The 57,671-nt window shown below is 42.5% G+C and carries 46 protein-coding genes, 1 tRNA gene and 7 pseudogenes (2 of these 54 only partly in view); 20 read left to right on the forward strand and 34 right to left on the reverse strand.

Annotated features, from left to right (window positions below; genetic code table 11):
* From ACOBWA_RS05030 to dinB, 8 genes are all read right to left on the reverse strand, one after another.
* On the reverse strand, nt 1-890 hold the 5' portion of the coding sequence (locus ACOBWA_RS05030; RefSeq protein WP_420230372.1) for an asparaginase. The gene continues 211 nt to the left of window position 1, outside the view; the window shows 890 of its 1,101 coding nt (coding positions 1-890); the start codon lies at nt 888-890; its stop codon lies off the left edge, out of view.
* A gap of 162 nt (nt 891-1,052) precedes the next feature.
* The gene (locus ACOBWA_RS05035; RefSeq protein WP_420230373.1) at nt 1,053-2,699 is read right to left on the reverse strand and encodes a FimV/HubP family polar landmark protein; all 1,647 of its coding nucleotides are present in this window, start codon (nt 2,697-2,699) and stop codon (nt 1,053-1,055) included.
* A gap of 20 nt (nt 2,700-2,719) precedes the next feature.
* On the reverse strand, nt 2,720-3,112 hold the full coding sequence (locus ACOBWA_RS05040; RefSeq protein ID WP_420230374.1) for a hypothetical protein: 393 nt from the start codon (nt 3,110-3,112) through the stop codon (nt 2,720-2,722).
* Nucleotides 3,113-3,165: 53 nt separating this feature from the next.
* A complete protein-coding gene (locus ACOBWA_RS05045; protein ID WP_420230375.1) occupies nt 3,166-3,468 on the reverse strand; it encodes a FimV family protein in 303 nt (100 codons plus the stop codon).
* Between the two features lie 77 nt (nt 3,469-3,545).
* Nucleotides 3,546-4,505: a FimV family protein gene (locus ACOBWA_RS05050; RefSeq protein ID WP_420230376.1), complete on the reverse strand. Its 960-nt coding sequence runs from the start codon at nt 4,503-4,505 to the stop codon at nt 3,546-3,548.
* A gap of 110 nt (nt 4,506-4,615) precedes the next feature.
* Nucleotides 4,616-5,818, reverse strand: coding sequence for a tRNA preQ1(34) S-adenosylmethionine ribosyltransferase-isomerase QueA (gene queA / locus ACOBWA_RS05055; RefSeq protein WP_420230377.1), 1,203 nt, complete (start codon nt 5,816-5,818; stop codon nt 4,616-4,618).
* A gap of 171 nt (nt 5,819-5,989) precedes the next feature.
* The gene (locus tag ACOBWA_RS05060) at nt 5,990-6,214 is read right to left on the reverse strand and encodes a hypothetical protein (RefSeq protein ID WP_420230719.1); all 225 of its coding nucleotides are present in this window, start codon (nt 6,212-6,214) and stop codon (nt 5,990-5,992) included.
* A complete protein-coding gene (gene dinB / locus ACOBWA_RS05065) occupies nt 6,199-7,074 on the reverse strand; it encodes a DNA polymerase IV (RefSeq protein WP_420230378.1) in 876 nt (291 codons plus the stop codon). The genes ACOBWA_RS05060 and dinB overlap by 16 nt, the downstream gene beginning before the upstream one ends.
* 506 nt (nt 7,075-7,580) lie before the next feature.
* Here dinB and ACOBWA_RS05070 point away from each other — a divergent pair.
* Nucleotides 7,581-7,826, forward strand: a complete 246-nt coding sequence (locus ACOBWA_RS05070; protein WP_201572470.1) for a hypothetical protein — start codon at nt 7,581-7,583, stop codon at nt 7,824-7,826.
* A gap of 79 nt (nt 7,827-7,905) precedes the next feature.
* Here ACOBWA_RS05070 and ACOBWA_RS05075 read toward each other — a convergent pair.
* Nucleotides 7,906-7,992, reverse strand: a tRNA-Leu gene (locus tag ACOBWA_RS05075).
* Between the two features lie 152 nt (nt 7,993-8,144).
* Entirely contained in the window at nt 8,145-8,918 is a 774-nt protein-coding gene (locus tag ACOBWA_RS05080) for a ferredoxin--NADP reductase (RefSeq protein ID WP_420230379.1), read from the reverse strand.
* Nucleotides 8,919-9,344: 426 nt separating this feature from the next.
* Between ACOBWA_RS05080 and tsaA the strand changes: the two genes are divergently transcribed.
* From tsaA to gspK, 8 genes are all read left to right on the forward strand, one after another.
* A complete protein-coding gene (tsaA, locus tag ACOBWA_RS05085; RefSeq protein ID WP_420230380.1) occupies nt 9,345-10,214 on the forward strand; it encodes a tRNA (N6-threonylcarbamoyladenosine(37)-N6)-methyltransferase TrmO in 870 nt (289 codons plus the stop codon).
* 59 nt (nt 10,215-10,273) lie between these two features.
* Nucleotides 10,274-12,061: a GspE/PulE family protein gene (locus tag ACOBWA_RS05090; RefSeq protein ID WP_420230381.1), complete on the forward strand. Its 1,788-nt coding sequence runs from the start codon at nt 10,274-10,276 to the stop codon at nt 12,059-12,061.
* A 169-nt stretch (nt 12,062-12,230) separates the two neighbouring features.
* Nucleotides 12,231-13,019, forward strand: coding sequence for a TatD family hydrolase (locus tag ACOBWA_RS05095; protein ID WP_290177744.1), 789 nt, complete (start codon nt 12,231-12,233; stop codon nt 13,017-13,019).
* A gap of 233 nt (nt 13,020-13,252) precedes the next feature.
* Nucleotides 13,253-13,936, forward strand: coding sequence for a TetR/AcrR family transcriptional regulator (locus ACOBWA_RS05100; protein WP_057759351.1), 684 nt, complete (start codon nt 13,253-13,255; stop codon nt 13,934-13,936).
* Between the two features lie 198 nt (nt 13,937-14,134).
* Entirely contained in the window at nt 14,135-14,959 is an 825-nt protein-coding gene (locus ACOBWA_RS05105; RefSeq protein ID WP_420230382.1) for a prepilin-type N-terminal cleavage/methylation domain-containing protein, read from the forward strand.
* A gap of 23 nt (nt 14,960-14,982) precedes the next feature.
* Nucleotides 14,983-15,468 carry a type II secretion system minor pseudopilin GspI gene (gene gspI / locus ACOBWA_RS05110; protein WP_420230383.1) on the forward strand — a complete coding sequence of 162 codons (486 nt, stop codon included), beginning with the start codon at nt 14,983-14,985 and terminating at the stop codon, nt 15,466-15,468.
* Entirely contained in the window at nt 15,465-16,319 is an 855-nt protein-coding gene (gene gspJ, locus ACOBWA_RS05115; RefSeq protein WP_420230384.1) for a type II secretion system minor pseudopilin GspJ, read from the forward strand. Before gspI ends, gspJ begins: the two co-directional genes overlap by 4 nt.
* A gap of 48 nt (nt 16,320-16,367) precedes the next feature.
* Complete coding sequence (gene gspK, locus ACOBWA_RS05120; protein ID WP_420230385.1) at nt 16,368-17,435, forward strand: type II secretion system minor pseudopilin GspK; 1,068 nt, start codon at nt 16,368-16,370, stop codon at nt 17,433-17,435.
* 22 nt (nt 17,436-17,457) lie between these two features.
* Here the strand turns inward: gspK and ACOBWA_RS05125 are convergent.
* From ACOBWA_RS05125 to ychF, 4 genes and pseudogenes are all read right to left on the reverse strand, one after another.
* Nucleotides 17,458-18,136, reverse strand: a pseudogene (locus ACOBWA_RS05125) (TetR family transcriptional regulator).
* Between the two features lie 104 nt (nt 18,137-18,240).
* Nucleotides 18,241-19,655, reverse strand: a pseudogene (locus tag ACOBWA_RS05130) (deoxyguanosinetriphosphate triphosphohydrolase).
* 274 nt (nt 19,656-19,929) lie between these two features.
* Nucleotides 19,930-20,538 (reverse strand): hypothetical protein, encoded by a 609-nt coding sequence (locus ACOBWA_RS05135; RefSeq protein WP_420230386.1) that lies wholly within the window; start codon nt 20,536-20,538, stop codon nt 19,930-19,932.
* Between the two features lie 128 nt (nt 20,539-20,666).
* Nucleotides 20,667-21,756: pseudogene (gene ychF / locus ACOBWA_RS05140) on the reverse strand (redox-regulated ATPase YchF).
* A gap of 409 nt (nt 21,757-22,165) precedes the next feature.
* On the opposite strand from ychF, the gene ACOBWA_RS05145 reads away from it, so the two are divergent.
* From ACOBWA_RS05145 to ACOBWA_RS05160, 4 genes and pseudogenes are all read left to right on the forward strand, one after another.
* Nucleotides 22,166-22,861 (forward strand): UvrD-helicase domain-containing protein, encoded by a 696-nt coding sequence (locus ACOBWA_RS05145; protein ID WP_420230387.1) that lies wholly within the window; start codon nt 22,166-22,168, stop codon nt 22,859-22,861.
* A gap of 16 nt (nt 22,862-22,877) precedes the next feature.
* Nucleotides 22,878-24,368 (forward strand): ATP-dependent helicase, encoded by a 1,491-nt coding sequence (locus ACOBWA_RS05150; protein ID WP_420230720.1) that lies wholly within the window; start codon nt 22,878-22,880, stop codon nt 24,366-24,368.
* 376 nt (nt 24,369-24,744) lie between these two features.
* Nucleotides 24,745-25,958 (forward strand): annotated as a pseudogene (locus ACOBWA_RS05155) (NAD(P)/FAD-dependent oxidoreductase).
* A 163-nt stretch (nt 25,959-26,121) separates the two neighbouring features.
* Nucleotides 26,122-26,460: a RidA family protein gene (locus ACOBWA_RS05160; protein ID WP_420230721.1), complete on the forward strand. Its 339-nt coding sequence runs from the start codon at nt 26,122-26,124 to the stop codon at nt 26,458-26,460.
* 190 nt (nt 26,461-26,650) lie between these two features.
* Here the strand turns inward: ACOBWA_RS05160 and ACOBWA_RS05165 are convergent, their stop codons facing one another.
* Both ACOBWA_RS05165 and ACOBWA_RS05170 read right to left on the reverse strand, forming a co-directional pair.
* The gene (locus tag ACOBWA_RS05165; protein ID WP_420230388.1) at nt 26,651-27,463 is read right to left on the reverse strand and encodes an enoyl-CoA hydratase; all 813 of its coding nucleotides are present in this window, start codon (nt 27,461-27,463) and stop codon (nt 26,651-26,653) included.
* 229 nt (nt 27,464-27,692) lie between these two features.
* A complete protein-coding gene (locus ACOBWA_RS05170) occupies nt 27,693-28,193 on the reverse strand; it encodes a lactoylglutathione lyase family protein (RefSeq protein ID WP_101205448.1) in 501 nt (166 codons plus the stop codon).
* 107 nt (nt 28,194-28,300) lie between these two features.
* Between ACOBWA_RS05170 and ACOBWA_RS05175 the strand changes: the two genes are divergently transcribed.
* Entirely contained in the window at nt 28,301-29,170 is an 870-nt protein-coding gene (locus ACOBWA_RS05175) for a LysR family transcriptional regulator (RefSeq protein ID WP_420230389.1), read from the forward strand.
* Nucleotides 29,171-29,296: 126 nt separating this feature from the next.
* On the opposite strand, the pseudogene ACOBWA_RS05180 reads toward ACOBWA_RS05175, so the two are convergent.
* The 8 genes and pseudogenes from ACOBWA_RS05180 to ppsA all read right to left on the reverse strand — a co-directional run bounded on the left by ACOBWA_RS05180 (nt 29,297) and on the right by ppsA (nt 37,912).
* Nucleotides 29,297-30,431: pseudogene (locus ACOBWA_RS05180) on the reverse strand (glycerate kinase).
* Nucleotides 30,432-30,543: 112 nt separating this feature from the next.
* Entirely contained in the window at nt 30,544-31,902 is a 1,359-nt protein-coding gene (locus ACOBWA_RS05185) for a GntP family permease (protein ID WP_420230390.1), read from the reverse strand.
* 432 nt (nt 31,903-32,334) lie between these two features.
* The gene (locus ACOBWA_RS05190; RefSeq protein WP_420230391.1) at nt 32,335-32,610 is read right to left on the reverse strand and encodes a hypothetical protein; all 276 of its coding nucleotides are present in this window, start codon (nt 32,608-32,610) and stop codon (nt 32,335-32,337) included.
* Between the two features lie 354 nt (nt 32,611-32,964).
* On the reverse strand, nt 32,965-33,471 hold the full coding sequence (gene rplI / locus ACOBWA_RS05195; protein WP_057759378.1) for a 50S ribosomal protein L9: 507 nt from the start codon (nt 33,469-33,471) through the stop codon (nt 32,965-32,967).
* A gap of 20 nt (nt 33,472-33,491) precedes the next feature.
* Nucleotides 33,492-33,722: a 30S ribosomal protein S18 gene (gene rpsR / locus ACOBWA_RS05200; RefSeq protein WP_010198808.1), complete on the reverse strand. Its 231-nt coding sequence runs from the start codon at nt 33,720-33,722 to the stop codon at nt 33,492-33,494.
* Nucleotides 33,723-33,738: 16 nt separating this feature from the next.
* Nucleotides 33,739-34,143, reverse strand: a complete 405-nt coding sequence (gene rpsF, locus ACOBWA_RS05205) for a 30S ribosomal protein S6 (RefSeq protein WP_101205443.1) — start codon at nt 34,141-34,143, stop codon at nt 33,739-33,741.
* Between the two features lie 289 nt (nt 34,144-34,432).
* The gene (locus ACOBWA_RS05210; RefSeq protein WP_420230392.1) at nt 34,433-35,401 is read right to left on the reverse strand and encodes an RDD family protein; all 969 of its coding nucleotides are present in this window, start codon (nt 35,399-35,401) and stop codon (nt 34,433-34,435) included.
* Nucleotides 35,402-35,527: 126 nt separating this feature from the next.
* Nucleotides 35,528-37,912: a phosphoenolpyruvate synthase gene (gene ppsA, locus ACOBWA_RS05215; protein ID WP_420230393.1), complete on the reverse strand. Its 2,385-nt coding sequence runs from the start codon at nt 37,910-37,912 to the stop codon at nt 35,528-35,530.
* Between the two features lie 700 nt (nt 37,913-38,612).
* On the opposite strand from ppsA, the gene ppsR reads away from it, so the two are divergent.
* On the forward strand, nt 38,613-39,509 hold the full coding sequence (gene ppsR / locus ACOBWA_RS05220; RefSeq protein WP_101205440.1) for a pyruvate, water dikinase regulatory protein: 897 nt from the start codon (nt 38,613-38,615) through the stop codon (nt 39,507-39,509).
* A gap of 143 nt (nt 39,510-39,652) precedes the next feature.
* A complete protein-coding gene (gene sthA, locus ACOBWA_RS05225; RefSeq protein ID WP_057759390.1) occupies nt 39,653-41,302 on the forward strand; it encodes a Si-specific NAD(P)(+) transhydrogenase in 1,650 nt (549 codons plus the stop codon).
* 93 nt (nt 41,303-41,395) lie between these two features.
* On the opposite strand, the gene ACOBWA_RS05230 is transcribed toward sthA, so the two are convergent.
* The 6 genes and pseudogenes from ACOBWA_RS05230 to ACOBWA_RS05255 form a co-directional block, all read right to left on the reverse strand.
* A complete protein-coding gene (locus ACOBWA_RS05230) occupies nt 41,396-42,571 on the reverse strand; it encodes an ABC transporter permease (protein ID WP_420230394.1) in 1,176 nt (391 codons plus the stop codon).
* Entirely contained in the window at nt 42,571-43,818 is a 1,248-nt protein-coding gene (locus tag ACOBWA_RS05235; protein WP_420230395.1) for an ABC transporter permease, read from the reverse strand. The genes ACOBWA_RS05230 and ACOBWA_RS05235 overlap by 1 nt, the downstream gene beginning before the upstream one ends.
* 62 nt (nt 43,819-43,880) lie before the next feature.
* Nucleotides 43,881-44,780, reverse strand: coding sequence for an HlyD family secretion protein (locus ACOBWA_RS05240; RefSeq protein WP_420230396.1), 900 nt, complete (start codon nt 44,778-44,780; stop codon nt 43,881-43,883).
* Nucleotides 44,781-44,866: 86 nt separating this feature from the next.
* Nucleotides 44,867-45,079, reverse strand: coding sequence for a hypothetical protein (locus ACOBWA_RS05245; RefSeq protein WP_420230397.1), 213 nt, complete (start codon nt 45,077-45,079; stop codon nt 44,867-44,869).
* 48 nt (nt 45,080-45,127) lie between these two features.
* Nucleotides 45,128-45,994 carry a YihY/virulence factor BrkB family protein gene (locus ACOBWA_RS05250; RefSeq protein WP_420230398.1) on the reverse strand — a complete coding sequence of 289 codons (867 nt, stop codon included), beginning with the start codon at nt 45,992-45,994 and terminating at the stop codon, nt 45,128-45,130.
* Between the two features lie 102 nt (nt 45,995-46,096).
* A pseudogene (locus ACOBWA_RS05255) lies at nt 46,097-47,754 on the reverse strand (TolC family protein).
* A 507-nt stretch (nt 47,755-48,261) separates the two neighbouring features.
* On the opposite strand from ACOBWA_RS05255, the pseudogene glpK reads away from it, so the two are divergent.
* The 4 genes and pseudogenes from glpK (at nt 48,262) to ACOBWA_RS05275 (ending at nt 52,848) form a co-directional block, all read left to right on the forward strand.
* Nucleotides 48,262-49,871 (forward strand): annotated as a pseudogene (gene glpK, locus ACOBWA_RS05260) (glycerol kinase GlpK).
* Between the two features lie 247 nt (nt 49,872-50,118).
* The gene (locus ACOBWA_RS05265; RefSeq protein ID WP_057759401.1) at nt 50,119-50,631 is read left to right on the forward strand and encodes a hypothetical protein; all 513 of its coding nucleotides are present in this window, start codon (nt 50,119-50,121) and stop codon (nt 50,629-50,631) included.
* Between the two features lie 265 nt (nt 50,632-50,896).
* Nucleotides 50,897-51,919 carry an endonuclease/exonuclease/phosphatase family protein gene (locus ACOBWA_RS05270; protein WP_420230399.1) on the forward strand — a complete coding sequence of 341 codons (1,023 nt, stop codon included), beginning with the start codon at nt 50,897-50,899 and terminating at the stop codon, nt 51,917-51,919.
* Between the two features lie 236 nt (nt 51,920-52,155).
* Nucleotides 52,156-52,848: a TetR/AcrR family transcriptional regulator gene (locus ACOBWA_RS05275; protein WP_057759404.1), complete on the forward strand. Its 693-nt coding sequence runs from the start codon at nt 52,156-52,158 to the stop codon at nt 52,846-52,848.
* A gap of 116 nt (nt 52,849-52,964) precedes the next feature.
* Here the strand turns inward: ACOBWA_RS05275 and ACOBWA_RS05280 are convergent, their stop codons facing one another.
* From ACOBWA_RS05280 to ACOBWA_RS05295, 4 genes are all read right to left on the reverse strand, one after another.
* On the reverse strand, nt 52,965-53,741 hold the full coding sequence (locus tag ACOBWA_RS05280; protein ID WP_420230400.1) for a hypothetical protein: 777 nt from the start codon (nt 53,739-53,741) through the stop codon (nt 52,965-52,967).
* 146 nt (nt 53,742-53,887) lie between these two features.
* The gene (locus tag ACOBWA_RS05285; RefSeq protein ID WP_420230401.1) at nt 53,888-56,392 is read right to left on the reverse strand and encodes an outer membrane protein; all 2,505 of its coding nucleotides are present in this window, start codon (nt 56,390-56,392) and stop codon (nt 53,888-53,890) included.
* The gene (locus ACOBWA_RS05290; RefSeq protein WP_420230402.1) at nt 56,310-57,653 is read right to left on the reverse strand and encodes a hypothetical protein; all 1,344 of its coding nucleotides are present in this window, start codon (nt 57,651-57,653) and stop codon (nt 56,310-56,312) included. Before ACOBWA_RS05290 ends, ACOBWA_RS05285 begins: the two co-directional genes overlap by 83 nt.
* Nucleotides 57,629-57,671, reverse strand: the end of a protein-coding gene (locus ACOBWA_RS05295; RefSeq protein WP_420230403.1) for a hypothetical protein. The gene runs 218 nt beyond the window's last position; 43 of the gene's 261 nt are visible here — the last part of the coding sequence; its start codon lies beyond the right edge, outside the window; its stop codon occupies nt 57,629-57,631. Before ACOBWA_RS05295 ends, ACOBWA_RS05290 begins: the two co-directional genes overlap by 25 nt.

Raw genomic sequence — 57,671 nt, forward strand, 5'->3', positions numbered from 1 at the left:
GCTGATATCACCATATGTCCATGCTCATGAGCAAGGGACAGTGTCTCTGCTAATGCAGCTGAATAAGGGATGTTACCGGCGCCAAATCCTAATAGAATAATGCCACATGGTGGCTGCGACAATAAAGCTTGTAGCTGGTTGTTTATCATCGAAACATCGTTAGGTAGGCAATATAGCGCATGAACACTTGCGTTTTCAGCACGTGTTTTAATACTGGACAGCAAGTCTTGTTGGTCATCAAGCCAATGTTGTCTACGAGTATCAGGTAGATTTTTTATATAGCTATTGGCTGGGTAAGCGGCGCGAGAATGACCAGTGAATGCCATCAGATCATGACTGTGAATTTTTTGTACCGTTTGAGCAGGCCATGCTTCCCCGCCAAAACTGACCTTCACGCCTGATTCACCAGCAGCTGCTAGTTTTAATGAGTCGTTGAGATTGCCCCAAGCATCGCTATGTTCATCGATGTTATAGGAATGCAATATCTCACTGTCTAATAATGGACGCATACTTGCGGTCAAAATAATACAGATATCACTACCTGCAAACGCTTCTGCTAAAAATGCACCTAAGTAACTCAACGTATCCGTGCCAGTGATGAGTACAAAGCGTCTATCACCTTTGGCATAAGCATTTAGGAGTAGTTGATAGAAATGCGCAAAGTCGCTAGGGGTAAGTTGGCTGCTGTCTTTGATCAGGGTGTTTTCTAACCATGAGACTGTTGGTAAATTGTTTGTACTGTCTTGTGCAGACAAAAGCTTTTGTAAAGTAGGCAAAAACACTTCTGCTGATAATGGCGCTAAAGGTCTGCCGTAGCTACCAAAGGTACCGCCAGCATAAATCAGTTGAATAGGATCGGATAGATTTTTGAGCATAACAGAAGATGGCATAGTATCAACACAGTAAACAAGTATGGAAGAAAAGAGGTGCTGGAGAATTGAGCAACGATGGCTAAAGGGTTCAATAATAGATAGTATTAGAGTTAAATGCAAAAAAATCAGCAAGCATCCCGTGATTAGGAAATACTTGCTGATAAGAGACTAGACTATTGACTACGCAGTACGCTCAAGTAATAGCTGTGCTTGCTGTTTCTGCTCACTAGTACCTTGAGCTATCACCTCATTGAGTAGACGCTTTGCACTGTCATATTCACCCAGCTGTAAATATTGATCTGCCAAGTCTAACGTCACTTGATTACTGTCTAATGACTTTACGAAATCAAAATCTGCTGCGAAACGTGATGAAAAATCTTCTGCTGATTCAGCCTCTTGAGGCGTGATAGAAGTGTCACTCTCAACTGGCGCAGCTATAGAGACTGGGGTAGTGGCCGATGGAGCGTCAAATAGAGAATCAGCATCGTCAATATTAAAATCATCGTCTATCAGCGTATTATCATCAAACCTCAATGATGCAGTAGGTGCGGTATTCGATTCTTCAACATCGCTAAAATCATTAACCTCGATATCATCATTGAGTAATGGTTCCTCGAGATTAATATTTGCAAAGTTGTCTTCTTCAAAGGTCGTGCTCTCAGAAGTACTGTTTCCAAAATCAGTATTTTCCAGAATGAAATTGTCGAAACTACTGTCGTTTTCAGTCGTAGATAGGTCGTCATTGGAGACAGTATTGATATCATCTAATGTATCTAGACTGCCCAAAGATAAAGCAAAGTCATCTTCACCGTTTTGGATAGTATCAATAGAGTGTGGTTCTGAATTCGTAGATATGTCATTAGTGACGACGTCGTCTTTGTCTGCATCGGCTGCTAAATCATCGAAGTCTAATATAAAGTCTTCTTCTAGTACCGTTGCCTCGTTACTATGCGAAGAATTAGCTTCTGTCGAAGTATTGTCGTCAAATGAATCAAAGTCAAACTCAAAGTCACTAAGATCGTTATCTTCGTTATTACTAACATTATCGTTAGCAGAGCTCTCTAAAACGTCGTTATCTACATTGTCTAACGGTATGACAGGCGTTTCACTTGTCATATTAGGCGCAGCGAAATCGTTCTCTAAATCGCTGAGAGTCAGATCAAAGCTATCATTCGGATTTTCGGTAATAGAACTAACATTATCGACTTTGTCTGATAACTCTAAGCTGTCGATAGGTTCATTTATTGCAGTATCGTTATTACTTTCTTCAATTGACTGGTGATCTACTGTATTAGTACTATCATTCTGACTAATAGGCAAATCGAAGTCGATAGCGTCAAAATCATCTTTGGCATTGTCCGTTGCCAGTGTTTGCGCAGCGGCAGGTTCTAATTCATCAAACGATAGATTTCTTATCTCGTCTGCTTGAGCGATAGTCTGACTGTCGTTATGATTTCTTATAGACTCATAAATATTATTAAAATCTTCTGGCTGATTTATCGTCGCGTATATGCTGAGTAGTTTAAGAGACAATGCACTGTTATGAGGTTTTTCACTTAGACCACGTTTAATGGTTTCGATCGCCTTGTCATAGCGCTGCTGATCCATAAAACGCTGAGCAATAGTGATATGGTCAAATTTATGGCTATTGCTGACATTAGTGTGGGTAGGAGTACCATAATCTACTTTTGGTGATGTAGTAGACGTATCTTTTCTTGCATTAATAGGCGATGATGACGATTCTTGCGCCTTATTTTTGCGCAAGAATAAAGCAGCCACTAACAGAATAAGCGCCAATCCGGCGATGATATATAGCATATTGTCCATAGTTATTCCTACGCCTGTGATCACAATCTAATGTATGAATCAGTTAGGCAATTATTGATTGCGTAATTTTTCGAGACGAGCCTGCAGCTCAGCCAATTTTTGGTTTTGTAATTGAATTTTTTAGTATAACTACTAAGAGTGCTACTGGTACTTGATAGACGCTGAGCCTGTGATGCTGCCTGCTGCCGCGATGCTTTGAGTGTCGCTAATATATCTGTGCTCAAACCATTCCCTGTACTTGATGCTGCTTTTGCTTGAGTGCCATCTGCATTGCCATCTCGCCCAGGCGCAAGCACAGAAAACTGTGCTTTTGATAAAGTCTGTGTTTTAGTTGTCGTGGCTTTCTCAGGGCGTTTGACCGCTTGTGTACTTATAGAAGGTTTTTTAAAAGGTCTTTGAGCTGTTTTTTGCATCGCTGCTGTATTTGCTCTGCGAATATATTGTCTTTGTGCATCGATAGCTGCTTCTAAGTTTTTTGCGATGGTATGACATCGTAACTAGGCAAAATAAGCTTAGCATCTGCTTTTAATTGATCTGCGTCTTTATTGATAAAGGCATCAGGGTTTTGTGACTGAATTTGCTTCATCACAATGGAAGTATCTAGATTATTTTCTTGCGCGATCTGCTGAGCAATAATCCATAGGCTATCGTTACGTTGTACTTGGTATTGATTAGTTGTCGTACTATCTATTGCTCTATCATTTGAAGACGCATTATTGATAGCGCTATTAGCGGTTTTCGACGTTGCATTGCCAATAGAAGCTGCCACGACGCTAGTAGCATTTTTCTCAGTATTGCTTGCTAAGATGCTAGTAGTTGGAGTAGGTACCGGTGATGCGTCAGCGTCTATTTTTTACGACTCGGCTGTATCTGCCGTGTGACTTGAATATTTAGAGTGTCGAGTGGTTTATCAATCAATACTTTATCTAAGATAGGAGTGCTTTTTATACCTGCCTTATCGCTGTCATTGATGACAGCTTTCGTAGTTTCAGTATTGTTATTTGCATTTAAGGAACTGCTATCTAAACGGTTCGCTGAACTAAGTCCGTTATCAGTCTTCTTTGCATTACTGCTAGCATTTTTTATATCAGAGTCGCTATTTAAGCGCCCATTATCAAGACGACTAGGCGCGTAAGTAAGGTTGCTAGTCTGCGAAGTAGCTGTCAATGTCGGAGCTTGTATGTTAGACACTGATCTAGAAATAGAAGAGTCAACTGTTGCTATGTTTGCTAGAGCTGGTTTATTTGCAGCAGCGTTAGATACTGATATTAGCGGCGGCGGTGCACCTTTTCTTACGGTTAACGGTTTAACTGTGCTTGCAGAAACATTTGGTAAATTGAGTTTCTGAGTGCCTTTAACACTGTTCTTGGAAGCATTATTAATCGGTAGACTATCGCTTAACGGCATTAACAATGTTTTCGGTACGACATTTTGCTGCCCATTATCATTGATAGATAAAACTAAATCAGCGAAAGGCTTGGATACGGGCTGTGATGTGCTGATTAATACCTGACCACTGGTCGCTGAAGTTGCTTGAAAACGCACATTCATTGAATCAGTCGGAGTCAAGCCCATCTGTTGATAGATAACTGGATTGGCCAAGCTCGCTGAAAAGTCAGCCGCTCGTATGTCGGTGACCACGATACTTGCGCTTAACGGTTCATGCTGAGCTGAACTAACCACGGTCTTACCGATAGTTGCCGCTTGTACGCTTGGAATAATAGCGGCCAAACTTACAGAATAAAGTAATGCCATCGATACCGCGCGATGTACAGGAGTCAAGCGACGAGATAAATGACAAGACATGAGCAGTCCTTTACAAAATAAGTTATCTTTGCTGTTATAACAAAGTACGGTTTAGTTTACCAGTTTATTTCACAACTGTTGCGTCCAATGCATAAATGTTTATTTAATGTTCAGCTTATTTTCTTGTCAAGTAACATAGCATCACCATAACTAAAGAATCGATATTCTTTTTTAATAGCATGTTGATAGGCATGTTCAATCGATGCTTTGCCAGAAAAAGCTGATACCAACATTAGCAACGTCGATTTGGGTAAATGAAAGTTTGTTAACAGTCGATCAATGACACCAAATTTAAATCCTGGATAAATAAAGATGTCCGTGTCGCCTGACCAGCTAGAGAGTGCTTGCCCATTGATAGCCGTTTTTTGATACGCCGTTTCAAGGACGCGAGTCACCGTGGTACCAATCGCGATGACCTTATTGCCATTTGCATGCGTTTTATTAATCAGCTCAGCAGTTGCTTGTGGTAGATGTGCATACTCACTGTGCATAGTATGATTGAGTAGGTTGTCTGTTTTAACTGGTGCAAAGGTACCAGCGCCAACATGCAATGTCACAAAAGCAGTATTGATGCCTTTTTCTGAAAGTTTATTAAGCACCAATTCATCGAAATGCAAACTTGCTGTCGGTGCAGCGACACTTGCAAGCTTAGCAGGATCATGAAACACCGTTTGATAACGAGTATTATCAGTATCGTCAGCATGACGTTCAAAGTAGGGCGGGATAGGTAACTCGCCGTAAAGTTCTAAATCAGGCAATATTGGCGCATCAAAGGCTAAAATAAATAAGTTGTCCTGACGACCAATCATCGCGCCACTCATATGATTATCAGCCAGTTGAAAACGTTGCCCAAGTTTCAGTGCTTTGCTGGCTTTTACATGGCAAAGGGCAATATGTTCTTGGTTGACTGACTCATTATCTGAATCTTCTAAATGCAGTGTTGCTATATCTAAGTCTGAGACAGTAACCAATCGCTCAATCAAGACCTCAAGTTTACCGCCAGTGTCTTTCTGACCAAATAGGCGTGCCTTCATCACCTTTGTATCATTAAATACAATCAGGTCTCCAGCGTCTAACAATTCAGGCAATTCAGAAAACAAACAGTCTTCTACAAGCGTAGCATTTGTATCAGTGTGAGCAGGCAAGTACAAAAGTTTTGAAGCAGAACGTTGTGCTAATGGATATCGCGCAATCAAACGATCTGGTAGGTCATAGTCGTAATCTTCCACGCTTAGATAATCTAAGACGTCACTATTGTTATTGGTATCAAGCGGAGTATTAGAATCGGAAGATGCAGTGTGAGCGTTGGTCATAATCAGTCTTTAAATGGATAGAAATTTTGGCATAATTGTAGCAGAAATACTGCTATAAAAGGTTGCTTTACTAAGTAGTCACCGTGTACAAAACATATTTGAATCACTTAAATAGCCTAAGCGATAAGCTTTTAACTGTCCTAATGTTTGTTACGTTAGTCTTTGCTTATTTTACTCAAATAAATTTAATTGAGGCAATAGTTGGGCTGCAGGTGTCAATGACGAAAAAGTAACCCCGATTAGTCGGATAGGGAGCTGGCGCGGAATATCTAAGAATAACTTGTCTAACCAGTAATGAGCAGATTCAGCACTACTAAAAGCGGTGGTTAGCGTGTGCGTACGGGTAATCTGAGTAAAGTCGGCATACTTAACCTTGAGCGTTATAGTATGAGCGATGAGATTTTTTTGTGCAGTTGCGCGAAGGCATCCGCATTTTGTTCATAGATTTGTACACGTAACGCCTTGTCATCGTTTAGGTTTTCTCTAAAAGTAGTCTCCGAACCAACAGACTTATGCAGGCGCTCAGATTTGACAGCGCGTTCATCCCGACCATGAGCGATATCATGATAAAACTGTCCTCGCTTACCAAACTCATTAATCAATACTTCGGCTGACATACGGCGTAGATCAGCACCGTTAGTCACGCCCATCGCATGTAATCGTCTTGCCGTTGCTTTACCTATCCCGTGAAATCGTTCAATAGGCAGTGTACTAATAAAAGCATCAGCGTCTTCTGGTGTGATAATAGCGGTGCCGTTAGGCTTATTGATATCAGAGGCAATCTTGGCCAACATCTTGTTGAAGGACACGCCAGCAGAAGCAGTCAATCCTGTATGTTGCAATATTTGTGCTCTTAACCAATTTGCCATTAATGTCGCTGAGCCTTTATGTACAGTAAGACCAGTGACATCGAGATAAGCCTCATCTAGCGATAACGGCTCAACATGAGGCGTTAAGCTGTACATGATATTGCGAATATCGCTGCTAACAGCTCGATATACTTCAAAACGTGGTCTGACAAATATGACTTCTGGACAACGTTTGCGAGCCTCATAACAAGACATGGCTGAGCGCACTCCAAACTGACGTACCTCATAGCTAGCCGCTGCTACAACACCGCGACCATTTGGATCTCCACCAACCACTAGTGGCTTGCCCCGTAATTCTGGGAAGTCACGTTGTTCTACACTGGCATAAAACGCATCCATATCTATATGAATGATTTTACGTGGATTGGATGCTGTAAGAGTTTTCATTATTAATATTTTACATCACTCAATACTTTTATTTTAGTATCGTTTCTGAAACGGTAAAGGGGTTTTTCGAATATAGAACCATAAAAATATGGCAATATGCGAATAATTTATATATCAATAATTAAATATAGTGTAAGGTTAATAGTCAGATATATATGGCGTTAAAATACTAATAAATTAAAAATAGTTAACATATGTTCATTAATAAATGTTCTGTATGGTACATACCTTAAATTTTTCAGACTTTCCATACCGCCTGTCTGAATATTATTGCCTTACATCATGAATATTATGGTTATATGTTACAGTTCTAATGCTATCGTTTTACAATATATTAACCAAAACAATTAATAGTTATGAAAGTAATAAATGGTTTTTTACAGGAATTTTATTTACCTGATAAGACATTGTTTATAGCTCATACCAAACTTATGAATTGAGTACTGGTAAATTAACTTTCTAAAAAAATAGTAATGAGAAAGTTCAAGATAATTAAGGAGCTGATGATGAGTCATGAATTAAAAGGGAGCGATTTGACACGAGCAATGCTAGCGCGGGGTGATAAAAAAATATGGTGCGCAGTGTGTGATGAAAGCGATGAACAAGCGATGATGGATCAGTGTGGTAATGATTTTACCGCTTATATTGTGTCGTTTAATGATGGGTATTTTTATTGTAGTGCTGGCATGCCATGGAGTTATGCGGTACCGATTAAGATAAGCGCTGTCATGCCATTTGAAGTATCGATATAAATAAATTAAGAGTTTGATAGGGCGAATATAATAAGCACAAAAAAACCTCCGATAAAGGAGGCTAGTTTGTACTAAATATTGGTACCAGTGGTCGGACTCGAACCGACACGCTTTTAAAGGCAACGGATTTTGAATCCGTCATGTCTACCAATTCCATCACACTGGCATGTTAGGTGATAATAATTATTAACTAAATATTACCGAATTGGGTTACAGTGTTGACTGTATAGGCTGCGTATTATAGCAGCCTATTTACATGCGTCAAGTATTATTTTATACAATTTTTTATTTATTCTACTGGTGCTAAATGGCATCATTCTAACCAACAAAGGCACGTTCAACTGCGTAATCTGCTTGCACACCCATGCGCGGTGAAACAGTCAAACCAAAGCCATCTAGAATTTCTGAAACTTCAGCATTAAACGGCATGCTACCGCATAACATGACACGATCGTCGTCTTTGTTCATTGGTGGCAAGCCAATATCTTCGAACAATTTGCCTGATTTCATCAAATCAGTGACACGTCCTTGGTTTCTAAACTCTTCACGTGTAACGGTTGGATAATAGATGAATTTTTCGCGGAACCATTCACCAAAGATTTCATCATTAGGCAGCTCGTTTTCAAACATCTCGCGATAAGCCAAATCATGAACATGACGTACGCCATGCACTAAGATGATTTTGTCAAAACGCTCATACACTTCAGGATCACGTGCTAGTGACAAGAAAGGAGCAAGGCCAGTACCAGTAGAGAGCATGTAAAGGTTCTTACCTGGTAGCAGATCGTCCAATACTAGTGTGCCTGTTGGCTTTTTACTGACTAACAGCTCATCACCTACTTTGATATGCTGTAAGCGTGAAGTTAACGGACCATCTTGAACTTTAATAGAGAAGAATTCTAAATGATCTTCATAGTTAGGGCTGGCAATTGAATAAGCGCGTAGTAGTGGCTTGCCATCAACAACAAGTCCAATCATCGCAAATTCGCCATTACGAAAGCGCAAGCCATCGTCACGAGTGGTTTTGATACTAAATAGAGAATCATTCCAGTGATGAACCTCTGTGACCGTTTCGGTGCGAAGTTTTGACATAAAGTCCTCGTTAATAAGTTGTTATTTGTGTGTTGAGTTTGAATAAGTATTAAATCAGAATGTTCAATGTTAGATTGAACATTATAAAAACGTATCAGTCTTTTAATCGTTGTCGACACTGCTATTTTTATGAACGAGTAAATGATGAGTAAGCGCAATAGAGCCAGTCTATCAGCTTATATACAGCCAGCTATTACGTCATTAGACATAGTAAATTTGCGTCAACGATGACAGCATTATCGGTCATATCGCCCAAATGTAAATGACTCTCATCAAATTTCTTGCTCATAATACCAAACTTTAAAATAAAAATCCGTCTAGCAGTGTTTGTCTAGCATGATAAAATGGAATATCGTTAGTGAGTAATTTTGTATCATTTAGCAAAACTGCCTTATCAAGGTGGTTTTGCATTACTGGAGTTGGTCTATGCTTGATGAGAATTCCCTGTTAGATAACTACCATCAAGCTCCTATTATTGGCTATCATCGTGCTCCGCTATCACAAAAATTCGGTGCGCCGCGCCAGCCAAACCTAGTTGCTCTGACTAGTATCATTGAGATGTTAGCGCCATATGATACGCCAGCTGCATTTGATGGTTTGGACAAGTTTAGTCATATATGGGTGAGTTGGCAGTTTCATCATAATTATCGATATAAAAATAACAATGAGACCAGTACTGGTTTTCGCGCTCAAGTACGCCCACCAAGATTGGGTGGTAATCAAAAAATAGGGGTGTTTGCCAGTCGCAGTATGTATCGGCCTTCAGGGCTAGGCCTATCTGTCGTCAAGATCGAACAGGTCAAAATAGTTCAAGGCCGTGTGTTATTGATTATCAAAGGTGCTGATATGATAGATGGCACGCCAATCATCGATATAAAGCCATATGTGGCCTATAGTGATGCGCTGACCCAAGCACAGAGTGGATTTGCACCAACTGCTCCAGAGTTATTAACTGTGACTGTGACCGATGCTGCTAACGAACAGTTTATGATGCTAGTAAGCGCAGGCAAGCCTAGTAATGCTCATAGTGATACAAGCAACAATGATACAAGTATTAAAGACGTAAACACTGGATTAAATAATGCGACAGTTGCGTCTACGATTCATCGTATACAAAATCAATTGATAGCCTCAGATATGAGCATTATTAAAGAATTAATTGCCCAAGACCCGCGTCCAGCTTATCGACGGACAGAGATCGCTACGCCATTTGTTATGCGTTATAAATCCGTTGATGTGAGTTTTCAGTTGATAGAATCAGGACAGCTACAGATAATCGCTGTGGTTACGGTGTAGCTAGCTTGCATTGGTATCGTTTTTGACAACAAATTTTAAAATAATAGAAGAAGAGAGATATGTCTGCTCAACAGTACTCGATAGTGATTGATTTGCGTTGGTGTTTAGATGAGCTATTGGCAGATAAAGTGATTGACCAACGCGGCTATAATCTAGTCATTACTAGCCGTCGCGACAAAGCGCAGCATCCTTTACTAACGATTAGTGAATTTGGCTTGCCGAATGGCCATGCGACGGACAATAGCGCTGAAAATAAATTAACTTTGGCTTGGCTCAACCAATGGTTGGCGGCTAAAGCAGACATGTCTCTCGTTCGTATTGACCCTCTAAAAGTTGATGTCCCTGCGGTCACACAATTGATGTCATTTGAATATGCACGCTCGCAGCATATTTTACCGATTGAGGTCGCTGTAGACGAAGTGGTTATCGGAACGGATCAGCCTTTTTATACTGACTGGCACTCAAGTATTGAAAAGTTAATCAAATCAAAAAGCTATCGTACGGTCTATATCAATCCTGAGCAGATCAAACGCTACCGGCAAGAGTTCTATCAAGTCACCCAAGCGATTGCAGGCGCAAATAGTGTCCATAAACGTGCAGCTGCCGATGTGACCAATGTCGAAGCATTATTACAATTGGGTGACAATACCAACCCTGATGCCAATGACCAGCATATTGTCAGAGTGGTTGATTGGCTGTTGCAATATGCCTTTGAGCAACGAGCTAGTGATATCCATTTAGAGCCACGTCGTGAGACAGGTAAGGTGCGTTTCCGTATCGATGGTGTGCTACATACGGTGTATGAGATGCCATTGGCAATCATCGTCGCGGTAACCGCACGTATTAAAATTCTAGGGCGACTAAATGTCGCAGAAAAGCGTAAACCGCAAGATGGTCGTTTAAAGACGCGAACGCCGAAGGGGTTAGAGACAGAACTTCGTTTATCGACTATGCCAACCGCCTTCGGTGAAAAGTTGGTCATGCGGGTATTTGATCCTGAAGTACTGGTACGTTCCTTCGCTCAGCTTGGTCTATCCGGCAAGCAGCTTGAAACATGGCATGAATTGACTGCTCATCCAAACGGCATTATTTTGGTCACTGGGCCTACAGGTTCAGGTAAAACCACGACCTTGTATAGTACTCTCAAGCAGTTAGCGACTGAACAAGTCAATGTCTGTACCATTGAAGATCCTATTGAAATGATTGAACCTGCATTTAACCAAATGCAAGTGAATCCAGGTGTCGATTTAAACTTTGCTGACGGCATTCGCTCTTTGATGCGTCAAGATCCTGATATTATTATGGTGGGGGAGATTCGTGATGCTGAAACAGCCAATATGGCAGTACAAGCCTCATTGACAGGGCATTTAGTGCTCTCGACACTACATACTAACGATGCGCCAAGTTCAATCACTCGCTTGCATGATTTGGGTATTCAACCGTTTTTGACATCAGCGACTATCTTAGGTGTGATGGCACAGCGTTTATTACGTACACTATGCCCGCATTGCAAAAAAGCGGTAGACGTTGTGCCAGACAGCGAGGTTGCCATTCAATGGCAGGAGTTGGTACAACCTTGGCGTGCGCCTGCCCCAGCACAAATTTATATGGCTCAAGGCTGCGAGCATTGTCGACATACTGGTTATCAGGGACGAGTCGGCCTATACGAGATTATGCCGTTGTCTAACGAATTAAAAAAACTGGTCGCAGCCGATACAAACTTAGATGTACTCAAACAACAAGCCTATCGAGAAGGTCTACAGCCATTACGTTTATCAGGGGCAAAACGTATTAGTGAAGGCGTGACAACCATAGAAGAGGTGATGCGAGTTGTGCCTCTTAATTAACGATTGTATGAGGATGTGTATCAAGACGTGCATTAGTGAATAGGTTTTTAAAAGTAGGAAATACGATGCCACTTGAAAACAGCTTCCTTCACAGCAATCAATATAATGAAAATTTCAATTTTTAATTCCCAGACTTTTAATTGAGAAAGTTTCAACAACGAGATTATTTATGTTTACAGATACTCATTGTCACCTCAACCGTTTAGATTTGACGAAATACGATGGTAAATTATCTGGTGCGATTGACGCCATGAAAACTGCTAATGTTACCCGTGCAATGGCAATCATGTGTGATTTTGCGGAGTATGACGAGATTGCCAATATTGTGAGCACCTATGGTGACGAGACACTAAATCTAGGGATGAGTGTAGGGATTCATCCTTGTGAGGATATTGATGTACTGAAATCAGCGACGGTTGAGCGTCTAATAGAGACTGCTGATAAAGATCATGTATGGGCAATAGGCGAGACAGGGCTAGATTACTACTGGTCTACAGAAAATAAAAAAGAGCAACAAGCCAGTCTTGCACGTCATATCCATGCCAGTCAGCAACTAAAAAAACCGCTTGTCATACATATGCGTGATGCAAAAGAAGATACGATCGATATCCTAAAGAGCGAAGGTGCTGAGCATGGTATTATTCATTGCTTCACTGAAGATTGGGAGACTGCGAAACGTGCTTTAGATTTAGGATTTTATATCTCTTTCTCAGGTATTGTTAGCTTTAAAAGTGCCCAAAATATCCAAGACGCTGCAAGGCACATGCCTAGAGACAGAATCTTGATTGAGACCGACAGTCCATATTTGGCGCCTGTGCCTAAGCGTGGTCGTCCCAATGAGCCTGCCTACGTACCCTACGTCGCAAGCTTTATCGCAGATATGTATGGGTGTGATAGTAACGAGGTCGGAGCATTAACCGCAAAAAACTTTGAAAATTTACTGGCACAGTATCGCTAAAATGGTTATGCTATGACCAGTCAGTCATTTATGTGATGGTCTCATAGTTTAATCCCCTTTAGTATTTGATTTACTAAATGTAACTATATGATTATCAATGACTATTTGTAAATATAAGCATATCCCTTTTATGGTATTTCAGCAGTTCTTGTATAGTTTTATACGCTCATTGCCAAATGTACGCACATAATTGATGGTCATATGCTTAATCTTGTCATGTTTTAGGAGAGATTATGAGTCGTCAGCACCAGTTCAAGGCACGAGAAGAGAACATCTTAGCGATGGCAGAACAATTGCTACTTGAGTCAGGCGATGGTGATATCACTTTAGACAGTTTGGCAGATCAGCTCGATTTGGCTAAAGGCACCCTGTACAAGCATTTCTCCAGTAAAGATGAGCTTTATCTGCGTATTATTATTCGTTACGAAGAGCAATTGTTTGAGATTAACCGTATTGATGATTGCCCGTCAGCAGGCGTTGCCCGTATGATTTTTCAACAATTATTCAACCCGCAAAAAGCCATGCTATTGAACCAAATCGAAGAGCGTTTGGCAGCATCAGTGACTGGTCTCAATCGTTTGTTTGGTGAGTTATATGATATCCGTCGCCAGCGCATGAAGCGTTTGATTGATATCATCAGCGCATACCTAAAAGATGAGCACAGTAATTTGAGTACTCGTGATTATCTATCGTCTATTTGGGCAATTGGTCAGGGCGGCGCAGGGCTTTTAAACTCAAGCTTTTACCAACGCTACTTAGGTCGCCGTGATACGCTGCGTTATGCCTTTGTTCAGCAAGTGCTAGAGTTGCCAAGCCATTATCCTGCTGATGATGAAGAGGTCATGGATGAAGACATGCAAGAGCTGGTAGAGCAAATCGATACTGAATCAGAAGAGCACCGCAATACCAACTACTAAAGTAGTTATTTGTAAAGTAGCTCTTAGTAAAGGAACTATTAATAAAGTAGCAAGTAATTTTTGGGTTGTGAACCTTTTTTGGCTTTGATAAATCGTGTTGTAATGCTTACTATTGCAGCACGAATTCATATATCTTCTAATATTCTTCAAAACCCTTTCTCATTCTGCGACAATTAAAATTGGGCTTATAGGTGCAATATGCCGGTCAGTGTTAAGACGCAGTCCAGTTCAGCGGCTACTTGCTCTTTTACTCTAATTAGTCAAACGTCTCAGTCAAGCTGCTTAGATACAAGACCTACAGACCATTGTCACAGCTGCGCCTCCATATCAAATGATGCTTATCACTTATCATCAGTCTCATCGTTAAACAGTCGGACACAGGCTGGTTTTACACTGGTAGAAATCGTGGTGGTAGTGGTTATCTTATCTATATTTGCTGGCATAATGAGTTTGTCTGTCGGTAGCAGTGAATCCCGCAAAAACCGCGCTTTTTATGAGCATCTAACCGATTCATTGAGTTACGTTCGCCTATTGTCGGCTGAACGTATGCAGCCGATGGGTTTGCGTATGCAGGCAGATAAGCAGGGGCAGGTAGAGCCGGTCATCGTTACATTATCAAATCCATATGTCGCGTACCAGACAACAGAGATGATGTCAGATAGCGCCGACAGTCAGCCTAAGAATGCTATGGAGCTGTCGGCAGAGGTTGCTGGTCTATCAGGCTCTACTGATGAGCAAAAACCAACGCCAAGTTGGGAAGTCGAGTCGGATATCAATTTGCCTGAACTGCCCACTGGCGTGAGTATTAGAGTTCAAAGTTTGGATTCTAGCGGTTTACAGAGTACGGGACGAACCCAAACGTTACAGCCTTGGTTTAGCGATCAAAATGTACCGCAGGTATTGTGGTTTGGTACGGGACAAGCAACGCCTGTCACCATTGAAGTGCTTCATGATTCGCGTTTAGTGGGCGAGGTGATTACGATAATGCCAGATGGTAGCATGCGAATCGGACAGGGGTTATAGTGGCTAGATTATATAAACCTCCTATGACAAGCCAGCCTGTGTCACCAAAATCTATATCACTCAAGTGTGGACGCGAGAGCGGCTTTACCCTTATCGAAGTGATGGTTGCTTTGGCTATTTTGGCAGTGGTAGCAGTCGCGGCGAGTCGTGCCAGTAGTGCATATCTGAGCTCAGTTGATATATTGCGTACTCGTACGCTTGCTCACTTCATCGCCCAAAATGCCGCCGCTGATTTACGTATTCAAGAGACGTGGCTGACCGCCAACCGCACCCAAACCGTTAATGCACAAGGGCGTGATTGGCAAATAGTAATGACAGTCGGTGACGCCATCACACCTGCCTTAAAAGAAGTAAATATCGCAGTTGCGCCTATTATAGATGGACAGACTCGCACATCGGTCACTGATATCACTGTGATGCTAAGTAATGCTGAGCAAGATACAGGCAGTTTGGATTTGAGTGGTCTAAGCATAGCAGGTAATAGCGAGCAGGCAGGGGGCGGTCTGTGAGGCATCAGCGTGGTTTTACACTGCTTGAGCTAATGGTTGCGATGGCAATATTTGCGATGCTAGCCGTTGCAGGCTGGCAGGTATTTGATGGGGTCAACCGTGCTCGTGAGCGCGCGCAATTTCATGCTGACAATCTGGCTGTCTTGCAGTACGCCTATTTGCAATTACAGCAAGACATGGGTCAAATTATCCCTTATCAAGCGGCTACTACTCAAAGTGTCAGTGCGACGAATAACAGTCCAAGCGATAGTACTAACGCGAACACTAGCTCCCAATCAAGCGAGCAAATGAACGAAATAGCGCCTGAGCCCTTTATGAGCTTAGATAGTGAAATTATCAGCTTTGTACGCTTTGCCGATCCTGATCCACGATATCAGAGTAGCAATAGCCTCCAACGTATCGAATATATTTTTGCGGATGAGCGTTTGATACGTCGCCAGTATACCAGTATGGAAGGCGGGCGTGATAGCGTCAGCTTGGACAGCGTATTGCTTGAAGGTGTCACAGCAGGGAGCTGGCAAGCCTATCTACCAGAGCTAAGTACCAGATTTCCGAGCGATGACGCTAACAGTGGCAGTAGTACAAATACAGCGGTGGGACAATCAGCGAATACAGCGAGTCCTAAGCCAACAGCTGTTTTATTACCGAAAGGAGTCGCGGTCAGCTTTACATACCAAGATATGCCAATCACTTGGCAATGGGCACTCGCCCCGCAACCGATATCGCCTAGCAATAGTCAAAGCATGGCCAATGATACAGATAGTAGCAGCAATGATAACGCTAATAACGACGACAGCGGTAGTGACAATAATAGTAGTGCGGATAATAGCAATTTAGGAACGAATAATTGAGAAGGTAGTAGTTAAAATGCATCAATTGCTCAATAACAAAGGCTATGTATGTCGATGACTGCAAACTCTCAACGCGGTGTTGCGCTGCTGACTATCTTATTACTGGTAGTCAGTATTACTGTGGTTGCAGGATCGATGCTTGCTAGCCAAAAAATTGCAATTAGGCGTAGTGGTTTGTTGTTCGATCAGAATCAATTGCTGCAAGATATCGATGCAGGTCAACAGTTGGCAGTGACGATGATTCGCGCTGATAGCAACCTCAATGATACGGATAGTGCGCAAGATATCTGGGCACAGCCTATACCACCTTATACATTGGCTAGTCACAGTGTCAGCATCGAGCTACGTGATGAGTCTGGTCGTTTTAACATTAATAACTTGAATCAAGATGGGTCAGCCAACACCACTGCTTTAGCAGTATTCCAACGACTACTCACGCAACTAAATCTAGAGCCTGATATTGCTATTGCTATACTGGATTGGCAAGATGCAGACGGTGAGGTATACCAAGATGGCGGTGATGAAAGTACGGTATATGCGCAGCAATCAAATGCTGTAGCAACAGATGCTCTGCCAAATCAGCCTTTTGTCAGTATCGATCAGCTACTAGAAGTGACGGGGGTAAGCGCTGAGGCATTAGCAGTATTACGGCCTTATCTTACCGCAGTGCCTTATTATGTGCCGATTAATATCAATACTGCCAGTCCTGTATTGTTAGCCGCACTAGTTGATAATGCTAACAGCCAACAGATGCAATCACTGGTAGATATGCGCGCACAGCAGGCGCTGGCGTCTATTGATACAGTATGGCAATTACCGATATTTGGCAGTGTGAATGATGAGCAACGAAAAGCCTTAACACCCATGCTTGCCGTTGATAGCCAAGCATTTATGGCGCTTATCACAGCGACTGATAATGCAACTGTCGGTCAAGCTAGAGAGCGTTTTGCCACAGTCTTGATTAGTAAAACCGTCGTTGATAATAATCAGGCAGTTAATAGTAGTCAGACAGCTAATAATAATCAGGCGAGTAATAGTAGTGGGGTAGACGGTAAAATGCCCAAGGAAGTCAAAGTAGTAACACAGCGACTATGGGCATTTCGTCCGAGCTTTTAGCGGATGGTATTGAGAGCAACATTTAGTCTTTTAGGCGTGTTTCTTCGCTAGACTTCCAATTATAAGCCCCGTAAAAAGCATCTGTGCTTGACGAGTACAGTTATGTAGCATTAGCTGCTTGTTTTCTTCGATTTCGTTTAGATCAATCTCATCATCATGATCTTCTGTATAGGTCAGCTCTAGCCAATCAATAATCCAAGAGAAGAACATATTTACGCCAGCCTCAGCTAATAGGCGACGGTCATAAGCATTGATATGGGTAAACGCTGGCTGCAACGCTAAGTCGTCGGCCAACCCTTGAGCATGTATCTTAATCAACTCATTGATGGCTTTTCGTACTGCTTCTGACCCACCATAACGCTCACTGACCAAGAACTGCCAGTAATAAGGCTGATCGCTGACCATATACAAGAATAGCTGAATACTTTTTGCGATTTGACGATCGAAGCTACGTTTGCGCCCAATCTGCAGGCTATCACTTAACGTGGCTAACGTACCGCCCAATTCCTCAATGACCAAAGCGCGCCCGAGTGACTCCATATCATCAAAATGGCGATAAAACGCAGTCGGCACAACGCCAACCTCGCGTGTTACTTGTCTGAGACTGATAGAGCTAAAAGATTGCCCTGTCATACATAAATCGAGCACAGCATTAAAAAAGGCGTGCCGAGTTTGAAGTTTTTTTGTTCGCGACTGCTCATAATATTTCAAAATTGTCCGGTAGGTGTTTATCATACTCATTTCAACGCATAAATACGACTGAAATACGTCATTCGTGTTAATTTACTAAACCTGTACTGGTCTTTTAAACCACTGTGCCCCAATGACCCTGCAATTCTTGCGCCAGTCGATAAGCTTCATGGTCATTCATACCTGTAATAAAATCCAAAATATTTAAGACATTATGATAGATATCGTCAGACAAGATGCGGCGATGTTCGTCAAGATGGGGCTGTAGTAATCTTAACAGACGTTGCTGCTCAAAAGACATCGGCGGCTGCATAGTAGCAGATTGCGACCCTGTCCAAGCGAGTGGCATAAAGGCATTCAATAGGCTATGCAAGCACTGATTGGCCATCAGCTCCATTCTTACTTTGCTCGGATGATTAAATATTTTTTCGCGTGCCAGTTGCTTAGCTTGATTAATACCATTTTGTACGCTGGTATCGCAATGGGCAAATAGGCTGCCTTGCAACGTGCCAGCTAGCAATGCATCACTGTTGGCTACAAAGGCATCGGTGACGGTATTGACCAAACGCATCATGGCTCGTGCGCGCAGGGAGGCGAGACTTTGTCTGACAGACATATGCGCTGGCAAGTTTACGCTACTCGGACGTTCACCAATCAGCTCATAAAATATCGTAGCCACTTCGCTATAGGTTAGCATATTCAGATTGATGCCATCTTCTAAATCGATTAGCGCATAACAGATATCATCTGCCGCTTCTAGCAGATAAGCCAATGGATGGCGCGCAAAGCCATCATGTTGCTCCGAGCGCGGTAAATGCAAACACGCAGCTAACTCTTCTAGTTGAGACGCCTCGCTATAAAAGCAGCCAAATTTCTGCACGTTATAATGGTTGTCATTGACATCATTGCTGTGAGTTGCCAACCACGGATACTTCATAAAGGCGCCTAGCGTGGCACAGGTGAGCCGCATACCGCCCTTATCAGGGTGATGTTCATTACGTGCCAATAGGCGAAACCCTTGAGCATTACCCTCGTATGCCAGTAAGTCTAATCGCTCGTTGCTGCTTAAATTTTGCAAAATTGCTTGCGGTTCAGGCTGTCTAAACCAATCACGAATTGCATACTCTCCAGCGTGACCAAAAGGCGGATTGCCAATATCATGAGCGAGACAAGCTGCTTGTACGATCACACCGACGTCTGCAGGTGAAACTCCTGCTGGTAGGCCGCTACCTAGTGCATCATGAATTTTTTCGGCAGCCATCATTCCCAAAGAGCGACCAATAGAAGAAACTTCTAGCGAGTGAGTCAGGCGCGTATGAATACCGAGCTGATTGGTCAATGGATGGACTTGGGTTTTTTGATTTAACTGGCGAAAAGAGTGAGAAAATACCAGTCTGTCATAGTCTTTGTGAAACTGAGAGCGAGTACTGGTATTGGCGTTAAATTTTTGGAAGCACCAAGACGCTGTGAATTAAGGAGATGTGACCATTGTGTGGTAGGGGACGGCAAAGAGGTTGGTGTACTTAGCATATTGAAACATCCGGAACCAAGGGAGGCTCTAGCATAGCAAAATAGCGCCCTTGGTACAGCTATATAGTCAGAGAACTACTAAACGGCTACGGTGTTACCCTCCGTAGAGCTACTATTTTTACAATCTGCAGTCGGCGGCCTTGTACCCGTTTTAGACTTCTTTGACTAGAGTTAATGTCCTATAAATTGGATACAGTTTGAGTATCGCTTAGCCTACTATTGGTAGTGCTTTCACTTGCCTTGCTTGTATTCAAATTATATTGAATCAACTATATTAAGACTTTTGACAGTTAAAAAGTACGTCTTCTTTGTCGATAGCTACATCGCTGTCCAGTGTCTTATTGAGCAATGTGGCTTTGTTTCCATTTACTTGCCATATGATGCCGTGGGTATCGTCTAATCCAATATCGCTGGTATAGATGCCCTTATCAGCATCAGCTTCACTATTAGCAGTAGCCGTTAAATCGTATTCGATACCATCGATGAGCAAATGCGCTGTCTGTGGTGTACTGTCGCTATGATAAGAAACGCCGATAGTAGCAGTAGGCTCACAAGAGAAAGGAATGCTGCTGCTGGCATGAGCTGCATGATCGTGACCTGCGTGCGCATGTTCTTCGTGGCTATGACTCTCATGATCGTGTCCTTCATCATCGGGCCCTTCATGGTCATGTTCCATATCACTATGCTCTTCGTGGTCGTGCTCTTCATGCTCTTTATCATCATGCATCTCATGATCTTGTTCATGCTCGACGTGATTATCTACTGGTGCTTCTTCAGTTACCACTGCATCGGTATCGTTGTTCGGCTGACAGCCCAGTAAAGAGCCTGCTATCACAGTTCCTAATATCGTAATACCTGCAAGTCTAGAAAAATAGTTATTCACAGTATGAACCCTCAAATAAGCAAAATAAAGATATGTTATAATATAACATTTAATATATAAAATAAAGCCGATGATGGAGAATATCCAACATCGGCTAATTAACTTTAAACAAGCTATACTATTTAAAGTTACACGTTAAATCTAAAGTGCATCACATCGCCATCTTGTACGATGTAAGTTTTACCTTCTAAACGCGATTTACCAGCAGCAGCAGCGCCTTTTTCACCGTTGTATTCGATAAAGTCATCATACGCAATGACTTCAGCACGAATAAAACCACGCTCAAAATCAGTATGAATCACGCCAGCTGCTTGCGGCGCTGTCGCACCAATAGCGACAGTCCAAGCACGTACTTCTTTTACGCCAGCGGTAAAGTAAGTCTGCATATCAAGTAAGTCATAGCCACCGCGAATGACTTGGTCAAGACCGGCTTCTTCCATGTCCATTTCAGCTAGGAAGTCTTTTTATCATCTTCATCAAGTTGGGCGATTTCAGATTCGATCTGATTGCATAGCGCGATTACGATAGAGTCTTCACCAGTGGCATAGTCACGAACAGCGTCGAGATATGGGTTATTTTCAAAACCATCTTCAGAGACGTTAGCGATATACATGGTCGGCTTTAGCGTAATTAAACCATAGCTTCTGATCAGTTTTTTCTCATCAGCGTCTAGGTTAGCTGCACGAGCCGCTTTACCTTCTGCTAATAATGGTTCAACTTTTTGAACACATCAAGCAATGCTTGCGCGTCCTTATCACCACCTTTAGCCTTTTTGGTTTGGTTGTGGATTGCGCGCTCAACAGCTTCTAAATCTGCCAATGCGAGCTCAGTGTTAATGGTTTCGATATCATCAATCGGGCTAACGCGGCCATCAACGTGGACGACATTGTCATCATCAAAACAGCGTACAACGTGAGCAATCGCATCGGTCTCACGGATGTTGGCTAGGAATTGGTTACCCATACCTTCGCCTTTTGACGCGCCTGCGACCAAACCTGCGATATCAACAAACTCCATGGTCGTTGGTAATACGCGTTCAGGATTGACGATATCAGCCAGTTGCTTTAGGCGTGGGTCTGGTACTGGCACGATACCCGTGTTGGGATCTTTGGTACAAAATGGAAAGTTTTCAGCGGCGATACCCGCTTTGGTCAACGCATTAAACAAGGTGGATTTACCCACGTTTGGTAGGCCGACGATGCCGCAATTAAAACCCATAACATTCTCTCAATGTATTAATAAAATCAGTTGGTATAAAGTTTGGTTAAATGATAAATCAAAATTGGGCACATTGTAGCAAATTTACCTGAATAGGGGTGAGGTTGTTACGGTATATGCTCAGGTTTTTACCTGATAATGATAAGCAACTTTATGATAAAAGCAGGTCATATTAGAGGCTTAAAAATGAATAAGGCGAATCAATAAGAGTGACGCATAGCTTATGTGGGCTAATAAATCCTATTTTTTAATATGCTAAACTGTCACGCATAGATAAGGGCTTGAACTTCACGTAAATTCAGCACATATATTCTGTCAATTTTAGCAAATCATACTTATTCTAAAGCTATAAACAGTCAGACATACGCTGATAATATCGCCAAAATAAAATGTAAGGCAATTTTAGACAATGACAACCTCGATTTTTGACACACGCCACTATAAATACCCGCAGAACTTCCTTGAGATGAAGCCTAAACTGACTCGGCTTGAGCAGGCTATTAAAAAGTTAGAAGCGAATTTAATCGATACTGCTGAGACGAAAAACCTCAAGTTATTAAAGCAGAGGCTAGATAGTGGATTGAGGTTAAAGGTCGATTATGCCAGTGAGTTAAATCCTGATCAGTTAATAGCCGCGACTACGATCGACGGCAAAGTATTGGTCATTGCTGGTGCAGGATCGGGCAAGACTAAAACGCTCACCTATCGAACCAGTTATCTATTGGAAAATGGGGTGTCGCCTAAAGAAATTTTGCTACTGACCTTTACGCGTAAAGCGGCAAATGAAATAAAAGATCGCGCTAAGTCTTTGTTGGCAAGCAGTCTTTCAAATCAAGAACTATCAGATGCAGAGCTTGCCGAGGATAAGCTGCCAACCGATAAGGCATTAAACAGTATCACTAGTGGTACTTTTCACTCGTTTTGTAATATGTTGCTACGTCAATATTCAGGACTGCTCGGTATCAATCCAAGGTTTACGATTTTGGATACTGGCGATAGTGAGGATGCTATCGACTTGGTGCATAAAGAAAAAAGTATCCTAATCAGACCAAGTCACAAGCCTTTCCACGCAAAAAACGCTGCAAAATATCATCTCGACGTCTAGAAATAGACGTATACAAATTCGTGACTTAATCGAAAGTAACTACCCAGATATTGCCGTGCATATTCCTATCATCGAGCAGCTGGCAGTTGACTTTCATGAGTACAAGCGCGCCAATCACTTATATGATTTTGATGACATCATCAGCCAAGTAGTGCGTCATTTAAAAACCAATGACACCTTTCGACAGCTGCTGCAAAGCCAATATCGTTACATTATGGTTGATGAATACCAAGACACCAATATTCCGCAAAAGCAGCTAATCGACTTAATATGTGAGCCTGAGTCGGTATCGCTGATGGTAGTTGGTGACGACAATCAAAGTATTTACGCGTTTCGCGGTGCCAATTACGAAAACATTTTGCTGTTCGGTGAGACTTATCCTCATGCCAAACTTATTAAGCTTGAGCAAAATTATCGCAGCTCGCCGTCCGTTTTAAACTATATCAATGCGTTGTCCGCGCAAATCACGCTAGGCTATCAAAAGCAGCTGTATTCTGATGCGCCGATAGAAGGACACAAACCAGTATTTCGACGACTCAGTGATGAGCCAAAAGAAGCGGGCTATATCACTGATAAGATCGTCGCGCTAAAGTCAGAGTATGACTACAACGACTTTGCGGTATTATGCCGTACGTCATTTCAGTCCAATTACGTACAGCTAGAGTTTATGGCGCGCAACATTCCCTTTATCGTGGTGGGTGGTATCAAGTTCATTGAAAGACGGCATATCAAAGACGTATTGGCCTTTGTCAAAATACTCTACAACCCAAATGACACAATTGCTTGGCATCGTATTTTAACTTTGTTTAAAGGGGTAGGAGCAGTAACGGCGACGCGCTTAACCCAAGCTATTACTACTGACAATAATGCATTTGAATCCTTACTGGCCGCGCCCTTTGCAAAAAAGAGCGATCAGCTAGAACCTCTATATCATGCGCTTGCCAAGGCACAGCAAGCTGAATCGGTCGAGACAGCTATTGGACATATTCTTGAGTTTTATACTCCAGTGTTAAAGCTGATTGAAGAAAATTGGCGTGAGCGTACCGAAGATTTTCGGGTATTAAAGAACTTAGCGACAGAGCACACAACCCTTGATAGCTTTTTAGAAAATCTTGCTTTAGACCCGCCTAATGATTCGGTGGCTGTGATGGGCAATTTGGATAATGGACAAGACAGTAGCAATGACAAAGTCACTATCTCTACCATTCATAGTGCTAAGGGGCTTGAGTGGCCAGTAGTGTTTGTGAATTCTTTAGTAGATGGCATCACGCCGCATCATCGTTCTTTAGATGACTTTGAAGCGTTAGAAGAAGAGCGTAAGCTGTTTTATGTTGCCTGCAGTCGTGCCAAAACCCAGTTATATCTGACGGCACCAAATTACTTTTCTAGTTATTCTGGATACTTTGACAAACCGTCACGTTTTATCGCTGAGCTATCTGCGGACGAGGTAACGGTTGAGACGACAAGGCGGACCATGATAGAAGATGATGACCCCATTTGGTGGTAATACTTCAAGTTTAGTTGATTATACAATCAATTAAACATAAGCTAATAAGGCTATGCAGTAATATAGATAAGTGAGCTGTCGAATACTTGAGCGTTTTATAACTAAAAACATTGGATAATTTGACGCTATTTTCACTAAGATTGTTGCTAGATTATTGCTCAATGCCAGTATTATTCCTATCAAAAATACCTTCTCAAAAACCCCATAACCAAAAGTATGTGACGCGAAAATATTTCTCAGATAAGGGTTTCAAATTTATCCTAATGCGTTACTATTACCACCTAATTCTGTTAGACCCTTATATTTGATACTCTGTATTAACACCCTAAGAAAAGGATAGGTTATGCGCTACGAAGTTATCGTTATCGGTGCAGGTATGGCTGGCACGTCAATCGCGTGGCATCTACAAAAAAATAACTCAAATGTATTATTGTTAGACAAAAAATTGCCAGGGTCAGAGACCTCATACGGCAATGCAGGATTGATTCAGCGCGAAGCCATTCATACACATCCTTTTCCTCGTCAGCTGACAGAAATGATCAGAGTATTGCCAAACCAAGGGACTGACATTCGTTACCGTATCCCGGCAATTTTGCGTTATCACCAAGCACTGCTTCAGTACTGGAAATACTCTACGCCAGCTTCAGTCAAAAAGATTGAATCAGAGTGGCAGACGTTGATTGAGCATTGTACTAGTGAGCACCAAACCATGATTAGCGCTTCTGGTGCTGATGAGCTCATTACTCGTGATGGTTGGTTGCAATTGCATCGCTCAGAAGAGACGTTCAAAGAAGCTCAAGTATCAGCAATTGACGCGCGTAACCAAGGTGTTGAGCATAACGTACTGAACCTTGAAGCGCTCAAAGCAATGGAACCTAGTGCCAATTTTGAAGGTTTTGTTGGCGCAATTCATTGGAAAAACTCTTGGCAAGTATCAAACCCAAGCTCGCTAGTAAAAGCATACGCGAAGAACTTCCAAGATATGCAGGGTACGATCAAAGAAAGCGATGTGAAAGAAATCGTTCAAGACGGTGAGGGCTGGAAAGTTATCACTGATAACGATACCTACTATAGTGATAAATTGGTCATCGCAGCAGGCCCATGGTCTAATGATTTGATCAGACCACTTGGTTATAACTTGCCACTATTCCCAATGCGCGGCTATCATCAGCATTTCAAAGTGACAGAGAAGAACACCATCAATCACAGTATGTTTGATATGGACAAAGGCTTTGTGATGGGGCCGATGCAGCAGGGTATCCGTATCACTACTGGTGCTGAGATGACCACGATGAATGCGCCAAAGAACTTTGGTCAGTTAAAAACTGTATTGAAGCTGGCGAAAAAATCTTGCCACTAGAAGATGCGGTTGAGAGTGAAGCATGGGCAGGGTCACGTCCTTGTATGCCTGATATGAAGCCAGTAATCGGTCCTGCTGACAAGCATGACAAACTATGGTTTGCATTTGGTCATAGTCATCAAGGCTTTACCTTAGGACCAATGACAGGGCGTCTGGTCGAAGAGATGATCCACGACAAGCCGACATTGGTCGATCTTGCACCATTTAGTGCCCAGCGTTTTTCTAACTAAGAGCGCATCTGATATATAATTGATCCAGTTTAAGAGCGGTACAAGGCAACCGAGTGCAGATGTATATGTCATACTTCAAGCGAGGTTAACGCTGTAACGCTTTTATAGTGGGTTGACTATAGTTAGCACAGAATTAAATTAATAAATGAAAGGTATAGACATGATTAAGAAGCTACACAGCACGCCACGTATGAGCAAAACCGTAATTCATAACCAGACTATCTATTTATGTGGTCAGGTAGGTAATGCTGAAGACGATATCAAAGCACAAACATTGACTTGTTTAGAAAAAATCCAAACGTTGCTAGAAGAAGTTGGTAGTGATAAATCAAAGCTACTATCAGTCACGGTTTGGATCAAAGACATGGCTGACTTTGCTGCTATGAATGAAGTTTATGACCAGTGGTTTGAAGGTATTCAGCCACCAGCTCGCGCTTGTGGTGAGTCAGCATTGGCACGTCCTGAGCTATTGGTTGAAATGATCGCTATCGCTGCTGAGTAATAAACGGCTCATAGTATCTGTAGCACTTGTATTAAATAGAAATAAAAAAGGCCATGATAGCGATATCGTGGCCTTTTTTATGCTTCGCAATAAGCCAACTCGATTATTGAAAAGAAATATGCTAGCTTTTTAATCCAAGCACACGCCGTATGACGTCAGCTAAGCAATACAGTGATTAGTGTCATAGGTACTAGCACCCTTTCCATACCGCTTGGCGCTTCTCAATAAAAGCATCAATACCTTCACCCACATCGTCTGCCATCATATTGCCCGTCATTACTTCACTGGCATAGTCATACGCGTCTTCGATGTTCATATCCAGTTGTTTATAAAACATGTCTTTGCCAGTTTTTACCGCTACTGGTGATTTGACAGTGATTGCTTCTATCAACGATTGTAAGACTTGCTCTAACTGTTCCGCTGGTGCTACTCGATTGATCAATCCATATTGTAAGGCAGTATGCGCGTCGATAAATTCACCTGTGATTAGCATTTCAAACGCTTGCTTACGAGGTAGATTACGGCTGACAGCAACGGCAGGCGTGGAGCAGAACAGTCCAACGTTTATCCCAGAGGTGGCAAATTTTGCATTATCAGCGGCAACGGCCAAGTCACAAGCGGCGACCAGCTGACATCCTGCGGCTGTGGCAATGCCTTGTACTTTTGCAATGACGACTTGCGGCATACGGTTGATGGTAAGCATCATTTTGCTACATTGCTGGAATAGGACACGGTGAAATGCTGCATCTACATGCGTGTGCATCTGTTTTAGATTATGACCAGCACAGAATGCTTTGCCTGTCGCTTGAATCACGACTACTCTAATTGTGTCATCCTGAGCGATTTTGTCTAGCTCTGCTTGCATGGCAGACAACACTTCAACGGATAATGCATTGAACTGCTTGGGTTGGTTTAAGGTGAGCGTAACGACGCCACTGTTTTTAGTCTCTTCTCTAATAACCAGAAGGTCATTCATGTCTAGAATAACGTCAGATTGTGTCATTTATCATCCTTGATAATGGGTGGTTTAATTTGGCAAATATTATTATTTATAAAGTTATATAAAGCGTTTTAAATAATAGCATGGCTCATATTCTATACAATAGTTTATTAATATAGAGCGCACAAAAAAATAGCGCACTCAGATGATGAGTACGCTATTGGTTTTTCAATCAGATATAATCTAAATCTATACTAACTTAAATTTATACTAAGCTGTATTTATACTGAACCTAGTATGCGCCTTCGCTATAGATAAGCTCGTAGCTGTGGCTATAGATTTCAACGATGTTACCGAACGGGTCTTCCATATAGATCATGCGGTAAGGTTTTTCGCCAGGGTAGTAGTAGCGTGGTTTTTCCATACGCTTTTTACCGCCTGCTGCAACCATACGCTCAGCCAACTCTTCAACATTTGGATCTTGAACGCAGAAGTGAAAGATACCTGTTTTCCAGTATTCAAAGTTGTTTTCAGGGTTTTCTTGGTTTTTGAATTCAAAAATCTCAACACCGATACGGTCACCAGTAGATAGGTGAGCGATACGGAAGCTGCCCCAACCTGCACCGAATACTTCAGTACACATCTCACCAATCGGGCTGTCATCTTCGACAATCTCAGTTGGTTCCATAATGGTGTACCAACCCATCACTTCAGTATAAAATTTTACGGCGGCATCTAAGTCAGGGACTGACAGACCGATGTGCGAAAAGCTTCTTGGATAAACGTTGTTCATAGCTTGTGTTCCTGTTTGCTGTACTCTTGTTTAACGTGAGGCCAGTATACAAATGCACCGTCATTATGTAAAATTATCAAATATTATATAAATAAGTATGAAATCTAATGATAAATATCACATGGCTACGAACTTTCTGTACGCTTGCCGAAGTTGGACACTTTACTCGTACGGCTGAACGTCTATATATGACGCAGTCTGGTGTGAGCCAACACATAAGTAAGTTAGAGGAGCAGCTAGATACAGACTTGTTAATTCGACAAGGAAAGCAGTTCTCATTGACCAATGCAGGTGAGCAGCTTTATAAAGAAGCAGGCGAGATATTGCAGCGATTATCAAATTTAGAACAGCGTATCGGTGAAGATCCGCCCTATGAAGGATTGGTGCGGTTGATGTCACCGGGGAGTGTGGGACTCAAGTTATATCCGCAGCTTTTGTCTTTACAGCAGCAGTATCCAAAACTAGTGATTGATTACCGTTTTGCTCCAAATTCTGATATTGAGCGGGCGCTGGCAAATCACGAGATTGATATTGGTTTTATGACTGATATCTCAGATGATGAAACGGTTAGTTGCAAACCTATGGCGCAAGAAGCATTGATACTAGTAACTCCTGCGGCTACAGCAGAGCCTAGCTGGGAGCAGCTTATCGAGCTTGGATTTATCGATCATCCAGATGGCGCCCATCATGCAGGCATGCTACTGACCGCCAATTATGATCAATTCCAGCATATCAATGACTTTGAGAAAAAGGGCTTTTCGAATCAGATTGGCCTGATACTAGAGCCCGTCAGCAGAGGAATCGGCTTTACTGTTTTGCCAGCACATGCCGTGGCTGCTTATCCAAAGCCTGAACTGATTAACAGTCATCATTTACCAGTTGCCGTTAGCGAAACGCTATATCTGGCAGTCAGAAGACAGCAGGCACTCTCTAATAGAATGCATACGGTCATTGATGAAGTAAAAAAATGGCTATAGATATGTTGAGAGTGAATGATACATGCACAGCTAACAAAGGGCTAACAAAGGGCTAATAAAAGGTTCAATAGCTGCGCATTTAACAGAAGAGGTTCATTGATAGATTGCGACTATGAAAGATTACGTCTATCTTAAAGTCTGCCCAAGTTTGATACTTGCAGCAATATTAGCAGCAGTAGTCTCAATATTGTTGTAAGCAGAACCTAACACATTATCGATCGTGTCTACTTTTTGGATACTCGGCATGACCACATCGAACTGACTGGTTTGAGCAGGTTTTAGTCCATCGACACTGCCGCAGATAGCGATGACAGGTGTACGGCTAGCTTTAGCGATTTGGCTGATACCGCCTGCCACTTTCCCCATGGCTGTTTGTGCATCGAGCTTGCCTTCGCCAGTGATGACAAGATCAGTCTCTGCGATGTGCTGTGACAGGTGAGCCACTTCAGCAACCGTATCAAAGCCTGACTTCAACTGAGCTTGAAAGAACGTCATCATCGCATAACCAAGACCGCCAGCCGCGCCAGCGCCTTCAACGTATTGACAGTCTTCATAGCCATGATGTCCACAGATGGTCGCAAAGTGACTGAGTGCCTTGTCCAAGGTATTGACTTGCTCTGGACAAGCGCCTTTTGTGGGCCAAATACTGCGCTTGCACCCAGCAGACCGCATAATGGATTGGTCACATCACAAGCAACCTCAAATACCGTGTCTGATATCTTTGCATGCAGGCTAGTATTATCGAGCTTATGTAGGCTGGCAAGTGCGCCACCACCATGAGTGAGTAGGCTATCATTGATGTCATGAAATGTTATGCCTAACGCCATTAGCATGCCAAGGCCTGCATCATTGGTTGCGCTACCCCTAGACCGATAACGATACGCTTAGCACCTTCTTCTAGCGCATCTTCGATCAGCTCCCCAACACCATAACTACTCGCAATAACGGGATTACGCTCATCAGCTGTCAGTAGGTGCAATCCGCACGCTTGAGCCACTTCGATAACAGCGGTCGCGTCTGGCAATAATAGGTACTTCGCAGTAATCGGTCTCATCAATGGGTCATGTACTCTGACTTCTTTCCAGCGCCCGCCCAATACATAAGACAATACCGCAGAGGTACCTTCACCGCCATCGGCCATTGGCAACAGCTTATAGTCAGCATCTGGAAACACTTGGCTAAAGCCAGATTGAATGGCATGGCACACGTCCAGTGCTTCTAAACTTTCTTTAAACGAGTCAGGGGCGATCAAAATTTTCATACGGCTCTCTTTGAATATCTTAATGACACGATCATTGCGATAGTGTCATGTTTTAAAACGTTTACTTAGCAATCATCAAATAAACGTCTGTAGAAATACCCAATTTCATGAACTAGATAAACACTAGGGTCAATAACCAGATAAATACGATGCTAGTCACACCTTGGATACCAGTGGCCATTGAATGAGCTTTGTACGCTTGTGCCACGCTCATGCGACTAAACTGGCTAACAATCCAAAAGAAGCTGTCATTGGCATGTGAGATGGTCATGGCACCGGCACCGATTGCCATCACGCAGAACACGCGTCCAAGTTCGCTGTCTAGGCCAATCTGGCTCAATAGTGGGGCAACCATAGCAGAAGTCGTAACCAATGCGACTGTGGTTGAGCCTTGTGCTGTTTTTAGCGCCGCAGAGACGATAAATGGCATGAAGATACCTAAACCCAAAGCAGATAGCGTCGAACCTAGGTAGTCACCGATCGGTGTTACTTTTAGCATGGCACCAAACGCGCCACCAGCACCAGTGATCAGTAGGATAGGGGCTGCTACTACCAAACCTTGCGAGATACTGTCGCTGATTTCTTGCGTTTTTTGGCTTGATTTAATCAAGAAGAACGATAAGAACAAACCGATAAGTAGTGCAGTAAGCGGATTACCAATGAATATCAAAATCTCCGCTACCATGCTACTGCCAAATGGTGCGCTTGGGAAGTTAGCAACCGAAGATAAGCAGATCAAGATAATAGGAACAATAATCGGTAAAAATGCCATCGTTGTTGAAGGCAAATGGCTATAATCGTCGCGAGTTTTCATGCCTTCGGGCATAGCTGCTGCTGGCGCGTCAGCTTCGTTTATGTTGTCAGGTGTCGCATTGAGAAAGCGGTTAGACCACCACCAGCCAGCTAGTACTGCAACTGCTGTCACGACCACACCGACCATGATGACCAGACCCAAGTTTGACTCTAGACCTAAGTTACCTGCCGCTGCAATTGGGCCTGGCGTAGGTGGGACAAAGGTGTGTGTAGCGTATAGACCAGTGGCTAAGGCAATGCTCATTGCCACGCTAGAGACGTTTAGACGCTCAGCTAGAGACTCTTTTAGAGAGTTCAAGATGATATAGCCTGAGTCACAAAATACAGGTATCGAAACGACTGCACCGACGATTGACATGGTCAAAGTAGGGAAGCGTGGCCCTAATACTTTGATAACTGACTCTGCCATTACGATAGCAGCCCCGGTTTTTTCGAGGATTAAGCCAATAATCGTACCAAATACAATTACAAGTCCGATATAGCCTAAAATACCGCCGAAACCATCTGAGATCGTTTTTGCGACAGTATTAAGCGGTACTTGATAAAATAGTGCGACCAAGAAAGCGGATAAAATCAGCACTAAAAAGGGATGCCACTTTAATTTTGCGGTAGCGAAAATAATAAAAAGAATGGTCAGCACAAGCCAAAATACAATCATCACTGTCTCAATATGGTTTATATCTTAATTGATTACCAATGCCAATATAGCCAATTATATCGAGATTAAATACGGTATATAGCTTGCTAATTCTACTTTGCATAGTGCTTGCAAGTGCTTTTACCATATCTACATTTAAACGATATTGGACCAACTATCTGCATCACTAACGATACGAAATTTTAAAGGGGCATATTTTATAGCAAATAGACGCCGCTAGGAAATAGATTCGTTAAATAGTTGGCGCTGTTGACAAAAAATCGAGAGATACTTAATTTTGAAATGAGAGAAGTTAGTAATAAAACGTCGAAGACGTGTGTGGAAATACTTTTATAACTAGCAATTGCTAATACTTCAAACCAAAAAAACTGGCCATCTATAATGACCAGTTTTTGTCTAAACAATATTTACCTACCTGAGTAATGATTATTTTTAGAATAGGTATTCTAAGGAGTGCCCTGATTGACAGTTAGGCAATCTTATCAAAAAAGCTTTGTTATTGGTAGCAGTTGCAGTATCAAAGCTGACGTAAATGCCTTGATCATCCAACGTGGCATACCAATGATCGTCGTTACCACTGGTTAGTAGCTGAAAGTATTTGTCATTGACTATTCTGCCAACTGTATACACCTCTCCTTCGGAGTAGTATGCATTACCTTGGGTACAGATAAGCTTGTCATTGGTATGAATGTTATGATTTTCTTTCATGTTCTTGCGCCCTATTAGTACATTAGATAGCAGTAGATTATCAATTCTGCTAATAGTAATAAAGATGATTATATAGGCAGTATCTTGTTGTTTGGTATAGCGTTTTTAAGGTAGTTGTTGCATTTAGTTACTACAACATTGCATAGATAACACCGCTATCATAGCAATAGATTTTTTGAGAACCCTAAGCTGTTTAGGAATATATAAAATCCACATTTATTGAGATAAAGGGGTGCAAGTTAGTGATATAAATAATCTAAATACATAAACTCTAATGTCAAAAATGACGCACGTAAAAAAGCCAGCAACCTAAGTTGCTGGCTTTTTACAGACTGAGTCTAACTATATAGAAGATTACTCTTCAGAATAGTCTTCTTCAGCAGCTTCTTCGTCAGCTGAATCTTCATTGTTACCATCTTCAGAAAGAATAGTAACTAAGATGCTAGCAGTAACGTCATGATGTAGCTGAATATCAACATTGTATTCGCCAACTTGACGTAGAGTGCCTTCAGGTAGCTTGATTTCAGCACGGTCTACTTCTAGACCTGAGTTAGTCAATGCTTCAGCGATATCGCGAGTACCGATAGAGCCGAATAGCTTGCCTTCGTCACCTGATTTAGCACGCATGATAACATTAACGTCAGTCAATGCATCAGCACGCTCTTGAGCAACAGCGATCTCTTTTGCTTCTTCAGCTTCAAGTTCAGCACGACGTGCTTCGAACTTTTCGATGTTAGCTTTAGTAGCAGGTAGTGCTTTGCCCTGAGGGATAAGAAAGTTACGTCCGTAACCTGGTTTTACATCGACAGTTTCACCGAGTTTACCAAGGTTGACGATACGCTGTAACAAAATAATTTGCATGAGTCATTCCTAGTTAGCGGTTAACCTTGATGGTTATCAGTGTATGGAAGTAGCGATAAATAACGAGCTTGCTTGATAGCAGTCGCTAATTGACGCTGATATTTAGTAGATGTACCAGTAATACGGCTTGGTACGATTTTACCATTATCACTAATGTACTGTTTTAGCAATTCAACATCTTTATAGTCGATGTGAGTGATGCCTTCAGCAGTGAAACGGCAGAATTTGCGACGGCGATAGAAACGTGCCATGAGTATTCTCCTTTAATTAGTCTTCACTGTTGTCGTTGTCGTCATTATCGTTTTCACGATTATCTGGACGACGAGTAGTTGCTTTGCGTGCGCGTTTTTCATCGGCATTCTTGGCTAACTGCGACTCTTCAGTGACAGCTTCGTCACGGCGCATAACTAGACTACGAATGATCGCGTCGTTATAACGGAATAATTCTTCAAGTTCAGCTAAAGTTTCACCGTCAGTTTCAATGTTGAAAAGAACGTAATGAGCTTTGTGAATCTTGTTGATTGGATAAGCCAGTTGACGACGGCCCCAATCCTCTAGACGATGGATAACACCGTTGTTGTCTTGAACTAACTTGATGTAGCGCTCAACCATGCCGACCACTTGGTCGCTTTGGTCTGGGTGTACAAGTAACACCAGTTCGTAATGTCGCATTATGACTCCTTACGGATTAGTAGCTATTAACCCTATGTTAATAGCAAGGAGATTTATAAGGTAAGCCCAATTCTAGTCATATTTTATAAAAAACAATCAAGAATAAGCTTAGTTTATAAAGCGCCGTATTATAACAGTACTCGGCAACTAACACAAAGGTTAATCACCAAGCTACTGTCAATAAAATATAAAAAAGGCTAAATAAGCTTTGCTAAATAAAAAAGCCGCGATAGTACGCAGCTTTTTTAAGTATAACGAGTTATAAAACCAATAGCCAAACTAAATACTGTTATTCAGATTTTGACTTCTTTGCCAATTGGCTACTGTCTGCTTTGACCACTAAGGTTTTGGCAAGTTTGTCATGCCAACCAATATTTTCAGGGCTTTTAGATGCCATGTAGTAATGGATAGCGATAATCACAAAGCCTAAAAAGCTGGTAAACGAAAACAGTAAGTTATAGATAATAAACAACAATAACGTACGTGTACCAATCAATTTAATGAACGAAGGTAGGCGATGCGTGGTTTGATCCACGACACGAATACCAGTGATCAGCTTGCCTAGCGATTGACCACGCATGGTAATAAATACCAACTGTAAGGCAAATAGCCCAAAGACCATCACCTGTGACATCATCAATGTGCTACTAGGAAGGCTTTCCATCAGCGTCATGGAATATTGATAAGCGGCGTCCATATCTTGGATGTTTTGGAACTTGGTATAGTCCACATCCATCTTAGTCAATGCCATTACTAGCGGCAGTATGGCCAATATATAAAGTAGGCCATTCAATGCAGTCGCCAATACGCGTGACATGATTGGCGCAAGTACCACGTTGCCGACGACTTTATCATTGTCTGCAACAGCCTTTTTGAGAGTAGACTTATTCAGTGAGACATTGTTGTGCGGCGTTTGATGACGATTGGTCGTCATGTCAGCTTTCACGTTTTTAGGACGTTCAGGCTTGCCATATAGTCTGTCTAACGATACTGACTTATCATCTTTCGATTTATTAGTATCTTCAGGGAAGACGGTCACGTTATTGATGATAGAGTCGTTTACTTCAGGCGTGTTAGCACTGGTCGGGCGATACACCGTTTGGTTATTGGTAAGATCACCTACGCGCTGCCACTGAGCTAAGCCTTCATGCCACATCAAATCATCAAGCAATACTTCGCCAGATGCCAGCATGATGTTCAGCTGCTCCAACTGATATGGGCCAGCTTGTACGTTATTTCGAGCAAGGAAAATCTGCATAATTGCCTGCATAGTTAGTCATGTCTTAGGACATTATATTAGGGTCTATTTGAAAAAATCAAATAGACCCTAATAGTGGTATCTTTAATGACTGTGTGAATGACCGCTGTGACTAAAGGTAGCGGTTTACTTTGCTTCTTCACCAGCTAAGAAGAACCAAGTATCTAGTACTGAGTCAGGGTTCAATGACACTGAGCTGATACCTTGCTCCATTAACCAAAACGCTAGATCTGGATGGTCTGATGGACCTTGACCACAGATGCCGACGTATTTGTTTTGCTTACGGCAAGCTTCGATAGCCATAGACAATAGCTTCTTAACAGCAGGATCACGCTCATCAAATAGATGTGAGACGATACCTGAGTCACGGTCAAGACCAAGCGTTAACTGAGTCAAATCGTTAGAACCGATTGAGAAACCATCAAAGTACTCTAGGAACTCTTCTGCCAATAGGGCGTTGGTTGGTAGCTCACACATCATGATGACGCGTAGACCATTTTCGCCACGTTTTAGACCATTTTTCTCAAGTAATTCGATGACTTCTTTGGCTTCGCCAACAGTACGTACGAATGGAATCATGATCTCAACATTGGTCAAGCCCATGTCATCACGTACACGTTTTAGTGCTTTACACTCAAGCTCAAAACAGTCGCGGAAGTTATCAGATACATAACGGCTAGCACCGCGGAAACCAAGCATTGGGTTTTCTTCTGATGGTTCGTACAACTTACCACCAAGCAGGTTAGCGTATTCGTTTGATTTGAAATCTGACATACGAACGATCACTGGCTGATCCATAAAGGCAACAGCTAGGGTTGAGATACCTTCGACCAATTTATCAACATAGAAGTCAACAGGTGAGGCATAGCCTGCTATACGCTCTTGGATTGCTTGCGCAATTTCACGTGGCAAGCTGTTCATGTTTAGCAAGGCTTTTGGATGGACACCAATCATACGGTTGATGATGAACTCTAGACGTGCAAGACCAATACCTTCGTTTGGCATTTGGGTAAATGAGAATGCGCGATCTGGGTTACCAACGTTCATCATCACTTTGAATGCTAGCTCTGGCATAGATTCAACAGAGTTAGTCTGTACTTCAAAATCAATCTGGCTTTCGTAGATGAAACCAGTGTCGCCTTCCGCACAAGAAGCAGTTACGTCTTGACCATCAACCAATAGCTCAGTTGCGTTACCACAACCAACGATAGCTGGCACACCTAGCTCACGCGCGATAATAGCAGCGTGACAGGTACGACCACCACGGTTGGTGATGATAGCAGAAGCGCGCTTCATAACTGGTTCCCAATCCGGATCAGTCATGTCTGATACGAGTACGTCGCCTTCTTCTACTTTGTCCATCTCGTTTAGGTTGCTAACGATACGCACTTTACCTGAACCGATACGCTGACCGATTGAACGACCTTCACACAATACTTTTGCGCCAGTCGTGTCGATGACATAACGCTCCATTACGTTGCTGTCTTGACGGCTCTTAACAGTCTCAGGACGTGCTTGAACGATGAAAATCTCGTTAGTATCGCCGTCTTTTGCCCACTCGATATCCATTGCTTGGCCATAATGCTGTTCGATCGTTACCGCTTGTTTGGCAAGTGAGGTTAGCTCTTCAGTAGATAGAGAGAACTGCATGCGATCTTGTTTTTCAACATCAACGGTTTTAACTGATTTAGCCGTGCTGCCTTCCTCACCATAAACCATTTTCTTATGCTTGCTACCTAGGTTACGACGAATAACTGACGGTTTACCATTGGCTAGCAATTTCTTAGAGATGTAGAACTCATCTGGGTTAACCGCACCCTGTACAACCATTTCACCTAGGCCATAGCTTGAGGTGATGAATACCACTTGATCAAAGCCACTTTCGGTATCTAGCGTGAACATAACACCAGCAGCACCAGTCTCTGAACGTACCATACGCTGTACGGCAGCAGATAGTGCAACGCCTTCGTGCTCAAAACCTTTGTGTACACGGTAAGAGATTGCACGGTCGTTATATAGAGAAGCAAATACTTCTTTAATAGCAATTAGGACGTTATCAATACCGCGAATGTTCAAGAAGGTTTCTTGTTGACCGGCAAATGACGCATCTGGCAAATCTTCAGCAGTAGCAGAAGAACGTACAGCAACAGCGATGTCTTCGCCGCCACTCATGGTTTCAAATGATTGACGTACTTCTTGCTCAAGATCTTTTGGCAGTTCTTGCTCAATAATCCAAGTACGAATCTTTTTACCAGTTTCTGCAAGTTTTTTTACATCATCAACATCTAATGTTTTTAGTTCATTGTTGATTTTGTCAAGCAAGCCGGTTTCAGTCAAAAAGCGGTTGAATGCATTTGAAGTGGTGGCAAAGCCGCCTGGAACACTAACGCCTAAATCAGAAAGATGGCTGATCATTTCGCCAAGCGAAGCGTTCTTACCACCAACCATTTCGATGTCGTCTTTTCCTAGCTGATCAAGATTGATTACAAGTGCTGTAGATTGCGCTGCCATGATAACTCCAGAAAATAAGGTTATTTAGTAAAGATTATAACGGTGAATTATACCGCCATATTAGGACAATTTCGAGGGTTTTCACCAAAAAACTTGTTAAAAATATACAAATTGTGGGGTTTGCTACATAAATTAGGGCCAGTCCCATCAGGTTTCGTATTTACTCAGATGGAAAACATCATCGTTAGTGACGATATTATGCGCTTATAAAAGCCAATTACTGCATAAAATAGATGTATTCCAATAAGCCACATTTAGAGTATTTCCATAATTTATGTTTCAATCTTATGTGTCTATATAAAAGAAGCATAAAAAAGCCTTAATGAGAGGTGAATTAACTATGACGACAATATGAAAAACAATGTTGGTGCTAAGTGTACGCCTGTAACATTGATTTCTATTAAGAAGCTAATATGCGTATAATGTAGCGCATAGATAGTTGATGCACATTGCATAATAAATGTGCGGTATAGGTACTGAAAAAGGCTCGTTTGAAGTAGGCAGTTATAAAGCCTAGTTATACGAGTTATAAAGGTAACTGTAAAAATCTAAGTAAAAGCCACACTATTAATGATAGTCAAAGTAATGCTATTAATAGTCAATAACTGCTAAACATTTACCAAGTCTGAATTATTACTAAGGTCTATACCAAAAACTAAATGAAGGTCATTATTGAGTTTTCAACCGAGGTGTCAACGATATGTACTCAAGCAATCCATCTGAACAAGTTAAGTCCACTATCCAAAATCGCCACGCGCTAAACTTGGACAGCTCACAAGCCATTAGAACGGCGTTTTTTATCTCAGATGGCACAGCGATTACAGCTGAGACACTTGGACGCGCTATTTTGAGTCAGTTTGCCTCAGTTCCTTTTGAGACAAGAGTATTGCCATACGTCGATAGCTTAGAGCGTGCGGAAGATGCGGTTGAACAAATAAATATGGCGTATCAGCGCGATGGGTCGTTGCCATTGGTTTTCGATACGATCGTTAATCCTGAGATTCGTGAAAAGATCAACTCGGCACATAGCTGTAATTTAGATATGTATGAAGGTCTGATTGGCCGTGTTGCAGAAGAGACTGGTGTGGAGCCAGATGGTCATTCAGGCCATGCACATGATGATGTCGATTCCGAGACCTATAAAGAGCGTATCGATGCAGTTCACTTTGCTTTAGATAATGACGATGGCGCGCGCACTCGTCACTATAATGCAGCAGATATTATTTTGGTGGGTGTGTCACGTTCTGGTAAGACACCGACATCGCTATACTTGGCATTACAGTTTGGTATTCGAGCGGCTAACTATCCTTTGACTGAAGATGATTTGTACGACAATCAGTTGCCAAAAGCATTACGTGAGCACAAAGACAAGCTGTTTGGTTTGCTCATCGATACTGATCGCTTAGTAAAAATCCGTCAAGAGCGCCGTGCAGGCAGTCGTTACTCAAGCTATCAGCAATGCCAGCAAGAGCAGCGCGCGATTCAGGGTATTTATATCACGCACGGTATCCCAAGCTTAGATGTATCGGAGATGTCTGTTGAAGAGATTGCCACGCGTATTTTGCAGATGACAGGTCTCAAACGCCGTATCGGGTAATTAAAGGCTTTTGTAGTGGTTACTCTATGTGAATAGTGTACAAACTACATTTATGGCTTATTGTGGGCTCAACCTCAATAAATTGCCTAAATTTAAGAAGATTAACTCGTACACAAATAGAATCAACAAATAAAGAGGATATCATGGTAAGTAAAAGTGCAAGCGACGAGACCAACGATACTGGTAAAGATATTCACACCGAAGTATCAAATAAATCTAGCGGACACGTGCCAAGCCCTGAACATACCGAAGGTAAGAACAAAAAAGAAAAAATAGAGCAGACTCACGAGCAAGTGACTGATGATGTCATGCATCATCCTGACTTAGTGAATCCGCTCGATGACACACGAATCGATATTAAATCTGGTTTTACCAAAGACTCTCGTCGTCTAAAAAGTGACGATCATGAGTATGAGTATGATGCCGTTGTTTTGGGGGCGGGCCCTGCTGGTGAAGCCGCTGCTATGAAATTGACCAAGTCTGGTAAAAGAGTGGTCGTCGTCGATCCACGTGATCAAGTAGGGGGTAACTCTACTCACGTCGGTACAATTCCAAGTAAAGCACTGCGCCAATCTGTATTTAACTTGATTAACTTCCGCCGTGATCCAATGTTTACCAAGGCGATGGAATATAAGCAAGTACCGCTAAATGAAGTACTCGCCAAAGCGCGTCAAGTTATTCGTCGTCAAGTCAGTACCCATACACGTTTTTATGAGCGCAACCGTATCGAAGTCATCCAAGGCTGGGCAAGTTTCATTGATGCACATACGCTACGTATTGAAGTCGATGAAAATGTTTATGAAACCATCACTTTTAATAAAGCCATCATCACTGTCGGTAGTCGTCCTTACCGTCCTGAGATTTTAGACTTTAACCATCCACGCGTTTTTGACTCTGACAAAATCTTGCAAATGGATTATGTGGTTAAAAAAATCATCATTTATGGTGCAGGGGTAATTGGGTGTGAGTACGCGTCTATCTTTACCGGTCTTGGCTACAAAGTTGATCTAATCAATAACCAAGATCAGTTGCTCAACTACTTAGACAGCGAAATCAGTGATGCCATCGCGCATGACTTTAGACAGTTCGGTGTGCTTATCCGTAGTAACGAAGAGATTGATCATCTTGAGACTCATGATGATTATGTGGTTTTACACTTAAAGAGCGGCAAGCGCATCAAATCTGATGCCATTCTTTGGTCAAATGGTCGCTCAGGTAATACTGAAGGCTTGAACTTAGAAGCCATTGGGCTAAAAGCAAACGGCCGTGGTCAGCTAAAAGTAGATGATACTTACTGTACGGACGTCGACAATATCTATGCTGCTGGTGACGTCATCGGTTGGCCATCGTTAGCTTCTGCCGCCTACGACCAAGGGCGCTGTGCTGCTGCCTTTATGGTCGGTGATAGCGATGCTGAGCCAGTATCTAGTGTGCCTACGGGTATTTATACGATTCCTGAGATCTCTTGTATCGGTAAGACAGAGCAAGAGCTCACGGATGAAAAAGTTCCGTATGAAGTGGGTCAGGCGTTCTTTAAACATCTGGCACGTGCCCAAATTATCGGTGAACGTTCGGGCGTATTAAAGATATTATTCCATCGTGATACGTTAGAAATTCTAGGTATCCATTGCTATGGTAACCACGCTTCAGAGATTATTCATATCGGTCAAGCCGTGATGAAGTGTAAGAGTAACAATACGCTTGAGTACTTTGTAAATACGACTTTCAACTATCCTACGATGGCAGAAGCATACCGTGTGGCAGCATTGAATGGTTTGAACAGGGTCTTTTAAACCATTGCCTATTTATATCGTATAAATAAAAAGAGCGCCTACTATTATTAGCAGGCGCTTTTTTATGCTTATAGATTTCATTAATTTGAAAATTTATAAGTAGGCTTTTCGCTGTGGAATACGCTTGCGTAAAAATAGCAATAAAACAAAATAGAGCAACCATAAGCCAGCCAACGCATAAAATCCTATAGCGACTTGAGAGACACTGGCACCCATTTGATTAAGCTGTACAGAGGTATTGATTGCAGGCGTGGTCGGTACCAGCCAACGTATTACTTGTAATACTTGAGGCAATTGGTCTGCTGGCCAAGGGTAGCCGCTTAAGAAGAATATCGGTAAGGAGATAAAAATTAAGATCTGCATACTGCGCTCACGCTGCCGGAACCATAATCCGAGCACGCAGCCGAGCGTTGCGACTGTCGGACAAAATAGTGCCAAAAACAGCAGCGTACCAAGCATGTTTTGTCCACGTGGATAATGATGTAGCTCAAACGCCCACCCATAATAAAAGCAGCCAACGATAAAACTAAGTGAGCTCAAAGCCCCAATACGTCCTAGCCAGCCACGTATACTGGTACTGTGACGGCGCTGCTCATACCATGTGCCAATCAGCATCGCAGTCGCCATTAAAAGTGTCTGCTGTAAAATAATAACAGAGACAGCAGGTACGACATAAGCACCATAGCCCTCGGTTTGGTTATACAGTGGCATAATCCGTAGCGGTACAGCTTGAGTATTCTGTGCTGCGGTAGATGCATAAGCGCCTTTCGCAATGCTTTTCTTTACCTTGATGCCTGCGGATACTGTACCCACTGCTTGAGAGAACCCCAATTGGACGTTTTTATTTAAAATAAAATAACCGCCATTACCCAGTACACTGACGTGTGCTTGCTCTCCGGACTTAACTTGTTCTTCAAGACCAGTTGGAATCACCATATAGCCTGCAATTTTATCTGACCATATGGCTTCTTTGGCAGCCTGCTCATTGATAAATCGTTCAGTGTCTAGGTATGGACTAGCACTCGCATAGCGAACGAGAGTACGCGATAAGTTGCTGTTGTCATGATCAATGATACCTACTGGCACATGATTGACTACCTCAGACGAGTAGGGCCAAGGGTAGAAAAACCCATAGATGATAGGGGCGATAATCAACATCAAAAGTACGCCTTTATCGCCAAAGACGTCTTTGAAAGTTTGAATAAAGCTGTTCCAAAAACTGTGTGATGCCGGAGTGTCGGTTGGTGTAGTTTTTGAGTGTGCAGACATTAGCGTGCTCCCCAACGTTCAGGATGCGCCAATGCGCGTTTGGTTAATAGTGCCGCAAGTATTAGCGCTATTATGGCTGCAAGCATGAGGCCATAGACGATAGGTAGCGATATGGCGATCGGTGCTTGCATTTGTAACTGTGCAATATGGAGTTTGAGATAATGCGTTAGCGGCAGGGCATTTGACCAATATTGCGCGCTATCACTAATCGCAATATAAGGAAAAGTAACACCGGCAAAGGCGTAAGAAGGCGCTGAAATAAATCCAGTAGTCGATAGACCCATACGTAATGAAAAAGAATTCAAAGTAAAAATAGCACCCAGCCAAAACGACAATACCATTAGGCACAAAAACCCAGCATAGACTGCCATAAGAGACATGATGTTGATATTCTGATTTGACGTTGCCAGCCACAATATCAACGCTGACCACAAGCTATAAGCCAGTATTGGCCAAAAGTATTTACCCAATAGACCAAATACTAAAACTGATAGGCTGACCGAATTGGGCATTTTTGCATTCGATGATGCTTTGTTATAGCTGCTATTTTGTTTGGTTGATAGCGAAGATGATGTTTCTGAGGCTCTGGATAACGTTAGATTAGGCTTTCCTGTATCAATAAAACGGTACCAGCGACCGATATTCTTATCACGTAACTCGCGGCCAATCGTGGTTGCGCCAATGACCATTGCCAATATATGTAATAAGGCAGGTATGACGGTCGAAGCCAAAAACTGCTGATAATTGGTCGCAGCATTGAATAAGCTAATACGCTGCACACTGATAGGCGCATAAGCCGTCATCGCTTGTGATGGCGCTACGCCTTGTTTGACCAATCGCTTGATCTCTACACCTGCGGATAATGTACTAGCGACCGCTTGGACACCTGCCTGAATAATACCAGAGTGCGTACCGTACTGTGCATTGACTTGTAGAGTCAACGGAGCAGGCTGGCTCGATAAGATATTACGAGAAAAGTCCTCTGGGATAATGACGACAGCGTAAATATCGCGCTGTAAAATGGCAGCCTCTGCATCCGCTTGGGAGTAATACAGCTGTCTGACCGTCAAAGTAGGACTGGCCTCTAAGTAACGGACGGCAGTATTGGCAACAGCGCTGTTGTCTTGATCGATGACTCCGATAGGCAAATCGGTAATTTGAGTCTGTGAAAATATCCACCATATTAGCAGCACCGTTGCCAGTGGTATCCATACCACCATGCTAAAGTCCCAATGATTTTTTGCCAAAAAACGGCGCTCGTAGGCTGCACTGCGTAAAAAGCCTCACTTAACTTAGTCAAGTGCATGGCTTACTCTTGGTTCTGATTGACAGGAGTAGGATTGATACGTACGACCACACTCATACCTGAGCGGATACGGGCATCGGGCTTAGATGGTCGTGCCTTTACCTCAAAAGTACGCACATCAAAACCATCATCGTTGTTGGTCGGACGCCAAGTGGCAAAGTCTGATAAGGTCGATGTCGCATAGACGGTAAACTGTTTTGTATAAGGCTTATCCGCTGATGACAGCGCTGGGATAGTACCGGTAAATGTCTGACCAATAGCAAATTGATTTAAGTAAGACTCAGTGACGTTAAGTACCACCCATTGGTCATTGGTATCCACCAACGTCAGGAGCGGAACCCCTTGACCGATGACTTCTCCAGCACTGACAATGACATTATCAACGATACCAGCGATAGGACTTCTTAGGTTCGCTTCCTCTTTTGCTACTAACGCCTCATCAAGTTTTGCATCGACCTGTGCGACTTGTGCAGTGGCCGCTGACTTATCTTCAGTACGTGCGCCTTCTAGCGCCAGATCATACTGCAAGCGGGCTGCTTCGGTTTGGTCTTGAGTAGCGAGATATTGCGCATACGCCTCATCGCGCTTTTGTCGCGCCATCAGTCCTTCTTCGTAAAGGCGATTGACACGCTGATAGGTATTTTCTGCCAAGTCAGACGCGGCTTTATTGGCTTGCCAAGCGGCTTTTGCTTGGGCGATTTCTTGCGGGCGCGCACCATTTTCTGCTTTGTCTAATTGGCTTTGCGCGATTTGCTTACCAGCACGTGCTTGATTAATCTTGGCATTAATCTCAGGCGAATCCATCTCAACCAGTTGCTGACCAGCCGTTACCGTATCACCCTCTGTTACCATAATTTGGGCAATACGCCCTGGTACTTTTGCAGCGATAGACGTTTGCTGCATCTGCATTTGCCCTTGTAGCGTAATAACTTCTGGCTCGCTATGCGCATTACTTTTGTATAAGCCGTACGCAATCGTACCAAGGACAATCAGTATGAATAGTGCAAGTAATCCTTTTTCATACGTGCAGATTTGTCAGTTTTAGAGGCGTCACGATTATAAGTAGGTGTCGGTTGCTCTGGTTTAATATCAGACACGTCTTTTACAGGATCGACTGAATTTTGTGTATCTTGAGAGGTCACTGACTCGGTTGCATCAGTTGATTTATTTGAGTCGTCTGATTCACGTGGTAATTCTGTCATGACAATGAGATTCCTAAAGCAACAAAGTTGAAAATAAAGGGTTTATTACTAGTACACTCGAAACGCATAAGGTTTGGCGTTGTCTATGGTTTCAGAATTAAAAATAGCACCAAGAGCGACGATAAATGCTGAATAATAGAGCCACAGCATAATGACCACAGCAGCTGAAAGCGCGCCAAACTCAGCACTATAGTTATTAAAATTTTGCACATAAATTGAAAATAAGATGGACAATATAATCCATAAAACCGTTGCCAGTGCAGCGCCCGGCATCAATTTCTTAAGGGCAACAGCATCACGATTTGGGGCTAGGCGATAAAGGCCTAAAAAGCTTAAGAATATGATACCTGTCAATATGGGCCACCTGCTCCAAAGCGCAATCGTCTTTGCTATCTGAGGGAAAGGGAAGTAGGCCGCCCCCAAAGGAATAATCGCGATAGAGGAGACCGCGATAATCAATACGACTACTGCTGCAAAGGTCAAACCAACTGCGCGAATCGTGCTTTGTACAAAACTACGCTCTTGCGTAATATGGAACGCAAGGTTAATAAGAATAATTAAAGACTTGATACCTTTAGAGCCAGCGTAAAGTGCGAGCAAGGACGATATAAGCAGGCTGAAAGTCAGGGCAGACGTAGTTGTAGAAACCAACTCGCTCAGACGGGAGTTGAGCACTTCATATACTGTATCAGGTATAAATTGACTCAAAAGCGAGATTTGCTCTTGCATCTCGGCGGGAGAAAACGCAAGACCATAAAACAGGACAAACACAGCCATCACGGGGAAAATTGATAAGAATCCAAAGAAACCTACGCTTGCGCAATGCGCCCAAACATTAGAATTATTGGCAATACGCCACGTTTCTAGTAACGTCTGTAGCCAGTTTTTTATCGATTTAGAGGTCAATTCTTTCATAAAAGCAGCTGTTCGTAATAGGGTTGGTAATAGTATTTTTGATGTCGACTTCATGGTAATACAAAGCATTTATCAGCACGACTTATGGTTTCTCACGTTACATCATTGCTCAGTATATAAAGTAGGCAATTGAATGTCAGCGGCATTGAGATAAGCATTAAAAGCAAGTGGCGTACCACAGCTTTGCATAAGGGCAGCCAGTGACTGTACATAGTCATTAGCAGCTTGTGCTTGTTCAGTACGTGCTTTGAGCGATTGCGTCTGTGCCTGCACCACGTCAACGGTAGTATTTACACCTTCTTGTAATCCTAAGCGACGTAGTCGTAATACTTCTGCTGCCAAATCAACATTACTTTGTAATGCTTGATAGCGTGATTGAGCATTATTGACATCGTGCCAGTTTTTTCTACCAGTAGCAATAAATTGTCACTGACTTCAATCTCAGAGAGATCGGCCTGACGTATTTTGGCACTACTGGATGCTAGCGATGCGGCTTTATCGAGTCCGCCCCATAGTTTCCAACTGGCAGAGATACCAGCGACCCAGCTTGGATCTTTCTCTACCTGACCATAACCGTATAGTAATACCGTAGGTTTGTAGCCCGTATCTGATAGCGCATGTAACTGCTGAGCCTGTGCCCGCTTGGCGGCAACTTTTTGCAGTCCGGGATGGTTATTTAGTGCCAAGTCCTGAAAGTAGCTCACATCTGGTAGGGGGCGACTAGAGACAAACAAAGGCGTGGTCGGTTTGATGCGATAGTCGGTACGTAGTAGACGCTGTAGCGCAATCATGGCTAGGCGCGCGTCATTATTCGCATTGACGGATTCACTCTTGGCATCCGCAAGCGCTGACTGTGCTTCTAGTCTATCGACACGTGAGATAAAACCTTCTTCAAACAGACGCTCGGCCATATGGTCGGTCTGTTGCAATGTATCGTAAGCGTCTTCTCGTAAGTAAGCAGCGATAATCGCTAGCTGTGCCTTAAAATAACGCTCAATTAACGTATTATAAAGCTCATTTTTATCCAGTACGCTATCAGCCATCGCTTCTTGCGTACGTGCATCCGAGGCGCCAGTCAATGCATCTGTGCGCCCAGCAGTATAAATAGGCCAAACGATTCCAAGACCTGCACCCGATGTAGAGCCTGAGCGCTTGAGATTGTAAGAGTCGGGAATACGCTCACCGACCAGCTCACCAAAGTCTGGTAGGTCTGCCGTAGGAGGGACTATGTTATCTACGCCATTGTTTACTTCGTTCACGATACCGCTTCTGAGAGAAGATAAATCTATATCCTCATCTAAATGATAGGCACTGGCAGATACTCGAGCAAATACGAGCGGATTGTCGATAGTTCTGAGCGCGTCAGTTTGGTATTCGCTAGCAGCAATCGCTGCTTGATTGGCAGCAATTTTAGGTGATACTTGTACCAGCAGCTTTTGCGCTTGCTCTAAACTCAAAAAGCTTGAAACGTCTAATGCGTAGCTGTTATCGACTGTTTTATGTGTGATAGGGTCAACAAGCGTAGACAGTGCTTGCGACTCAGCGTTTTGAGGGTTTGGTACTGTATGAAAAGGCGCCACAGCCGGTTTATCATTATCAGTTGGACTATCAGCATCTATGATTTGTGTCACAGCCACTGGTGTAACATTATCTGATACTTCTATACTGTCAGCGGCAGTGCTCGCGTAAGTCATGACAGGCACGCTCATGACTGCAACTGTCATCATAGCAGTCGGTAGCGCTGATAAAATGAATTTCATAAGTCACATAAGCCATTAATTAGAATGTAAGGTATTATAAAATAAGGAACAGCACCGATAGGTTTCATTGCTCAGGATATAAAGTTGCTGAACTATTATAGACTATTTGCTAGCTAGCGAAAGAATGATGCTTAAATAAATCATTCATATTCTAATATAAAAATACGTCTATATTAAAAGTGCTAACAAGCGGTCATTCGTCATAAGAGGTACACTGTAGAGCCACAATGGTGACGGGTCAATGCTCAGTATTTTGCCGTTTTCTATTGTGCGACCAGTAGCGGTATGATAGAGGATTGATTTAATTTTTAAATATCTGTTTATAAGTAACAACATAGCCAACAAGACGTTTTCAATTCAAGCAATTTATTTTTAGTTAGATTTTGTTTTTAATCTCATTATGAAAAATTTAGGCAGTAATTAACAAATAGAAAATGCTCAATCAGTCAATGAATAGTCACTAAATGGCTATTAAGTAGAATAAATAATATTAGTAGAGGGTGTGTCATGGCAGGGTATATTTTAGCGTTGGATCAAGGGACCACATCGAGTCGAGCGATATTGTACGATGATCATGCGCGTCCTATCAAAATGGTACAACAGCCAACGACGCTGCAAACACCAAGAGCTGGATTCGTTGAACAAGATGCACAGCAGATCTGGCAAACTCAGATTAGCTGTGCACATGATGTTATTAATCGGGCAGGGTTGCTTGCCACTGACGTTACCAGTATCGCGATTACCAATCAGCGTGAGTCGATTGTGATGTGGGATAAGCAAACTGGCAAGCCACTGGCTCCTGCCATCATTTGGCAAGACAGGCGTACCGCAAATTACTGTAAGACGCTTGCTGCTGAAAGCGCTACCAATAGCATGAATGACCCTGTGCATCAGAGCATTGATAGTGTCAATATGGCACATGAGGTTCAGCGTATTACAGGTCTGCGTTTAGATCCGTATTTTAGTGCCAGTAAGATTGCTTGGTTACTCGAAAACAACCCGAAGCTGAGTGTACGAGCCAGCAGAGGTGAGATAGCGGTCGGCACGATTGATAGTTGGCTGATTTATAAGCTCACAGGCGGTGAACATGTCATTGATGTGACCAATGCTTCTCGTACATTGCTATTTGATATCCATAAGCTGGCATGGTCAGAGACACTCTGTGACCGTTTTGCTATACCTATGCATATATTGCCTAAAGTACTACCGTCCGACGGCGATTTTGGCAAAACCAAAAAAGGTCTGTTTGCAAAGCAAATACCCATTCAAGCAGTATTAGGTGATCAGCAAGCAGCGCTCTTTGGTCAAGGTTGTCTTGATGCAGGCATGGCCAAAAACACTTATGGTACAGGCTGCTTTATGCTAATGAATATTGGCCAACAGCCAAAATTGAGTGAGCATAAACTGCTAACCACCATCGCATGGCAACGCAAAACGTCACCAATTCGTCCAGATAATTTGTCATTTGACCAAATCGTACAGTCAGGCAAACGCATGCTACAACCGCCCAAAAAGGAAGTCACTTATGCTCTAGAGGGCAGTGTCTTTATGGCGGGGGCTATCGTTCAATGGCTGCGTGATAATTTGGGTATGATTCAGCAGAGTAGTGATGTCGAGGACCTAGCCCGTCAAGTAGACAGTAGCGAAGATGTTGTTCTATTACCGGCCTTTACTGGACTGGGCGCGCCTTATTGGCGTTCTGATATCAGCGCTAGCATCACTGGTATGAGCCGCGGTACTACTAAGGCACATATTGCACGCGCTGCATTGGAGGCCGTTGCCTATCAAACCTATGATGTGCTTATCGCTATGCAAAGGACAGCCCTCATCCTTTGACTGAGCTGAGGGTAGATGGCGGCGCTGCAAATAATGATTTGCTCATGCAATTTCAGGCAGATTTGTTGGGTGTTCCGGTATTACGTCCTAGAGATACAGAGATTACGGCAAAAGGCGCAGCACTCCTCGCAGGTTTAAAGACTGGGTTATATGACGAATCGACCATGAAAGCTTCATGGCAGGTAGATCGCGTGTTTGAACCAAGTATGTCGGCTGATACTCGTGAGCGACATCTTGCTAAGTGGCAACAGGCTATCAAAAGGTCTCTAATGCCGTTATAAGATTGATTTACTTAATAAATTTGTCATAGCTGTACATTTATAATTACTCAAAGTATGAGGCTGCCGTACACAAATGTGATAAAGATACAGGCTGTAACGCAAGATAATCGCAATACGGACACAGTTTACATAATCGGACTATCTGTCCTTACCTATAAATTTTTATACTTCAATTGGATTTAGTAAGACCGCTAATAATTAGCAAATAAATAATTCAATAAATAATAAATAATTTAAGGACAATACTATGAGTAACCATGATGCTATCGATCGCAGTGAAGTAAAACATATGTCAAAAGAGACAAAAGAAGATTTAAATGCAGACATCATTACCGGTGAGCCAGGCTCACATCCAGTAGGTACAGGTATCGGCGGTGTAGGCGGTGCAGCTGCAGGTGCAGCTATCGGCACAATGGCAGGTCCATTAGGTACGCTAATTGGTGGTGCTATTGGTGCTATCGTTGGTGGCGGCGCAGGTCATGCAGCAGCAGAAGCTATTGATCCAACTCATGAAGAAGCGTATTGGCGTGCAGAGTATGCAAATGCTGACTACCATAGAGAAGAATACGATTTCGACCGTGACTTGCATCCAGCATATGCAGTCGGTTATGCGAACCGTGCTCGTTATCCAGTAGATGCTCGTTTTGAAGATCATGAAGCAGATCTAGAGCGTTCATGGCACGAAGTAAAAGGTGAGTCTCGTATGGAATGGAACGAAGCGCGTCAAGCATCACGTGATGCATGGAACCGCGTATCATAAGACAAGTTAAATAATTAATAGAACGGTTAGGCAAACAGCTTGGCAACCAATGCATTTAGTAATTAGCTAATATTAGAGGTTGCTATACCATTACTTAAAATAGATTAATTGTATGTCCAATTCTATTAGTAAATCTACTTATCAATATTTGTGCTATTTTGAAACTTCCAAAGTTTAACTTTGGGAGTTTTTTAGGCATAAAATTTGCAACGTATACACATACGTGAATATTATGCACTATAATAATGAGAACGATGGGGAATATATGAGTAATAACACTGAAGGTAATAAACAGTTTTATATCGCAACGGCCAACCTGCTGAACTTTGCGAACCCTAATCGAACTTATTATGAAAATGCGCCAGCTTATAACGATAAAGCCTACGAACATAAGCTGCGAGGTCTTACAGATTTATTGGCTAAAGCGCATGCTGACATTATCGCAGTACAAGAGGTTTGGGATAGTAATGCATTAGAGGCACTGGCTATTTCACTAGGTTTTAAGCCCGAGCATGCGGTCATTCCACTTGCAAGTAATGATAGCGCGAGTATATACACCAAAGGCATGGGTGCACAGAATACACCTGCTGTCGGTATTATCAGCAGATTTGAGCAATTAGAAACCAGTTTACTAGAAGATATAGCACCAAAAGCCATTATTGATGTACCTGATATCGGTCCTTATCAACGCTTCAACCGTCCTCCATTAGTATTACGTGTTGACGCGTATGGACAGCCCATTACTATTATTACAGCGCATCTAAAAAGCAAGCGTGCTTTCTTCTTACGTGACGAAAACGGTGATTTATTAGAAGACATGGACGATCCAAATATTCGAGTTCGCGCCAAGCTTCGTAGTTTGTGTATGCGCGCGGCAGAAGCGGCCTCTATCCGTATGTCTATCATAGAGCGATTGCAACATACCCGTGAACCATTGATTCTATTGGGCGATATGAATGATGTCACAGGTAGCGTGACTACTCAGTTGATGACAGAAACTGGGGAGGTTAATTACGATAAAAGTATGCGTGATGTTGCACTTTTTGATGCTGCTCGGATTCAGGCACGATATGGCTGGATGAAAGATGTTGCCTATACCCATATATATCAAGGTATGCCAGAAGTTATCGACCAGTTATTTGTCTCAGAAGAGTTTTTGCCTGATAGTAAGTTTTCGCTCGGTCATGTTGAACGAGTCGATTATTTTAATGATCATTTGAAATGGGACTATGACGATAGAGTGACCGATCATGGTATTATAAGGGCGAAAATAAAACTCAAAGATTAACTTTATAAAATTAGACGGTTAGCTCTATTAAATTGCTGAGCGTATTATTGTTTTTAACCTATTCATGTCCCTTGCTTGATGCTATACAAGCGTTTATGATGCCTCTGCATTGAATATAGTAGTGACCATATAGGCTTTATATTTTAGCCAACAGGCAACTATCCTTGATTTGAGGATAATTACTATTCGATGAAAGTTATATTTATAAAATAGGGCGTAACATTAAGAGATTTACAATGAGCGATAATAAAGACGAAAAGATCGAAGATGTGTTGGTAGATTCGGAATTGGCAAAGAAGCTTGTACCTAATAAGTTTAAGTTTACTAGCCAGCAAGGTCGTGCACGTCGTCAAAAACTATTGGCTGGTGCCAAAAAGTTGAGCGAAACGCATGCTATTAACGATATTACGTTAGCAGCTGTGTGTGAAGAAGCGGGCATACCAAGAGCTTCTGCTTATCATTTCTTCCCTAATATTGAAGCAATATTTTTAGCATTACGCTTTTTAAATGCGATTGAAATATTAGAGATGGTAGAGACGGTCGATATTGGCAACTATGATAGATGGCAAGGGTATCTAACGGCGCTTATCGATCGTTGTATTACGATATTCCATAACGATGAGACAAAAGCAAAGCTTATCTATGACACCAATACACCTGATTTCGAAGGTGACAGCTTCGGTGAAGATATGGATCATCAAATTGTTGATCTGGTCTATAAGCGTTTGTCAGAGCGTTATGAGATGCCAAACTTCCATGATATCCAAGATACCTTGTTGATTGCTTATAGCATCGTAAATGCTATCTTTACGTTGTCTTATCGCCGTCATCAGAGTATTACTGAAGAGTATATCCAAGAAGCAAATACAGCATTTATTGCTTATTTACGTTGTTACCTACCAGAAAAGTTGCCACGTAAAAACCGATAATTGAGCTTACTTTAAACACGAAAAAGCCGACAAATATGTCGGCTTTTTTATGTTTAGTTTTTAGCATAAGATTAGAAATAATAGAGATTAATATCTCTAATAAAACAGCGACTATTCTAACGGTTAGATGTCAAATCTTGTCCACGGCAAGTATCATCGCTCGCGTCTAAAGGCGAGTACTGTTTATGATAACTGACTATTGACTTCTCTAGCGCTACATTGGTCTGTGAGTCATTGGCATTGACGTAAGCTTCGCGGGCCTGTTCAAGCCAGCGATCAGCCATGCGAAAATGCATACCAGATTCGCGCCAGCCTTGCGCACATTGATTGGTTGCTGCCCAAATCAAAGCCACTTCACTAAAAGCCATCTCACGTGGTGCTGACGCTATGCCATCACCGTCTTTAAGCGCGCTTAAAGTTGCCCATAGATCAGGACGCATCAAGGCAGAGGTAGACGGAATATCTTGATGCAAGCCCAATTCTTGTACCGTATCATTATCTAGCGCTTGCAATATAGGCTCTGCCATTTCTAACGCAACTTGACCAGCGGATGAGCGGCTATTCATACTGTCTTGATGAATGGCATAGTTCAACCACGCTTGCGCTTTATAAGCGAAATACTGTTGAGCGGCTGTCTTGTCTTTTTGTTGATAGGGTTTTAACTGCGTGACCATACAATTTAACAGGCGGTGTTGTTCGCTTTGATATCTATAAGAGCGTGCTTGAGTCTGACTATCATCACGGCAGTATTTAGCCATGCTAGTTGAGTTAGCTACTTGGACAGTCTCACTCTTAGCTAAAGCTGGCTGCATAAAGGTTAACGAGAATAAAGCTGATAGTGTAACGCATACTGAGCGCTTGAAAGATGCTGCATTGATGGCTGAATCAAACATGGTGTAAACCTTATGTTAAGGTAATAAACGTTGGTATTATTTACCATTACTAGGGCTGACTTAATTGTTTACTAAATGACAAAATAATTTGTCATAAGACAAGCATGATACTGTCATAAGGATATACTTACGACAATATCATCCAATTAAAATGCAGAATGGCTGCTTAGACGTTGGTTCTTACGTGGGTCTTCACGTTTGAATAAGTCTTCATCGAACTTAAAGCGCAATCTAAAGTAAGCACCTTGCTGAGTACTGTCGTCATAAGCAATATCTTCATCTTCAAAGCCCATGAAGTTATAACCAAGTGATAACCAAAGGTTGGTCATTGGGCTATAACCCACTTCTGCACCAAGCATATAAGCCAAGTCATTTGCCTGATCATTCCAGTAAGTACCTGCTTGTAATCCAATATCCCAGCGCTCACTGATGTCATAAAGACCGCGGCCATAAACAGCGTGAGCCGTGTTATCGCTGGTTAAGCTATCGGCTTCGTATTCTGTATACTTACCAGCATAACGTCCAGACAACGTTAAAGGACGCGTAGGATGGTAATTACCATTCCATGACCAAATCATGGTGTCTTTTTGATAAGCGTCATCGCCAGTATTATTATCATCCAAACGATATTCAAATTTTGCAAGCATATCTAACTGATTGCTATCGTAGTCACGATACGCAGCACCTAGCTGAAAACGATTGATAGTGCGATCACCATCGCTATAGTCAGTACGTGAATAGATATCTTTGGCTAAGAAGGTAATCTCATCAGTATAGCGATAGGCGATACCAGCACTACCAAGTAGCGTATCACTTGTTTCACCCCAACGTTTTTCAAAACGTCCTGATGCTTTATAATTCTCTTTGGCAAGATATTCAACACCGATACCTGCCGCTGTTGCAGTGTTACTTTCTTCACCTTCCAGAGATTCAACACGCTCAAATAAAGTGTTTAAGGTTAAACCTTCTTGGACATACCACTTGTTTTTTAGACCAATAGCTGCTTCTGCCTCACGTGCACTAATGGCATCGCGCATGCGGTATTCGCTATAAACCTTACCATCTTTCATGTAAGTCGCGTCAAAACCAAAAACAGTACGTTGGCGCTCATCTGTATCATCAAGACCATAAGTACCAGACAGGCTATTAATCAAATCATGACGAGCATATAGACGACCCAAGTCCCCAAGTGCTGTCTCACCGCCGATAGAAGTCGCATTACGTGAGCTATTTTCGATATCTTGCTCATACTCTGCAAATACCAAGCTATTATTCAACTTAGGTAGACGAGAGGTAATACGAGCGCGAACAGTCGTACCTTCAATATCTTCTTCAGCGTTACTAACGCTGCTCAACGCTGACTGATTGATTATGTCATCATTAAACAGAGTGTCGTCTGTAATATCTACAACGTCTGTCGCGGCTTGAGTATTACGTGAGGCAGCAGTCGCGTCTTGTTTGTAATAACGAACCCCAATTTCACCAACGATGTTCTCGCTTAAACGATGCTCAACGCTTGCTTGCACGCCTTCGCGGCTAGCGTCAGTAGTATGCTCTTCTGTGCGTACGCCTTCTAACTTAAGAGCGGTCTGCTTATCATTTAGAGTATGAGTAACCTCTACACCAGACTCAGTACGTCCAGCAGTAAGTGGTGATGCACCAGTGACAAAACCTTCGTCAGCATCATTATAATAAGCTTTAGCTCGCGTATTTTTCTTATTATCAAAATCAAGCTCAATACGTAGTGCGTTGCCTTCAACATTACTATCAGTCAGTTCTGTCGCGTTAATTTGATTGCTTGACTGAAAATTTGGATTCTCAGCTTTGTTCATCGCATATTCAGCGACCAGCTTTAGCTTGTCATTGAATTTAACAACACTATTGACACTAGCCAACTCTTCTTTGTTCAATGGGTCATCGCTATTCACATAGCTACCACCGATGGCGACTTTATTCGTTAGTTGCTGCTTCGCTGCAATACCACCGACCAAATAATCTTCACCACCTTCATCAACTTCTACAGTGACACGGATATAGATAGGATTGCCCTCGATGTCTTGACTAGCAATCGGTACCGTCAAGAATAAGCTACGGCTGATAGGGTCAATCTCATAATCAGCAAAGCGAGTAAGCGTCTCACGATTGATAATAAGCCCAGGGTTGTTGGCGTCACGAGTAATAACTTCAACCGTTTCAGAGTTTTCTAATACCGCATCGAAGTTCTCAGCCAATGGATATGGGCCTGAAATGCCCAAACCGCGAGTCTCATTTACCCGTTGGCTAGTACTGGTCTCTGCTAAAAAGGCAGTAACACGAGTGTTGCTATCTTCAAATTGAGCTTTTAGACCAGTTAATGTACGGTTGTATTGACCAAGCTTGATACCTTCATCGTTATCAATTTGCGTTTTTAAATCACCATACATAGCGAACGAGCGACCTTTATCAAGGCGCACGTAAAGCTTGCTAGTAGACTGCGCATCGAAGCCTTTGGCTGATGAATCGCCATAGACAGGATAGTATTCGCCCGGATCGATATCACGGAACAAACGCTCGCCTTTTTTATCACTATCATATGCAAGCGTAAGCAGAATAGTCGCCGCGTACTTTTCCTTTGAGGAACATCGCAGCACGACCAGAAGCTGTGTAATCATCGTTACCAGCAAAGTCATTTAGCTCTTGCTCAAATGCACCTTGAGCATCAGTAATGCTGCTACCATCAAAGTCTTTTAGTGAAATAGCGCCTTCTACAATACCAACAGCAAGTAGTGGACGTAGTTGAGCGGTGAACTGTAACGGAATGATTTGTTTGCTGCTACCAGTGTCAATTACTAGCTCGCCCTTACCTGGTACGCTAGGTGCAATTACGGGTATTAATAGCTCACCACCAGAAACAGTGATTTGAGTGCCTGCTTTATCTTGACTGTCATCCTTTAGATTGATACGACCGATATTAGTATCAAGCGTAAGAGAAGTAGTACCAATATAAGGACGATTATCGCGATCTTTTAGGCTGATGACGACTTGGTATTCACTAATGCCATCAGCTGGAACTAACTGTGCTTGAGTACGGTAGTCGATAGCTTGTAAGCTATCAGGAGTTAATACCTTAATCGTCTGCTCAGAGATGACCTGACCATTTATATCAGTCGCAACACCACGTAAGGTGTTCTTGCCGCGCTGTAAATCAACAGCATAGTAATCGAAAGCCGTTACATTCTGTTTTTCTTGCTCAGCAGTTTTACCGATCTTCTGTTCTGATACAGCTTTGCCGTTGGCATATAGTGTGAACACAGACCCAAGCGGTGCCTGAACCTGTACCATTTGTTTATAAGTGCTAAGCTGCTGACCTTCGTTCAGGTTAATGAAGGCAACATCGTTACTCGCCACTTCTTTCAAGTATTCTTCGAGCTCTTTTTCTACTGGCGGAGCAACAGTGGTCACTGTCATATCAACACGGCTATCTATTGGATTGACCATTTCATTAACGATAGCCGAATCACAGTTATTACCAAGGTCTAAGTCACCATTGATGTTACAACCACTAGCATCTACATTGTCAGTAGTATCGGTATCATAATCAGGATCTAAAGTCAGCTCGGTTTTTACCGCTTGCTCTAACGTGTCATTTTTAGCTTCTACTAATTTGCTACGAGCAATTAGCTCAGCGTTTAAGCGTTCAGTGCTATCTGCCATGCCACCAACGATTGCAAAATCCGCACGATGTAATTCGCCGTACTTCAAATCAACAAAACGACTACCGGCATCACCAGCATTACGATTGCTTTGGGTAACCAGTTCAGTCTCTCTAGGGATAGTAGTACGATCGACCTTTAGTACGTGTGTTTTGGCACTGATACCATAGAAGTTATATTTACCTTCAGGATCAGTCACGATGAAGTTGCCGTTCTCCATATAGATACGTACACCAGC

Source organism: Psychrobacter sp. ER1 (genome assembly GCF_048631835.1).
GTDB lineage: Bacteria > Pseudomonadota > Gammaproteobacteria > Pseudomonadales > Moraxellaceae > Psychrobacter.

Bases quoted from the DNA above. Each gene is read 5' to 3' on its own strand.
- ACOBWA_RS05050 (WP_420230376.1), bottom strand. From the start codon at position 4,505: ATGTCTTGTCATTTATCTCGTCGCTTGACTCCTGTACATCGCGCGGTA.
- ACOBWA_RS05245 (WP_420230397.1), bottom strand. From the start codon at position 45,079: ATGACAGAATTACCACGTGAATCAGACGACTCAAATAAATCAACTGAT.
- rplI (WP_057759378.1), bottom strand. From the start codon at position 33,471: ATGCAAATTATTTTGTTACAGCGTATCGTCAACCTTGGTAAACTCGGT.
- ACOBWA_RS05095 (WP_290177744.1), top strand. From the start codon at position 12,231: ATGTTTACAGATACTCATTGTCACCTCAACCGTTTAGATTTGACGAAA.
- ACOBWA_RS05240 (WP_420230396.1), bottom strand. From the start codon at position 44,780: ATGCAGCAAACGTCTATCGCTGCAAAAGTACCAGGGCGTATTGCCCAA.
- ACOBWA_RS05290 (WP_420230402.1), bottom strand. From the start codon at position 57,653: ATGGAGAACGGCAACTTCATCGTGACTGATCCTGAAGGTAAATATAAC.
- ACOBWA_RS05145 (WP_420230387.1), top strand. From the start codon at position 22,166: ATGACAACCTCGATTTTTGACACACGCCACTATAAATACCCGCAGAAC.
- ACOBWA_RS05230 (WP_420230394.1), bottom strand. From the start codon at position 42,571: ATGTCTGCACACTCAAAAACTACACCAACCGACACTCCGGCATCACAC.
- ACOBWA_RS05210 (WP_420230392.1), bottom strand. From the start codon at position 35,401: ATGCAGATTTTCCTTGCTCGAAATAACGTACAAGCTGGCCCATATCAG.
- ACOBWA_RS05100 (WP_057759351.1), top strand. From the start codon at position 13,253: ATGAGTCGTCAGCACCAGTTCAAGGCACGAGAAGAGAACATCTTAGCG.
- gspK (WP_420230385.1), top strand. From the start codon at position 16,368: ATGTCGATGACTGCAAACTCTCAACGCGGTGTTGCGCTGCTGACTATC.
- ACOBWA_RS05285 (WP_420230401.1), bottom strand. From the start codon at position 56,392: ATGATTACACAGCTTCTGGTCGTGCTGCGATGTTCCTCAAAGGAAAAG.
- ACOBWA_RS05165 (WP_420230388.1), bottom strand. From the start codon at position 27,463: ATGACACAATCTGACGTTATTCTAGACATGAATGACCTTCTGGTTATT.
- ppsA (WP_420230393.1), bottom strand. From the start codon at position 37,912: ATGGCAGCGCAATCTACAGCACTTGTAATCAATCTTGATCAGCTAGGA.
- ACOBWA_RS05265 (WP_057759401.1), top strand. From the start codon at position 50,119: ATGAGTAACCATGATGCTATCGATCGCAGTGAAGTAAAACATATGTCA.
- ACOBWA_RS05190 (WP_420230391.1), bottom strand. From the start codon at position 32,610: ATGAAAGAAAATCATAACATTCATACCAATGACAAGCTTATCTGTACC.
- ACOBWA_RS05080 (WP_420230379.1), bottom strand. From the start codon at position 8,918: ATGTCAAAACTTCGCACCGAAACGGTCACAGAGGTTCATCACTGGAAT.
- ACOBWA_RS05040 (WP_420230374.1), bottom strand. From the start codon at position 3,112: ATGCAAAAAACAGCTCAAAGACCTTTTAAAAAACCTTCTATAAGTACA.
- rpsR (WP_010198808.1), bottom strand. From the start codon at position 33,722: ATGGCACGTTTCTATCGCCGTCGCAAATTCTGCCGTTTCACTGCTGAA.
- ACOBWA_RS05070 (WP_201572470.1), top strand. From the start codon at position 7,581: ATGAGTCATGAATTAAAAGGGAGCGATTTGACACGAGCAATGCTAGCG.
- dinB (WP_420230378.1), bottom strand. From the start codon at position 7,074: ATGAAAACTCTTACAGCATCCAATCCACGTAAAATCATTCATATAGAT.
- gspI (WP_420230383.1), top strand. From the start codon at position 14,983: ATGACAAGCCAGCCTGTGTCACCAAAATCTATATCACTCAAGTGTGGA.
- ACOBWA_RS05175 (WP_420230389.1), top strand. From the start codon at position 28,301: ATGATAAATATCACATGGCTACGAACTTTCTGTACGCTTGCCGAAGTT.
- rpsF (WP_101205443.1), bottom strand. From the start codon at position 34,143: ATGCGACATTACGAACTGGTGTTACTTGTACACCCAGACCAAAGCGAC.
- ACOBWA_RS05280 (WP_420230400.1), bottom strand. From the start codon at position 53,741: ATGTTTGATTCAGCCATCAATGCAGCATCTTTCAAGCGCTCAGTATGC.
- ACOBWA_RS05185 (WP_420230390.1), bottom strand. From the start codon at position 31,902: ATGATTGTATTTTGGCTTGTGCTGACCATTCTTTTTATTATTTTCGCT.
- ACOBWA_RS05170 (WP_101205448.1), bottom strand. From the start codon at position 28,193: ATGAACAACGTTTATCCAAGAAGCTTTTCGCACATCGGTCTGTCAGTC.
- ACOBWA_RS05105 (WP_420230382.1), top strand. From the start codon at position 14,135: ATGCCGGTCAGTGTTAAGACGCAGTCCAGTTCAGCGGCTACTTGCTCT.
- ACOBWA_RS05090 (WP_420230381.1), top strand. From the start codon at position 10,274: ATGTCTGCTCAACAGTACTCGATAGTGATTGATTTGCGTTGGTGTTTA.
- ACOBWA_RS05250 (WP_420230398.1), bottom strand. From the start codon at position 45,994: ATGAAAGAATTGACCTCTAAATCGATAAAAAACTGGCTACAGACGTTA.
- ACOBWA_RS05270 (WP_420230399.1), top strand. From the start codon at position 50,897: ATGAGTAATAACACTGAAGGTAATAAACAGTTTTATATCGCAACGGCC.
- tsaA (WP_420230380.1), top strand. From the start codon at position 9,345: ATGCTTGATGAGAATTCCCTGTTAGATAACTACCATCAAGCTCCTATT.
- ACOBWA_RS05275 (WP_057759404.1), top strand. From the start codon at position 52,156: ATGAGCGATAATAAAGACGAAAAGATCGAAGATGTGTTGGTAGATTCG.
- queA (WP_420230377.1), bottom strand. From the start codon at position 5,818: ATGACCAACGCTCACACTGCATCTTCCGATTCTAATACTCCGCTTGAT.
- ACOBWA_RS05035 (WP_420230373.1), bottom strand. From the start codon at position 2,699: ATGGACAATATGCTATATATCATCGCCGGATTGGCGCTTATTCTGTTA.
- sthA (WP_057759390.1), top strand. From the start codon at position 39,653: ATGGTAAGTAAAAGTGCAAGCGACGAGACCAACGATACTGGTAAAGAT.
- ppsR (WP_101205440.1), top strand. From the start codon at position 38,613: ATGTACTCAAGCAATCCATCTGAACAAGTTAAGTCCACTATCCAAAAT.